The organism is Haloferax sp. Atlit-4N, from assembly GCF_003383025.1.
GTDB lineage: Archaea > Halobacteriota > Halobacteria > Halobacteriales > Haloferacaceae > Haloferax > Haloferax gibbonsii.
Genome location: NZ_PSYY01000005.1, coordinates 1 through 57,671 on the forward strand (window position 1 = coordinate 1; position 57,671 = coordinate 57,671).

Consider the following 57,671-nt stretch of genomic DNA (forward strand, 5'->3'; position numbering starts at 1 on the left):
GTCCCCGACGGTCGAAGAGATGGCGTTCGGGGTGGCAGATGACGGGAAACGAGTCCAACTGTACGCTCAAGAACAAGGGACGAAACAGGTGTCGAAGCTAACCGACGACCCCGAGACGACACATCGATGGGGCGGATGGAACCGTGACGGATCACGGTTTGCGTACGCCGCAGATCGAACAGGGGACGGACGTTTCAACGTGTTCACACAAGGCCGAGAGGCGGAGGCCACGGAAGCTCGATGCGTGTACGAACAGGAACGATCGTCGCCGGTGTATCCAATCGGGTGGGGCCCGGAGAACGAGCGACTGCTTATCCTCGAGATGCACTCGAACTATAACGCCGATATTCACGTGGTGGATCTCTGTAACGGCGACGTGCAGCAGCTCACCGATGGGCCGGATGTCGAAGCACAATACAGCTCGGTCAGGTGGGGCCCTGACGGGGAGGCTCTGTACCTGGTAACCGATCACGAGTACGAGTGGCGGTACATCGCAAGGCTCAACCTCTCGACTGGCGAGGTGGTGCCGGTGCTCCAGACGGATGCAGATCTCAAAGATCTCGTCTTGCATAGCGGACGACAACGGCTTGCCTACAGACGCAGCGACCAAGGATTCAGTACGATATCGATCTGCGAACTGACCGGCCCGACCGAGACTCGGGAGCTCTGTACCCCTGATATGGTGCCTGGTGCTGCCAAATGTCTGACCATGCGAAGCGACGGCGACGAACTCGGCTTGATGTACACCAATCCAGCGCAAAAGCCCGACCTGTACTCAATCGACGTCGACACCGGAGAGTGTGTGCAGTGGACGGACGCTAGTGAGCCGGTTCCCAACGATACGTTCGTCCCGCCGGAACCGGTGACATACGACTCGTTCGACGGCTTGGAGATCCCGTCGCTGTACGCCGAACCGACGACGGAAACCGACGATGAGTATCCGGCGATTATTTCGCTACACGAGGGGCCGCGACAGCACAACTCACCGGCGTTCAGTCCACTCAGACAGTACTATCTTGAACAGGGGTTCACCAGGCTCGAACCGGATTATCGCGGGTCATCAGGGTATGGCAAAGAGTATATGGCACTGGACGACTTCGAGAAACGAGTCGACGCCATCAGAGACGTGAAGGCGGCGGCCGACTGGCTGGCTGCGAAGGAGACCGTCGACGAGGACCGCATAGTTCTCAAGGGGAGGTCCTACGGTGGGTTCCTGGTTCTTGCAGCCATGACACGCTGGCCCGATCGCTTCGCGGCAGGTGCAGCCATCGCCCCCATCGCGAACTTCGAGACGTATCTCGAGAATAGCCCACCGGGACGACGGGAGAACAGGGAAGCAGAGTACGGGTCACTGGACGAGGACCGCGAGCTTCTCCGCCGACTGAGTCCGATCCACGACATCGACCAGCTGAAGGCACCGCTCCTGCTGGCTCATGGCAAAGAGGATCGGAAAGTCCCATTCACGGAGGCAACGAAACTCGCTGAGGAAGCACGCAACCACGGCGTCGAGATATCCACGCTGTTCCTCGACGGAACGGGCCACAGTTTCACATCGAAAGCAGCGAGAATCGAGCTGTTCAACCACACAGCTGCGTTCTTCTCGGAACACAGTTAGCACGGAGACCAGTGTCCATCGAATCGGTCACGACCCGTGCGTCGCACTACTACGACCGCTCGACTTAATGACCCGTAAGTCGTTTAGACACTTCCAGGCCGTCTGTTTTGGTTGTAGTCGGTTCAAATATTTCTCAGTGAGTGCTTCACGACATTCTTTTCACGTCTAACCATGCTCACTTTGACAAACTCTATTTCCACAAAAGCTTCCATGAGGAACTATGGCAGGTGTCGAGCAAGCCTACTCGCGTAAAATCCTTTGCGAGTACTTGACCACGTCCGCGCATGCAAGATAGTACAATGTCGAAACTCACGTCGTTCTCTCTGCGGTGGCGCTGTTTGCAGCCTCGCTAACCGCGAAACATCAGGGGAAACCTAGACTGATACGCTCGCCAAGCCGGCTGATCTGACAGAGAGGGCCATCTGTCCGAAACCAAATGACGTTGCCTGAGAGGCATTGCTCTCAGGCGACCCATTTCATAGCAGAATCATAACCATACCCAATGAATTGGAACACAATTGGGCTAGTGCTATCAAAAAAAGAAGATATATTTCCCCAATCTCGTCCCAACCGACTCGATTTGCGTAACCCTGCCACGCCATGCGAATTGGTTCTAAAAATGTAACTAATTAGAAAATATTATAGTGTAGTAATCAATACGTGTGATTGGACGAGAAAGTCTCGTCTATGGATAAATATGAGTGAAGAATTCGACGCCGGAATGGCAGACCTCACGGCATCGGTCGAAGACGCAAAGCAAGCAGAACACGACGGTAGCAAGGCAATCGCCTGGATCACCTGGTAACAATGAGTGAAGAATTCGACGCCGGAATGGCAGACCTCACGGCATCGGTCGAGGAATCGAAACATGGAGAGCATGATGGCGATTTCATTCCTCCACTGTTCAAGATAATCACCTGGTAACTCGACCAGATATCCGATATGGCATCGCCACGGACCCCAGTCGACGCAGTGTCGCTTACTGCTAGCGACGGCCCTCGGGTGGTCCTGTCCGACTGGACTTACTTGGGGGTTTGGTCTGTGGGCGTCTGCCTCTCACTTCGGCCTCGTCCGTGGAGACACGGGCCACAGACGGATATCGATAACCGATGAGCGGGTAGTAGTGCTGGGCCTCACCCTGAAATCTGGCATCGGACCAGCGGGCAGCGCCCTCACTCGTCTGCCTGTCGAATGACAGGCGGCTCCAGCTCACCCTATTTGATACGCTGACACATGGATACAATACTACAAGAGATCCGAAAGACGGCAGATCGTTTCATCACCAAGTATCAACCAGAATTCAATCCTTTCGACTGGGAAGTTGAAATAAAATCGGAGCTCCGGCGGAAGGCGTTCACGGAGCTCGGAATGTACCTCTACTGCCAAGAACGCTACGGGAATCGCTGTCCTGACATTCGGTCCCATCTAGCGACGTTCGTCAACGATGACCGGTACGAGGAACTCCTGTTGCGGTATCCTGGCCGGTTTACACAGAACGCCTTCCCAGCGATCGGGTTGAGGATCAGCGGGGAGCTTTCACCGGCGATCGAAGACGCAGTCGACGAAGCGATTCGCAATCGCCACCTCTGGACCCAGGAACAGCCTCCCAACCAGATGGTCGACCTGCTCGTACAGTCCCGGCTCTGGGGATACGATGGGCATGACCGCGATCTGAAGCGGGTGCTCGAGATGTCCAACCTCGCGTACCCACCGGACATTCTCGCCGCAGAGAAGAGCGATTTCTACAACCTCACCCACAACGTCTTCCTACCCACTGGCTGGGGTGCCGACGAGCCAGTGCTTCTGGAGGGACCTCTTCCGTACAATCTCGAGACGCCGATAACCGCGCTCACGCTTAGAGCCATCGCGATGGAGAACGCGGACGCCGCGATGGAGCTCCTGATAACCGGAGTTATCCAGCGCCAACTTTCAGTCGGGCTCATTGAGCAGACCCTTCGATGGATACGGACCGAGAAACTTACAGACAGCTTTGTCGTTGGTCCAAAATCCTCGAAAGACGGCGGTGACAGCAGCGAACTCAGAACAGTCAAGTTCGCCGACGAATGGGGGCCCGAAACACGCGAATGGGCCGAGCACTATCACACGAACTTAGTGGCCGGGATGACAGCCACCATCGTTCAGGCCAAGCTCCCGGAGCAGGCGGCCGACAACGAAGAGAGAATGACAGCGACCGAGTTCCGGGAGTCTGTCGCACTCGGCAGGGCCCTGAACCAGTTACACTCTTACCAGCTCTCGAAGGCCTCGGAGACGCTGACCGGGATAAGTCCTGAGACGTTCAGACGGTACCCCGACATCGCACGGCAAATCACCGAGTTCTTCGAGCGACAGCGAACCGGTGATTCGTACGGATACTGGATCGACGAGCGGCGACTTTACACGCTAAATACCGGGAAAGATGCTGGATTCGAGTCGGAGCTCGTTGCACCAGTCTCTGCTAAGTGCCACGAAGCAGTCGAGCACATCCCCGACCCAGACCAACCACTCTCCGACTGATGTTCGCATCTATCCAGCGGTCCGTCGTCAGCGGCTATACGACCGGCAATGGCACTGAGTGTGGTGTTCAATCGGAATGGAGCTTGCCCGTCGCAGCACGGTATCAGCGAGGACGTGGCCACCGAACCAGTCGTTGGGACGAACAGTCAGTCAGCGCCCGACAACGGGACGGGGTTGACAGATCAGTGACGCTGTGCGACCACATCAGGTACCGACACTCATGATTTCAGGACCGGTTACTAATTCGGAGTTCCGGAAGCTGTTCGCAGGCCGGGCACTGACGAATCTCGGTGATAGTCTGTACTTCGTCGCCGCGATGTGGCTAGTGTACGAATTGACTGGGGACCCGTTCTACACTGGCCTAGCTGGGTTTCTCACGATGGTGCCAGGCACGTTCCAGTTCCTGGCTGGACCACTCGTCGACCAGTGGCCACTCAGGCGCACACTGTTCTCAAGCCAGGCACTGCAAGCTGTACTGGTGCTCAGTATTCCGGTCGCAGAGTACTACGGAGTACTCACCGTCGAACTGGTGCTCATCGTTATGCCCCTCCTTTCGATTATCAACGAGATAGCAAATCCCGCGATGGTGGCGACCCTCCCAAAGTTGATCGAAGATTCGGAACTCGTCGCGGCGAACTCGGCGATCGCCGTGGCAAAGAAAGGCGTCAGTCTCGTTGGCAACGGTGTTGCCGGGATCCTCATCGGACTCGTCGGTGCAACGACACTATTCACGTTCAACTCTGTGACCTTCGTTATCTCCGCGCTGTTGTTCGTGACGCTTGTGATTCCCGAACCCAGCGACTCAGGCGCGAACTCGTCAACTGAACCCCAGGGTGAGGTACCGACGACGGACGGCGGGAATACAGGCGACGTCACGACCGCAGATGGGGAGGCAGATGTCGAGGAGTCTTCCTACGTCGAGGAGCTCAGAATGGGATTCTCGTACATCCGTGGGACGGTGTTCACGAAGTTGATGGTCGGTGCAGCGGTGCTCAACTTCACCTCAGGTATCACGCTCGCGGCGTTGCCTAGCTTCGCGGATTCACTGACGATTCCCTCAGTTCTGGCCGCCTTCGGTGCTGCCGGTTCCTACGGGATTCTGATGGGCGCGTTCTCCGGCGGAACGTTCATCGGTTCCATTGCTGCTAACGTTGTTAACCAGCGCCCGCTTGGATACACCCTTATGGGTGGATTCGGGCTCGCGAGCGTGTGCTGGATCATGGCGATCGCTGTCAGCTGGCTCCCGGTGACTGCCGCACTGTTCGTCATCGCCTTCGTTCCGATGGGGGTCATCAGCATCCAGTTGGCCTCGCTGATACAGTCTGCCGCGCCCGAGAACATCGTCGGCCGGGTCACGAGCCTCTACAGTTCACTCTCTGCCGGGGCGGTCCCGTTCGGCTCCTTGGTTGGTGGTGTGTTCACGAGCCAGTTCGGCGTTCAAACGGCTATGTTCGTCGTCGGCATCGGATTGGTGTGTATGACCGCGTACATCGCTATCCTCCCCGAACTACGGACGCTCCCCCAGGTCGATGAGGCTACTTTGTAGGGCCAATGAGTGAGATATTCGACATCACCGAGAAGAGGCAGATCGTCGGGTCGGCCCGGACCCTCTTAGAGCGGTTAGAAACCAAGGATACGCTGGCGTATCCGGCACAGACCAGCGGGGGCACCGGTGAAGCAGTTTGTGATGCTTGGCAGCAAATGTTCTCCGATGCAGCGTTCGAGCGCCGTGTCGATTCGCTGGTGGAGAATGCAGCGGCGTGTGCGCAGGCGTTCGGTACCCCTCGACTTAAGCACGACGAGCCAATTCCATCGTGGGTCGACAAGCTCGAAATGCTCGTTGGAGATGTCCAGGACCAGTCTCCAGCCGCTGCAGGACGGTGTGCCGCGATGGACGGTGTGTTCGAACCTGACGGGAGACTGGAAGAGAGGCCATTTGGTGAACTGTCGGCAGCGGTCGCCGCGTCGACGTTCGAGCGAACCCGGGACACAATCTCTAGGACCTCCCTTTCGCAGTCCGCGCTCCAGTCCCTATTCGACTGGTTCCGGGATCGGTTCGAAGAGCGATTCTGTCGACTCCTCGTCTCGGAGTTCCGGGGAAACGTCGCTGCTCAGGACCCCGACCTCGCTGACGCCGACCCGGCCGAGTTCGACACGCTGCCGACGTCACACTACGACAGATACGTCGAGTATCTGTTCACGGGCGGATTTGCCGACCTCTGCCGCGCTTATCCGATGTTCGCCCGCCTACTTGTGACGGAGAACCGACAGTGGGACGACCAGCTCCGGACCGTCTGTACGCGCTTGGCAGCGGACCGGTCCCGGCTGGCAGAGGCGTTCGATATTAAGGGGACGCTCGGGGGCGTGACTTCGCTCGACCCCCTCGGAAACCACCGGGCGCTGCTGCGTCTCGAGTTCGACTGTGGACTCACGGTGGTGTACAAACCGCGACCAGTAGACGCTGGAGCCGCGTTCTACCAGGTACTCGACAAAATCGACGAACACCTTGCGACACCGGCGTTCGACACGCCACGGTTCCTGTGTCGAGATGGCTACGGGTGGATGGAGTGGGTTGAATACGATTCGCCCGACGATACAGAGGCCACCGCTCGGTACTACGAGCGTGCAGGGGCACTCACCTGTCTGGCCTACTTGTTCAATATCCACGACTGTTCGGCCGATAACCTCGTTGCCAACGGCGAGCAACCGCTCCTGATCGACGTCGAGACTGTCCTGCATCCGTACATGGCAGCCGAGAGGAAACCGAACGGCGGCGACATCGAACCGGCGGTTCAGGAGAGTGTACGCCTGACCAGCCTGTTGCCGGGGACGGGCGAACAACCCCCGGGGATTGCGACCGCCATTGCCGGTCTCGGTGTTTCTTCGACAGAGACAACGCTAGAAGGCCTCACTAAACCGGTCGTCGTCGCGGGACGGTCCGACGTGATGACTGTCGAGCAGCGACCAGTGACTGTGGATCGGTCAAGTAACGTACCCCGGCTCGACGGGCGTGACCAGCCGCCGAGTGCGTACAGCGAGGAACTGACGAATGGGTTCAAGCAGGCGTACAGAACGATCCTGGCCCTCCTCGAGCGCGGCCGACTGTTCGGTGAGGATGGCCTGCTCACTGTCTTCGAGGGCGTAGAGAGCCGGTTCCTCTACCGGACCTGGTACACCAAGGTCCGCAAGTCCCTGACGACGACCGAGGCGCTTCACGACGGCGCGCGATTTGGGCGCCGGATGGAACAGTTGGCGGTGCCGCTATTTGAGGACGGAGATGCTTCCGGGGCCACATCGATGTACTGCGCCGAGCGAACAGCGTTGCGGCGCTTGGAGAACCCCCGGTTCACTTGTCGCTCGGACGAGAAGGAGATCAGACAGCAAGGCGAGCCAGTCGGCGTGGAAGTCGACCGCGCTGGTCTCGACCGCTGTCGTGACCGCCTTGAGGCCGCATCGGAAGAGGACCTCAATGACCAGGTCGACCGCATTCGGACGTGTCTCGAAGGCGTTCAGGCCCCCTCCATCAGGGCACCGGACGACTGACCGAGAGGCCAGCGCAACGACATTCCTCAGGACCGGCCCACGTTTACAGGTTATTCAGGCATATATATCGACGGTTTTAACTAATTATTTCTACACTACGAGGATATGTCGCATGACGTTACCAGACGGAACGTGCTGACGATGGTCGCTGCAACGAGTGCCACGGCACTAAGTGGGTGCGGATACATCATCGGCGGCGACGACGACCTGGTCATCACGAACAACCGGCGAGAGGAGGTCTCGGTCGAACTTGAACTCGACTCCGAATCGGACGAAGAGCTGTTCGCGGACACGGTGTCTCTCTCGCCGGACAGCGAGGTCACCAAAGACGACGTCCTTCCGTCCTCAGGCACCGTGACATTGACTGCGAGGGTCAGTGAAGATCTCAGTAATATGGAGTCGTTCGGGGTGGACGAAGCCACGTCGCTCCATATCGACATCGAGGACACGATAGCATTCGAGAAAACGGTCTAAACGGCGGCGACCACCAGTCCCGAGTTCGCTCTGAGCGTATCGACCCGTAGTGGGACACGAACGATTCGGTTCCTGCGTGAGTCGATTAACCGATACACGAGCTACGTCTGCCGGCGAGCGAACGCAGTCGCTCCCAACGCTACGATAGCGAGGACGAGATACGCGGTTGTAACCCCGGAGCTGACTGTCGCTTCCTCCGCACCGATGTAATCGAGTGGACGGAACCCGTTCATCGGGCCCGCGTACCAGGCGACCAGATATGCGGTCTCGAACGCGAGCTGACTGCCAGTCAACGTTCCGAGTGCGAACGCGATCGCCGGGAGGGCGAGCAGCCCGACGATCCAGGCGAACATCGCACCAAATGCCCCGTTGATTGCGAAAATGATGCCCGCTGGTAGCGTTATCGCGAGGCCGACTGTGGTGGCGGAGAGATAAGAGGCGGCGAGCAACGCGTATGGCCCGCCCGTAACGAATACCAGCTCCTCCGTTCTGTGGATTTGCTCTCGCGTCCCCAGTTCGGACCACAACGAAAGTGGCAGGAGCAGTGCGAGCGGGAGGACAGCCGACCGGAGGGCGTCGACGGATGGAATGAACGACAACAGCAGCGCGAGGATACAAGCGACGTACCACCACCGCGGGCGGTTCTGTACCGCGAGCCGGAGTTCAGAAACGAACACACGCTTGAATTGGAAGCCGGTTCGTGTTACTGGTGACAGCGACCCAAGGCTCGAAAGGGACTCGTCGGTTGGGGCAAGGACTGCGGAGGGGGAAGAGGACTCGTTCTGTTCGTCTGTATTATCTCCGTTGGAACTGAAGGGAAGTAACGATCTGAACGTCCACAGTCCGGCATCGTCTAGCCTGTTGAACGAGAGGTGGGCGGTCACCAGCAGGCCGCCAGCGACGAGAAGCTGTGGAATCCGCAACAGCACGTGTTCGGCGGTCCATCTGACCCCAGACCAAGTGAAGGTCTTCAGCTCCGACGCAGAATTTGTGTAGAAGAAGCTGACCCCTCTGCCATCGAAGCTGGGGTACTGCTCGGCGATAGCGACCCCCATACTCTGTCGGAAGATATGGACGCCACCGACATCAAGCAGCTCAGTCGTAGACGTCCCGAGAAGGATGATAGCGACCGCTGCGAACACGTACAATACGTTCCCTCCGGTTCCGCACAAAAACCTATTGCTCTCGAAGCAGACTGCCGCGGCTGCGACGACAGCTATTGTTGGTATCGTAACAAAAAGGTACGGTGCGAACAACGCCCACCCGTCGAACGAGCCAGCCCCCTGGAGAAGGAACGCCACTGCAGTCAATCCGGCAAGAACACCAGTTGTGACCGTCAGTAGCAGGAAATTACTCAGCCACTTCCCAAGGAGATAGCTAGCATTTGAGAGTGGGGCTGTCGAAATGAGTTCCGCGATGCCAGGTTGTCGGTCTCTAGTGATACCACCGCGGACGAGGGCGAATCCGAACAAGAAGAGCAGTAACGTCCCAATGGCACAAAGCATCGCCCCATACCAGGCGGCTGTCGGTACGCCGGTGTACTCCTCGGCGACGACGAGGGTCGTGTCGACCGTTATCAACTTGGCGAAGTACGCCAGCAGTACAGGGACGACCAGCCACTTTTTTGTCCGTGATCGCTGTTTAAAATCTGCTCGTGCCACGGCCAGCACTTCTGTTATCACGTCCGGTCGCCCCCATTCGTTATTTGGAGGTAGGCGTCCTCGAGCGTCGGTTCCACTTGTTTGGCGCCCGGTGACGGGGACTCCTTGCTGACGATACGGGCAAGAACGCCGTCCCGAGTCCGTCTGGCTCCACTGACGATATAATCGCGTTTCACCGCTGGCAGCTCGGAGTCAGAAACGTTCCACTCCCAAACAGCCCCTGCCGCCCGGTCGAGAAGGGCGGCCGGACGGTCATGCAGGAGCAACTTTCCGCCGGAGAGAAGGGCGATCTCAGTAGCCGCCTCTTCGATATCCGAGACGATGTGCGTTGAGAGGACGACGATCCGGTCCTCGGCGAGTTCAGACAAGAGATTTCGGAAGCGGACCCGTTCCTCTGGGTCGAGCCCAACGGTCGGTTCGTCGACGACCAGCAACTCAGGGTCCGCGAGCAGGCTTTGTGCGATGCCGATACGCTGTTTCATGCCACCTGAGAACCCTCCCAGGGCGCGGTCCCAGTCGTCCTCGAGGTTAACGAGTTCGAGTAGCTCGCTGATACGGTCCTCGGCGTCGGCGATACCACGGATGCCGGCCAGATACTCCAAGAACTCCTCGGCCGTCAGGTTCGGGTAGACGCCGAATTCCTGTGGAAGATAGCCCAGTTCTTTTCGGATCGCATCGGGCTCGCTGGTCACGTCAACGCCGTTCCAGTGAACTGAACCTTCCGTTGGCTGCTGGAATGTGGTCAGGATCCGCATAAGTGTCGACTTCCCAGCTCCGTTGGGACCGAGCAGCCCGACGACACCCTCAGAGCAGGAGAACGTCACATCGCGAAGCGCCCAAGTGTCGCCGTACTGCTTTCCGAGACCGTCTACAACAAGTTTTTCCATAGAGGTGTCATCAAGTAATGATGTGTAGACAATGTAAATATCTTTTGTCCTGTTCCTTAGCACCTCACTCGCAGTGCGTGCGCTCCCAGGCTTTGGTCGACGCTTTTCAGTAGACTAGCGGAACTAGGAGCATTAGTGATTGTGTCAATCAGACCAATGAATCACTGGTGGTCCACTTTTTATTAGGATATCGCATGTTTTTATCCCTGAATATAAAAACATGTTCACCTCCAATCATGGACCTATGTGGTCAATACCAGATTCTACACTGTGAACTATTTGGACGTGATTTTGAAGTGAATATCACGAGGCCCAAGACCCCGACTCCAAAACAATGGTTGTTCGCGAGCAGGAAAATAAATCGAAACAGCGTGTGTTGGGGATAAAGTTGATAGCAGCCAACTGAACTGATATCAGCGCTGTATCGAAGGTGTGAGAATCAATCTAACACCGCAACTGGGTCCCCGAGAAGTGTGCGTGTATATTGACGGGAGAACCACGCTACAAAATTGACGATATGCAGCGTTAGTAGGAGAAGGATTGCTCCGACGGCCGAAAAGAAAAGCGCGTCAGCCAACGAGTTGACGGCCCACTCGCTAACCGTGACTGCGAACTCCGCACCAACTAGCACGTTCCCCCAAGGAATTGACAATGACGGTGTGAGCGTGACCGGGTCTGCGAGAAAGAGACCGATACGCTGGCCAGGTTCGTCGTAAAACATCGGTGTGGCGAGAAATGTAATCGACATAGTCAGTCCGGTCACAAGGAACACGAAGACGCCAATGCCAATAGGAAATTTCAATAAGAGATAGCCACATTCTATCCACGTTCGACGGTTTACTATGAGTGCTCGCACGCGATCAAGCACGCTGCCATTCCGGAATGGATACGTCGGCGCAGCGATGTCAGTATCGAGTAAGAGATTGGCGAGCAAACGCTCAACGGCCCCTAGCCCTCGAACAATGAGCAGTGTTACGATGAGCAACGGTATGCCAACGACAATGACGCTCAGCGGCACCGCAATCGAAAACCCTGTGACAAGGATACCGAAGTACGCTATTCCCAGGGGAAAAGCCAGCCCCACATAAAGAAGGTGGAGGTAAGTCTGAGGTCGCAACGGGATGGCAACGATAGACTGTATGGAAGGCAACGACGCAGGCACAGGCATATTCTGGAAAGCCACCATGTAAAAATGTTGGGAAGCTGCAACGTCTGAGAAGCAGGACTGTAATTAATACCCTAGGCGACACAATGGTGTGTTGATGGAGCCGGCCGGCGAGTTGGACGAGGAGTTACTCGCTCTGCTCGAGGATGAGAATGTCCGGACAATTCTGATCGAGACGAGAGAGAAGTCCCAGTCGGTTGAGGCGCTGAGTAACTGCTGTGGGGCTGATGACTCGACAGTGTATCGTCTCGTGAACCGGCTACAAGATCGGGACCTCCTTGTCGATCATCAAGAGTTGGACCCCAATGGCCATCACTACAAGACGTATTCGGCCCGGTTGGAGCGGGTCGAAATCGAATTCACGAATTCGGGCATCGAAATCGATGTCGACCGGCGTGAACCGCCTTCCGACCGCTTTACGCGCCTTTATCAGGAGTTTACTGGATGATCCGTAATAATCACATGTCGCTACAAGTCACTGTGGAAAGCGGTGCAACGGTGACCAGCATCGTGGCTCTTATTACTTTCTTTGTGGCGACAGCGCTTGCCGTGCTCGTTACATATCGATTCCTGCAGGGGTATCTCCAGTCGCGTTCTAGGCCCATTCTACTGCTGGCCGTCGGGATGTTCTTGCTGGCACCAGCACCAATGTTCCTCCGGCTCATTGCAGGTAATATTGTCACTGTGGCCACTCCGGTGCGTATTTTATCAACTACCACGACCGAGGCAGTGGGCCTGCTTGTTATTCTCACAGTAATCTATCAGGGGGCTCGATAACAGTGCTAGACACTCTCGCCACGGTTGGGGCAACCGGGACTGCACTGCTTGGTATCATCGTCGCGTCGTTGGCCTTCCGCGGCTACCGACGCAACGACAGTCCAGTGATGCGTGGGTTGGCAATCGGGATTGTAGCCATCGCTGTTGTTCCGTTCCTTGTCATCGAATTAGCCTCCCCACTACTGCTACTGACCGATGCACAGGCCCTGCTGGGAGCGACACTCTCACACACCATTGGTCTACTCGCAATCTATAGGACGTTCAGTCAGTCCTAATAAATCTTTTCTCCACCTGTCCAATCGACAGCTGTCAGCGTGTATATACCACCCATCCGAACCTCTGTCTACCCGTGAGATAGATGATGGAAACTACTCTAGGTGACGCTCTCCAACGATTCGCCACCGCATTGGTTCGTACAGCGACGTACAAGCGACTGCTATACCACCTGCTTGTGTTTCCGCTAGGAATCGCTTACTCGCTTATCTGTAGTGATGAATACTCTCCCATGACTGAAGTTCGTAATCCGCCACAGCATGGTTAGTAGAGAGAGCGTCAGTGAGGCATTTCTGCCTGCCAAAGAGGACTGTTTGGAGTCTCTACGCAATCATCGGTGGCCGGACGGGGTGACGTGTCCGCACTGCGAGAGTGCGGACACTATCAAGAGGGGGACGACAGGAAAGGGCTCTCAGCGCTATCAATGTAAGAATTGTCATAGGATATTCAACGATCTAACTGAGACTGTATTTGCAGAACATCAGCTTTCTATCTCTGAAATGTTCTACATAATCAGCAAAATGGAAAGGCACACAACCAATAACATTTTTCAGGAGCTTGATCGGACATACAAGACCGTCTTGGACTTCGTCCATGAAGTCCAGGCCACTCTGGAAGATGATTCCAAATTTGAACTCTACGGGGTCTGTAAGGCTGACGAGGTCTACGTCGTTGCCGGTGAGAAAGGTACCAAGCAGGAGAGTCCACGCTCGCGGGGACTCAAAAAAAGGGACGAAGAACGTTCGAGACAGACAAACCGCCAGTCATGACACTCATCCGTTGATCCGGCGGACGAGTTCGGTTTCTCGTTCGCGAGAGGTCGTGTTTAGTTAAACGTGAAAGTGAGGCGGGAGAATTTCTTGGTGCTCTTTGCCAGAAATCTCCCGCCTCAGCGAGAGTAGATACTGGATTGATTTGGGTTTTGTGGAACGCAAGCGGACACCCGTGCCAGCGATGGCGATGGGTATTCAATCACACGTTGCGGGGCTGTCGCTGTCGAATACCGTCGAATTACTCGACTCGCTGGGTGTCCAACGCAGTCGAAAAGCAATCCATGATTGGGTGCAGAAAGCCGATTTACAGCCCAAAGCAGGAAAATCACCGAATCAGGTCGCGCTCGACGAAACGGTGATTCGAATCAACAACGAGCAATTTTGGCTGTACACCGCTGCCGACCCAGCGACGAACGAACTGCTTCACGTCCGGTTATTTGCGACAACTACGACCGCTCTCACAGAAATTTTCCTGCGCGAGCTTCGCCAAAAGCACGATGTCGAAACCGCCGTATTTCTCGTTGATGGCGCTCAACACCTCCAAGCTGCACTGCAACGAGCTGGGCTCTGATTTTAGATGTGTCGCCACGGAAATCGGAACGCTGTCGAGCGAATTTTTCGAGAGCTAAAAAGACGAACCTCCTCGTTTTCGAACTGTTTCAGTCACGTCGAACCGAAAACAGCCGAAAGCTGGCTTCAGAGTTCGCTCGCTGTCACCATGCTCCAAACTAAACACTACCCCTCGCGTGGTTATTTCGTCAAAGAATGAACATAGACTCGGAAAATGGGATAGAATTACAGACGTAGTGTCGTAATGAATTTATCCTTATCAGGATATGATGAGTCCATCACATAGTGGGGATCTCAACGCACCTGTGGAAGGGGTTCTGCTGTACAGTCAATAGAGAGTTATTCCGTTGAAATTTTCGTCACGTCGGCGCTGTCTAGTTAGTGACTTCCTCAACTGGCGTTCGCCCATCGAGCGCTTGATGCGGTCGTTGAAAAGTATAGTCTTGCGTAAATTGTGAACTAATCTCGGACGCTTCCGTGACTGCCCACCCACGAATTATGGAAGCGGTCGACTCGCATTTTGAGGGTGTGAAACCATTTTTCGATGAGGTTTCGCTCGACGTAGTCAAGCCGACCGCTCAATCCTAACCGAGAGATAGCAGTCTGATAGCCGTAGCCATCAACGAGAAACACAGCCTCTGAGAGATCGTGTTTCTCGGAGAGTCGATGGAGAAATGCAGCAGCCGGATCGGTACCATATCGTACAAACAACTCGACGTCCAGAATCAGCTTTGTCTCGATGTCTATTGCGCCGTACAACCAATACCATTCGCCATTGATTTTGACAGCGGTCTCATCGACCGCAACCCGCTTCGGCTTCGCCTCATGCGGGTTGTGACCGCTGTCAGCAAGCCGATGTACCCACTGCCAAACAGCTTGGTGAGAGCGTTCAACGCCGAGGTATCGAAGAATCTGTTTGTTTCTCTGAGCGAATATCCGGTCGCGTGGAGCTGGACAGCGAACGCCCTGACGGGCGTCGCTGTCCGCTCACGCGCCCAAGTTTCTTCTAAATCCGTCGCAAAGCACTCGCTGAGCAGGTCTGCGAGCATCTTGACCAACTAACTCACCGACCTGCTCGTTCCTCAAACTGGCTTAACTAGACAATGCCGAGTTGCCGATGAAATAACGAGAAACGCATTCGACCCTAAATATACCGTTACGTCAACGCCTGCGAGAGCCACGGGCCGCTAGCGAGATCTTGGATTTCACCTCATTGAGGGGTCTCCAAAGACAAACTTATGACGTCATCAGTCTCTGAACGTGACGCTAACCGACTCCGCTGGTTGGGTAGTTAGTGATGGAACCACATCGAGGCTCTCGTCAGTTGATCTCGTTATTCTGAACTCGCGTAATACGTCAATCAAGATCAGTTTTGCTTCTAACCTCGCAAACCGCTCACCAACGCATCGGCGCGGACCTGCAGCGAACGGGAAAAACGCACCTGCCGGCAATGATTTTTCAAACTGCTTCGACCACCGTTGTGGATTAAACTGTGTCGGTGACTGATACCAACGCGAATCCCGGTGAACGACCCACTGATTGAGCGCAATAATAGACCCTGATGGGATATGGAACCCGCTCAGTTGGTCATCCTCAATGGGTTGACGAAAAATCCCATATACTGGAGGGTATAAGCGTAGTGACTCCTGAATTACTTTGTCGGGTTCGGAATACTCGTCATTATAACCGAAGAAGTAAGAGAGCGGCTTCTCTCGGACCTCACGTGCCACGGTCTCTTGGACTTCCGGATGTCTCGCCAATAAGTCACCAGTAAATGTAAGCATAAGCGCAGTTGTCTCGTGACCTGCGAGTAACAGCGTCACGATTTCATCTCTAAGGTCTTTTGTGTCCCAGTCTTCGTCCGACTCAAGGAGATAATTGAGGACCGTTGGTCCGTCGACATCTCCCACACGGTGAGCCGCTATTAGGTCCTCGACGGCGGAATCAAGGGTGCTAATCGCGCTTCTGTATGCTCTGTTTTCTGGGGTCGGGATCCACTCTGGAAGATACAGATACGTTTGGCTGATGCGTTCGAAATGTGCTAAGATTCGCTTGAAGGCTGGTTCTAAGTCCCAGTCTTCTGTGGAAAGATCAACACCAAAGAGTGCATCCACGATGATATTGAGCGTGAGATGCTTCATTTCCTGTTCTATGTTAACCGTCTCTCCCGACGAAATCCGATCGATTGTTGACTGAGTGTGTGACGTGATTACTGACTGGTACTCTTCCATCCGCTTCGGATGGAAGACTGGCTCAATTCCCTGGCGCTTGGCTCGCCACTTCTCCCCTTCCGCGATAACAAGTCCATCTCCAAGTAGTGACCGGGTCACCATCTTTTGGAATCCTCCTTTTTCGTAGTTCTCACTATTCGTGAGAAGGACCCGTTCGATGTCATCAGGTTCTGTCGGAAGGATGAGTCGCTGGCCAGCAACTCGAAGCTGGACGACTGGTCCGTATGTCTCGTTTAATTCCGTGAACCAATCAAGAGGGTCACGACGGAAGAATTCATAAGTGTGACCGATAATCGGTGGTGAGGGTGGCTCAGGAGGTGTTCTTCGAGTGCCTGAGTGAGTTGTCGTGCGATTATTCATGCGACTAGTTCACCTCACGCCGTTTCTCTTGTGGTCTACTGCCATGTACCATCAATTCTCTGCAAGTTGGTACTGAGTCGCATCTGCTTTGAACGACTCATACTGCTCACGCGCCCACTTGACGGCTTCCGGTGCTGTGTTCATCAACATCCCCCGTACCCCACCGTGTTGATGGACGGTAATCCCAGCAACCTCGTCGTCTTCCCCTTCCATGACCCAGAGTGCGTAGGGGAGTTCGTCATCTGTAACAAGAAGAACTACCTGTCCAGAGTTGATCAATTCAGTAAATGATTCTCGATAATCGACTAACTCCAACAGCACGTCCTCAGATACAATGATCTCTGCCGTGCATTGAGTCTCTCGAACAGCAGCCTCAACATCGTCGATATATGATTTGAGAACAACCGGTGCAAGGCCAACCATCTTTTCAGACTGTCGTAACCGCTCAGTACTCGAACTAAGAGCAGATTCTGGGAACTGTGAATCTGCTATTGAAACGGTTACTTGTCGAAGGAATATTGACGGGACCTCCTTCAGATTTGGATTTTCATTTAGTATTTCGCTGGCATTCTGTACATTATAGATCTCACCCAGATACTCCTCTCTAATATTTAGAGAAGCCTTCCCGAGTGGGGTCGTTTGATATTCTCGGTTATGAGACTCAACGCACTCGTACTGGAGCAAATCTGTGATTGCTCGGTCGACAGTCGACCGCGAACAGTCAACGGACTCAACAAGTTCTGGTTTCCGCTGTGGTTGCTCGTGAAGCGCTTGTAAGATCTCAAACCGCTTCGCAAGTACCCTCGAGAAGTCAGTATCCAGCGAATCATTCATGATGTCTCTAAATCAAATTTTGACAACACTAAAACGTCATGGTTGGTGTGGTTTACATCCGACAACACATAAGTTATATCAATAAACTGAGTGCGAACGTTACGTTCAAGAACGTCGCTACGTAGGCTGTATTGAATCTCTGTGCAGTAGTATCTGTTTGTTCTCTTTCAGACATTCCCTTTACTCGATAGTAAAGCCACAAGTAGTGGCCAGCAACGAGAAGCATCGCAAGTGTTCCCCCCGGGGCGTGGAGTATACCTGCACCAACGCCGGCAATGGCCGTACAGATTGCTGACAGTAGTATACTCGTTGATACTCCAAGGTCTTGTGTGAACGTCTGGATTCCAGCTCGCTGGTCATAGTACGTATCTGCGGCTTGATGCATTATATGATACCCAAACGTATAGAGAAAAATAACACCAAGAGCGGTAGCCGCATACTCAACTGAAGGGTTTCCTGCTAATATGACGAGTGGGAGTACGACGAATCCGACGTCAGTACCCGTCGTCACGAGGTGGTTCAGTACCCCTCGCTCCTTAATCCGGGGTGGGTATGAATATACAAACCCAGATATTGCAAAGAGGGCGCCGCCAGTAGCGAATAGTAGTGATGACGTCTGTAGTGAGACGTACATCCAAAGAAATAGTCCAGCTGTGAGTTCAATAATGAGGATCGTATACGCCCTCTGGTACCCGATCTCATCGACTGCGGTTGCGTTCTGTTGTTTCTCAGGGTTTTCTTTATCGACGGCGTAATCATGCAGTACGTCTGCGACTGACGCCTGCATTTTTGTTAGCATGGCCGCACTAAACGCAACCGAGATCTGAATCAAACTCTCTATTTCGAGGCCTAAATCTAGCCGTGAACGGGCAATTACAACTGCAAGGAGAACATATGCTAGGTTATACCCTACTGTTTCAGGAAGCCGGTTTATCTGCGAGAATGCCCATAGTTTCGTTGAATATTTGCTCTCAGTCTGCCGTTGTCTTGCAAACCATGACGACATTATCATTACGTGGTTTGTCGTATCATATTACCTCATTCATTGTGAATATCATCATTATTCGAAAAATTGGAACGATTGGTTTAGTACAACCTTTCCTCGTCTGGCGGTATTGTGGGGCAGATCTCGTATCAAGCGTGAAATTCGATTGGGAGAGCAGCCCTCTTCGGTGTCAATCTGAAGAGCTTCAACAGGTCAGATTGATGGCACTGTTGAAATCTTCTGGACCTGATAGAAAGTGCGTGTTGAATATAGAAGGAGGATTCAGCAAGTGGAGCACTTGTTTCACACTGGGAGAGTCGAACGCTCCGATTAGAAGGGCGTGCGTATTGACCGACTGTGTTAGAACCAGTCGTTCTTCTTGAGGTAGAACATCGTAAATCCACAAGCCAAGCCGCCTGCAGTTCCCTCGATGACGGCACCAGTCAACTCACCGTTGAAGAGAACCGTTTGGATGGAGCTAACGACTACTACCCAGATAACAACGTTCGTGAAGACGAATGCCCACGGATTCTCTAAGCCGAAATGACGGCTCTCGCTCATACTTCAATTACTGACTTCGATAGTAAATGCGTTCCCTTAGTCTGCAGAAGCAGCGCCGAAGGGACCTTCGAGACCTCACTCCGGATGAACAGTCAAAGACGGGAAGTACGTGTGGTAGAATCCAGTATCAAAACTAATTAGTGAATCTGCGTCCGCAAGTGCATGCCCGCCGATAATGAAGTCTGCCGCAATATGCTGGCGGGGTGAAAGACTCGTTCCACACTGTTCGCAGTCAACGGCTTGTTTCTTGCCACAAAACGGACACTGAAGACCATCGGGTCGCCGCTCAGTATACTGTTGGAACTTCTCCCCCGCTTCAAAAAGTGCGGACCGCGACGGCTCGACGAGTTGGATGCTGAAGTCTTCGAGAAACTCATCCAGTTCAGCAATGGTGTCGAAGTGACCATCTGCTGCAAGTTCAGCGTAGACCACCGGTGTGATCACAAGTGGACCGTCTCGGTAAGCCCTCCGCAACGCATCTTCACTGGCGTCAGTGTAGTCGTCCTCGTACAGGAGTGCAAGAAGAGCGTTTGTATCAACTGCCGTTGTCACACCTCTGCCCCCGAATCGACATCATCGTCTGAGTCACTGCCAATATCTCTTGGGTATTCACCGCGCAGCCGACGCATACGCTCGGGCATCGTTTCGTCACTATCTGCGCTCCCACGGTATTTCTCAAACGGGTCTTGACCTTCTGCGGTCGTCGGCTTTTCTTTCCTCAGTTCGTACCCAGATTCGGTCTGTTTGAACTCAACTTCGTCACCCGGCTCAATTCCGAGGGCCTCGCGAATTGCCTTTGGGATTGTCACTTGTCCTTTCGTCGTAACGCGTGGCATTGTCCTAATACCAGTACGTGGTAATACTTTATCAGTATTACTTAATTTCTCTTACTACTCGTGATGGCCACCTCTCGGACCTAATGTCACGGTTGTGCGCTCAATTCTACATCGAGTCAATCTCGACGACGAAACCCCGAACGCGCACCGCATGTTTCCGACGTTCTTCTCTGAAGACGAATCCACTACCCCGCGTGACAGGGTATCTCGGGTACTGAGTGGTGCTTATCCATCACCGAATAACCACTGCTATCCGTCCAACACACCCCACCGTTTCCGGAGAAATAGAGTCAGAATACAGGTAACTCGTCATCAGGTTTGATTCAAGCACGAGGTCCTCGTTGAAAAGACACGTATCAAATCCATCCTCCGGGGTTGTGCAGGTCGAGCGCGATGCTCGGTCCTTCCGGAAACGTGTGGGTGGATCTGCTTCATCCTTGGACTGTGATTACGCAATCGTTGTAGACACGGGGGTTGGACCACTAGGAGAGAAATCCGAAGAAGGTGTTTCAGTCGAGTGCCTCGCCGAGAAGTCGAGCGAACGCACGCATTTCGATTTCATCAAGTTCGGATGTCTCCTCCGGAACCCCCTCCCGCAGTCCCTCCGGGGTTCGATCCGGGGTTCCTCCAGTCGTCGCGTCGAACACGGAACGTGCGACGTCGGGCAGTTCGTTCGGATCTTCGATAGTGTCGAGTACCTCCTCCCGGAGCGACGACAGTCCGACGTCGTTGGTCACGAGAACCGCGAGTGCGACACCTGCTCCGTACGCTAGCTGCTTCCCTCGCCCATCGACTCGGTTGTGGAAGTCCCAGGCATCCATCAGCGGGATGACTGCCAGCTGGTCGTTTCCGTCGACGACGTGCGCGAGCCCGTCGCGGTAGTACTCGATGAGTTCCGACGAGGGATTGACAGTGGGTGTATCTCCGTCTCTGCCTTCCGGGTTCCTCGACGTTCGGTTTTCCATCCCGGAGTCCGAGGAGGGTTCTGACCCATCATTCGAATCGAGGACTGCGTTCAACAGGCTCGCCAGCGCCAGCACCTCGATGTCGTCGCGGTCGAGGTCATCGCTCTCAGGGTCAATGCTGTACGTGAGTTCGTCTGGTGTCGCGTCCGTTTCACCCTCTACGAGTTGCTCGAACAGGGCTTCAACCGGCCGGGAGAGTCGGTCACGGTACTCGTCGACCGTCTCCAGAATCGACTCGGGGTCGACATCGTCATCGATTCCAAGGTCAACGTGTGCGACGACTCCGACGCCGGCCGCGAGTGGATGGAGATAGGACTCACTGTCCGGGTCGGCCTCGTCGCGGAGCGTCCAGGCTTCTTTCAGGGCCGCGTACGCCTCGCCGGGCTCGCTGTTGAGGATACTTATGAGGCCGTGCTGTAGTAGCCCGACGGTCCTGGTGGGTTGGTGATGTCCGAAATGAACTGACGGTACGCCAGCGCTTCGAGCTCCGAGAGGTCGTGCTCGTCGGCCTCAGTGTCGATTCCCGCAGCCACGTTCTCGATGTCGGGGTCGTCCTCGATAAGCACGTTGAGAAGCGCCTCTGACGGCTCTGAGAGGTCATCTCGGTGCTGTTCAACCGTGTTGAGTATCTCGTCCTGCTCCTCTGTCGCCGATGCGCCCGACAGTTCGAGGTGGGCGGCGTAGCCGACGCCAGCCGCGAGTGCTCGTTGGCAGATAGGATCGGAGACGGTCTCGTGCTGGGCCCACACGCCGTGGAAGAGTGCCCCGGCTACGCTCGCTTCGTAGTCGACCACCCCCTGCAGTCCCGCCCGGTAGAGGCGCGTTGTCGGGTCGGAACGGTGGAACTGTGCCTCATCGAACACCGAATCCGGAGACTGGTCCTGCTCCCCGTCACTCTCGATGGCTCCGTGTGCCCGTGCGTAGGTTCGGCCCACGAACCGGTCGCGGAGACGCTGGCGTCCTGAAACGTCGTCTGCAGCTTTGCGGAGCCAATCGGGTATCTCATTGGATGCGATTCGGTCGTCAGCGCTCGCCACGACCGCAGTGAAGAACTCGACGTCGTCGCTCGCGGTGGATCCGACGGCAGCGAGGGTGGCATTCGGGATGTCGTGGTCGAACTCTTCATCGAGTAGGGTCCCGAGCATGAGGACGACGTCGCCGACGACGGACGCCGCGAGGTCGATGCGCTCCTGTTCTGATGAGAGGATTGGGTCGTCGGCCCGGATGGTCCGTCCGAGAGCGTCCTCAACTAGCACGGCTGATGCGGTCGGCAGCGCCTCGATCTACTCTGTTGTACTCCCGAGTTCCTTTCAGAAGAAACAGTCTACAAACGAGCCATTACGGAGTACAAGGAAAACCATGGGCTTCGCGTGCTCGAAATTCCCTTCGAAGAGCAATGACTACGAGACTGTGAGTATTTGATGCACTAATCACTTCATCGTATTTTCGATTGCTGTAAACAAATACAGTAAACAAAAACTGTATCTAGAACTCGTAATCGTCTATCTTTGAACGTTCATACTGACGTCGTCCTTCAACACCAGCTTTGAGTTCGTCTGTTGCGACTTCAGAAAGGCCGATTCTGACGAGTGCTTTGAGGACGTCTGCTTTCGAGTTGGTTGTCTCTTCTCGGTTCAGGTGTTCGAGCGCCCGCTTACCGACTACATTCAACTCCTCTGTTTCTTCGAGAGCTGCGAACAATGCTGCGAGGTTTGCGTCGCGAAGTGAGAGCGTCTGATTAAGACCTCCCTCGTCGAGACTCCGGTATGCATCTTCGACGGCGTTGATGAGTTCGTCTTCTTCGTCTTTGGCTTCCTCGTTTGGCTCCTCGCTTTTTGGAGTACTCGTATGGCGTTTCTGGCTCTTTGCACTTTGGAGGAGTTCTTCTGCGTTTGGTTGATCGTCGGACATTGTTATTTCGGCGTGATGTTGTTGAGGAGACGAGTTGTGTTTTCACGGTACGCTGCGAGCGCCTTGCTAGCACTTTTGAGTCGCTCGTCGTCGTCAAACCCAAACAGTGTGTGACCTGCGTCCTGGCTGTTTCCAATCCCCGCAGTTGCAGGAATGGGCTCGCCAACGAGTTCGGGGTGTTCTGCGGCGAGGTCTTCGACAAAGTTATCGTGGAGTGAGACACGGCCGTCGACCATCGTTGCAAATACAAGCGCAAGCCGAAGGTCGACTTCTAGGTCGACATTGATCTCTTCGAGCGTCGCTTCGAGTTTTCGCAGTTGGTTTTCTTCGAATGCACCTGGCTTCAGCGGAGCGACGACATTTTCGGCTGCAAAGAGGCCGTTGAGTGAAATGTTGTCTTCCTTTCCGGGGAGGTCCATCAATACGAAATCGTATCGATCGCCGAGGTCTTCTTCAATGAATGATCGAAGGAACTCATATCGGTCTTCGACATCGATATTCGCGAGGTTATTATCTGCACCTCCGAGCCCAGGATCTGCGGGGATGATATCTGGGCCTTCGTCGGTCTCAAACACCATTCGGTCGACGACATCGGGAATGTTGTTCCGGATGAAATCCCAGTCGGACCCAAATACCGCTGAGATCGGTGCGTCGAGGTCCTGAATCTCGTCATCGAGCCCGAACTGGGTTGCAAGATCATTCTGTGTTCCTGCGAGGTCGATGAGAAGTGTGTCGAGCCCGTGGTCAACCTGGGCTGCGACAGCGACGTGAGCGGCAGTTGTCGTCTTTCCAACGCCACCTTTCTCGACGTACGTCGCCGCCGTGATGAGCCCGTTTTCGTATGGCATTTGCAACTTCTGTTTACAAATGCCGTTTATATAAACATAATGCAAAAACTGTATGTGGTTGCGATATGGCTGGTGGCTCTACTCCTCCAGTAGATTGTACTCCTCGTGTGGTTCCGCAAAGGAGCTGGATCGCACACGACCGAGTGGGTATTTGTCTTGGATCTTGGAGCTGACACACCCCAAGTTAAGTGCATATTGAGCAATTGTATCTGACTCCCAAACACACAAACCATATATGAAAACAGAATACATTTACTGTTTCCAAAATCTGTAAACAGCAACAATCATCGAAACAAAGATCAGTTTTAACACATGTGGGTGCCGTTCGTCAATAATGACCGCTCGTCGTTCTCTCTCCCAAGCCAAAGAGGAAATTGAGGTTCTTCGACGAAACCAGGACGAAGCTATTTCTGCAATTCGGAACGCCGAAGATGAAAGTGTCATCAGATATCTCATCGAAGAAGAAGCGCTTGATGTCACGCATGATGGCCCACGCGGATTAGGAAAGGTCCGGCGTGAAGTTCTCAAGTCGGATGTGGGCGTTGACCTGAAGCGTCTTGTGAGCTACCGCGGGGACGACACACCATCTGAGATTCTCGTCCCAGACGAGGTACTCAACAATTCGATTGTTGCACTCAAGACAGGCAAACCGGTCGTTTTGTACGGCCCAACTGGAACTGGGAAGACGACGTTCGCAAAGCAACTCGCACAGGAAACCTGCGAGGGGTACACGCTCAACACTGCGACTCCGTCTTGGACACCGTCTGATATCATCGGTGGAATCTCCCCTGAGACAACGGGTCGACAACTTCGCTACCATCGCAAGTTGGGGTGTGTCTCTGAAGCAGTCCAACGAGCCGAAGATTTCAGCGTCAATTATGGCGTCATCATCGACGAGATAACGCGGGCGGACATCTCCAAAATCTTTGGCCCACTGTATACTGCAATTGAAAACCCTCATCAAACGATTTTTGAGACTGATGACGGTGATACAATTGAGCTTGACGAGCGTGTGAACATCATTTGTACGATGAATATGTCTGATCGGACGGTCAACGAGCTTGATAACGCAATCACTCGTCGCTTTGCGATGATCGAGATCGAGGAGTATTCTGAAGCGAACCGTGCTCGATTGTTCCGCAGTTGGTTGAACCAGTTCGTGAGCGAACTCCCGGATGTGGATATCGACCAGCTCCAAGCGGTCTTTGAAGTGGATTACCAGGGAATCAACTACGGGCACGAAGAGACGTCACAGGGACCGATAATGCAGTTCGGCCCGATGCACTACCGAGATGTTGCTGCGTTCGTCGGGGCGGCATGCCATGATGATGAGCCATATGCTGGCCAAGTTGGCGTTGCACTCGGGCAAGCGTTCAAAACGTACATCGTCCCACGATTATTGAATGCCGCGGCTCTCCCCCAGCTCGATCGAATTATTGACCACTACAAGACTTTGGACAATCAGTTCGACGCTGTTGAGTTCTCGCCGGCTGTGAAGCTTGCAGAAGATCAGCTCGCAAGCGAACGTCGGCAGATGGGCCGATAGTAACCCAGTATCATGTGTAATCGGACGGCCACACCGCTCGGAATCGACCAACCTGACGATGATTCAGTTGCTGCCAGGTATCGCTATGAGTCTGAACCAACAATCTATCCAGTCCCAGAACGAGGGCGTATCGAGATTCGCGATTGCCCAGCAACGATCACTGACCTCCTCGATCGCGGTTCGATTACGAATGTTGCGACTGGGTTGTATAAGAAAACACAGCTGGCTGAGGAGGTTGTTGATGGTGAACAAAAGGAATACGACGTTGTTACTGCATCGCTCCGAGATGACGGCCGAACGCTTCAGATAGACGCTGAGGACTTAGTTGGTGTGGTGAGTTTAGCTCCAACGATTTCGCTGCGGATCAATCCCAAAGTCGAGTGGGATGCGATCCTCGATATGTTGCTAGCAGTCTACCAAGAACGCCGGTCGGTCGAGTACCACGGGGTTCCGCTCGAGCAGTTTGTTGGTGAAGGGGAATCCCTTGAGGACGTTGTCATCATCCTGGTGATTAATCTTCTTGATGGCATCTCGAAGATTCATCGACAAGGGCTGATTCGTGATCTTAATATCGTCCGTACTGAGCAGATGGACGGGAGCGGACGAATCGATCTAAAAGAGACGCTCTTGAACCATGCTCAGGGAAATCCCAGTCCAGTCTGGATTCAAAATGAGGTTGAGTACAATAACGTCGCAAACTCGCTGATCCACTACGCTGCAAGTCACTTACGACGTCTCCTCCAAGATACGATCAGCAATGGTGCCTCTCAGCAGCACGAGTACCTCTATTCTGAACTTGATCGAGAAATCCGACGGTTGGAAGCATACGAGATATCGAGCTGTCGGTCACGGACATCGCAGTATCGCCAGCTCTCGATTCATGACCTCCCTCGACAACGATACTACTACCGCCAGGCTATCGAAATCTCGAAAGCTGTGTTGTCGGCTTCACTTAGTCATCAATTCAGCACCGAGACATCCGCACTTAGTGTTGATTATGTGATGAGCATGGAGTCGTTATTCGAGGCATACTCACAGGTTACCCTTGAGGGTGAGCTGGCGGCGATCAAATCGTATGACCACACGAATGCCGTTACGGAGGTTGAAATGCGTGACTCGCCAACAGTCAATCCCTTCGATGACGAGCAAGATATCTTCCACCAGCCGGATCACGAATTAGTCCGTGAGAGTGATACGACACTTGCTGTAATCGACTCGAAATACTACGCCGAAGGAAAAGATCCAGTACGGAAGTCTGGCTCTCGATCACAACTGTTCAGCTACGCGTACCTGCTTGATACTGATGAACTCGGGTTTTTGTGTCCGCTCTTAGAGCCTCGTGAACGAACCGTTGTCCAGACTGATGCCCGACTATCGGTCGTCTCTCCGCAGGGGGAATTCTCACCGGCAGACTATCGAGCAGCGGTCCACGAGTACCTGTTCTCGGTTCTTCAACAGTACGAGCCCGTTCTCGAGATCTTCCACACACTTGCAGATCCGTTTGATGACCGCTCGTATTCGGACGGGTTCCCCAGCCTCTGTCTTACCGACGTCACAGTCGCCGACTTATCGGAAGTACGGTCAATGAGCGGCCCATTTGCGTATCAAGACATTGAACGGTTCACCTGGCGTGTCATCCGGCAAGCGGGCCGTAACTCCTACAATGTGGGCAATGATGCAGAGTTCGAAGATGAGGGCGACTGGGCACGAAAACGGATCACTGAGGAACTTACTGGTCCTGGTCGGTCAGCACACTCAATGACTTGTGTTCCGGTGATGCATCGTGAGGGAACTCGTGAGTGGCTTGAACTGTTCATCGTCAACGTTGGACTTGATGGCTCAGTGACTCGCGAAACAGTTGAGCTTCGGCCAGCGACGTGATTCAGAACGGAGCGGTATACCAGTTGTTCTTCCGTGATTTGAATGGCCCACCAAAGAGTTTGAACAGCGAGTGTAATTCGCCCTCATAGAAGAGTTCTGGAGCCCGGTCCCCACGGTGAATATCCGCCTCAACAGCAAACTGGATCATTGGTGTTGGCTTTGCCGTGGCCAGTTTGTCTCCATTGCGGTCAATCGCCTTCGAGAGGTCTGCGATGAACGCCTCGTCATCATATGCTTCTTCGAGACCCACAACCGTCACCCTTGCTAGATCGCCGTCATTCTCTAGCTCCTCGTAGAATTTCTCGATCGGGATCTGGTGCTGGACCGTTTCGTAGTCACCCTTCTTAATGAAATTGTAGAACCCCGAAAGCTGACCTGGTTTTGACATCTGACGTACGTAGCCTCCTCACAATCCTGATATAAGTAGGTGTCGAGGAGGACGCTACGTCTGGTGGTTTTGCGTCTTGTGACGGGTATGGACTGTTGAGCGCGCCTTCCGATTACTCCTGTGCGATGCCGATTTCGACTTTGATGTCGACTGCATTTTCTGGGATGTTACCGAAGAGTTTCGAGACAGATTCATGTGGCTCGTCCGACTCAAGCGTCAGGTCAATGAAGGTGCTCTCAACGCCAATTGTACCCTGGAGCTCTTGTGGAACGCCTTCGGAGCCCTGGAGAACATACCGGACGTTTCCGTAATCAACCGTTCCGGTGTAGTGGCCCTTTCTCCATTTCGAACGGAGGTCGGTCCCACTGTCGCCGTTGTATCTGAACGTTCTCACCTCGACAGTGCCTCCTTTCGGCGTCGTGAATGGGTAGCCATTACGCCAGTCTGTCGGGTCATCTGAGCCGTTTGTCCCAATCACATACTTTGGCTCTTCGTCTTTCCCGAGATGCTGTAGGAGGTACGTCTGGACCGCTGCTTCGAGGACATCGCTTCCGAAGCGGTTTCGAATACTTGTGACGGTGAAGTTTGTACTGGGCTCGAGTTCGGAGATGTACGAATCAATTTCATCTGCGACTCTTGCCGTCACGGTTGGGACAAGCGTAACCTCGTCTGGGTCTCGGTCGCCCAGCGTTGTGTGATATCGCCGCCCCGCTTCGAGGAGGTGGTGTTCGGCTAGACAGTCGTTGACGACTTGGCGGAAGGCTGGCTCTGTGTCGATTGCTGGGAGATAGACTGCCGTGTTGCTACGGATGTTTGAGAGGATATGCTCCATGTTAGCCTTCCCAGAGGAGGTGATTGCATCATTGACGCCCTCTCGAACCTCTGCCGCACCAATTATGGTGGCCTCAGAGATGTCACGAAGGGTAGCGTTTAGATTCGGCTTGTCGAGATACTCGTTGTTCTCCAGCAAGACGTACCGGTCTTCGCTTGCCAACCGACCCGATGCCATGAGTAGTGCATCTTTTTCCTCGCCATCGATGCGAACATCAGTTCGCTTGAGAAGTTCCTTCAGATAGTTTCTCAGGATGACCTCTCGTGGCTCGCTACTGAGCTCATTTCGGAGGTCCTCCATAAGGTCATCAGTCGTCCAATTGTCGATGCCATCAATCGATCGGATAACAGTTCCGGGGGTGAGGTTCTCGAAGGACTCGTCAAACCCACCTTCGTCGGTATGTGTGACAACAGGCTTCTGCGGGAGGATCTCTTTTGCAGCGTCAATAACCGCCCCAACAGAGCCTGGGATCGGATATTCCGGCTTGCGGAGGAACTCCTCCCACACCTCTTCGAGCGTTGCTTCACCGCGGCGGTCAAAGAGGTCTTGAAGAATCTCCCACGTTGGGTCTTGGAGATCGAAGCTGTCTGCGCTTGCAGCGGTGGCGATATCTTTGGCACGATGGGAGTTTCCATCGATCACGAAGACATCGAGTGCCATCTTGGTTGCCTCTCCGAAGTTATCAAAGAGATTGTCGCTGTCGAGAACCAACCCGAATGCGCTTCGGAGCTCCTTTCGGAGTTCTTTCTCCTCGCGATCTTTCATCCCCTGGATAACGCTCTTGATGTCTTCGTCAAGTCCGTTTGAGGCGAGGACCTGTCGAGCACCCTCTACGTACCGTGCCTTGTCGATGTAGCGCGTTCCAGATTCGATCGCTTCGCCTTCATTTGGCTCAACGAAGACGAACGTATTCCGCCAGCTTCGCCCCCGGCCATCGTTCATGACGACTGTCCGCATCTCCTCTTCGGTCCAAGAATTCCGCTTGAGGATGACCTTCACCTGTTTCGTGTCCGGGATATCTCGGATATCATCGGTTCGGAATCCAACTGGGTAACTTCCTGGCCCGAAGATTTCTTTGACGATGTCTGCGATTTCGCCTTTCGCTGCCGTCTCTGAAACGTCGCTGGCAGCGTTTCGGATGAGTGCGCTTGGGTTCCGCTTATCTCTGATTGCGTATTTCCCGTTGAGTTTGTGGAGGTGCCATGCAACGCCGTGGAGTTGCTCGAGATTGATGTAGATATCCGAGATTCGGTCGTTCGTCCGGTAGGTCCCCATGACAATCTCAGAGACTTCTGCACCCTCTCCTGGCCCCTCATTCAGCGAGTAGAGGAGAATCGTATTGAGGACACGCCGACCGTATGTGATTTCGTCGGGGACGCGGTCTTTGATGTCCGTTGCACATGCCTGTGGCCGTTCGTAATTGATCTTCGAGAGGTCGTCCTCGAATCGGATTGCGTCGATGTCGCCAGCGGTGATGAGGTCGACTTCGTCCTGGAGTTCCAAGAGTAAATCAGAGAAGAAATAGATCATCCCACGGGCGTTTTGATTATCGTCATCAGTCCCGTAGTACCGCGCTTCCATCGCATCGATTAGGACTGGATGCAGCGGGTAGGCCTCACGCATGTCTTCGCGGAGGTTGGTGGGGAGTTCGACGTAATCTGATTTCTCGTAGGCGTCGACGTACCCGTTGACGATCTCACGGGCTTTCTCGTCATCTACATCTTCGACAAGTCGGTGCAGCAAGACATCGCGCTTGCTCACCTTGCTACTCATGTTCACCTCAACGGCATCTTCGCGGTTCAGAATGTTGTGGACTTTCGAACCCTTGCGAAGGACAGAGACGATCGTGTGGAGCTCCAGGCTCTCTAATGCAGTTGCTTCAAGGAGTGCCTGGAGGAACGCTCGATTTGCACTCTCGTAGTCCTCATCGAGCGTGTCATACCAGTCTTCGAGTTCGTCAACGATGAACGCAACAGATCGGTCTCCGACTGCGTCTTCGATCGTTTGGATGTCGGGGTAGCCACCGGTGTCGAACGAATCGTGTTCGTAGTCAAGTGCGTTGAAGAACGGCTCCCAGAGATAGGTGTAGTCGTTATTCTCGTACTGCATCGACACAGAGATCGTTTCTGTGTCTTCTGGGAGTGCATCAGAGAGGCCCTCTACTTTCCCTGCGGCCCACGTTGATGCTTCTTCTGGGGCGTTGAAACAGTGATACAACGCGACCATCTGGTGGGACTTCCCCGACCCGTAGGGCCCATACAGAATGTGTGTTTTTCGCGGGTCATCTCCATTGAGTGAATCCCGAAGGATTGTGAGTGTCTCATGGAGCCCCTGGGTGAGGACCGTCCGTTTGAAGAATTTCGAAGCGTCAGATTCGAATTCACCGTCTTTGTCGATATTGTAGAGCTTAACTTGGCCGTCAATACGGCCTTCTTCGCGGAGTTCCTCACTCAGCGTGACCGTCTCGGAAATGGTGTAGGGAAGAGGGTCCGTCGCGGACATATGATACTCTATGAAGATATTCCGGCCCCGATAAATATGGCGGATGGATGGTTGGTCACGCTTGGCTCAGGAGGGAGCATCAACCCCAGATGTATTTGTTTGCGACTTCGGGAATAGGGAGCTGACGATAGTCAGTGACCCACGACTGAAGTCGTGGGCTTCCTCCTTGCATCTCTGTGAATCGGGTGACGTGCGCCGCGTGCTTCTCTCCTCGGAACGCATGACTCGCCAGACAGTCTCTCGTCGCTGAAAAATACATTTGTCAATTCACCACGAATAGTTTAGGATGGGTCCGCTTGGGAGGGGTGCGAAGTGGGTTTTGTCGACACCGGAGCGAGTACTGGTTCTAATCGCCAGCAACAGCATTGTATTCGGTATATTGGGGTCGCCTCATGTCTTCAGATTCATCTCGAACATTGACGAAGTTGGTGAAATCGTAGCCTCCGTGGCAATCGTCTCACTCCTCTTGTCACGAGGAGTTCTCGGCCCACTCGGGTTTGTGTTTGGAGTACTATTCGACGTCTATCTCCTCTGGCTGGTTCTTCCCAAGATCACCGAACGAGTATCATGGATTCCATCGTTTCGAACAGATCGAGTCATCCAGTTCGCGATGCTCTGTCTCGTCATTCCGCTACTGATCACTTCTCAATTAACTGTTGAACACGCGGTATTGGGTATATTCGTAGATAGTAGTGCATCGGCAACGTCCAATGCTCAACAATTAGTCGAACAGTATACTTCATTAATTCTACCAGCAGCGGTTGTATTTATTGTGCTGGTCTATTGGCGGATCTGGAAACCACTGTCTCCAACGCGGCGCTCTGATCTGATATTTGAAGTGTTCGAGGACATTCGACGACAAAGCGGTGACCCACGGAAGTACAGTCGGTACCAGATTCGACTGTGGTTCCTAGATGGGGGTGTAGAAGCTAAGTTCTGGCTGGTAATTCTCATCGTTCTACAGGGAATTGGTCTATTCACCACCACAGTATTAATGGGTGCCATCATTGTTTTGAATGGAATTTTATTTCCTGTCGTCGAATTCGCTGTTCTTGGGGCTGTTTGTGCGAGACTTGTCCAGAGAAAGTTCCCTGGATCTCTACCCCGCTACTCTAAAGGAGAAGATGATAGTTGGATACATTCAATCGGGGCTTTGTTCACCGATCACAACCTCATCGGATTAGTGGTGATATTGATTGGTGTCGCTCCCGCAATTACGGTTCTTAGCGCATTCGGACTAGGTGCTGGAGTTTCTTCTGTGCGTGCGCTTCTTGCACTCCTCTCACTAGTCGTTGAGTTACCAATCGGTAGTTCGTGGGTGAGTTCTGCGACAGAAGGAAGTGGATTTTCGCTATCTGAAATCGGGACTGTCGTACTTATTGGCGTGTATCTACTTAGTCTCGCATTCTACACGGTCTGGTATTGGAGGCGTCTTATCAGTCGTGCTTACCTGTTTTCGTCTCTTAGTCAGGACGGCATAACGTCTCAAATCCAACTTAAGACGAGACCATCAGTTGTTCCGATTATGATTGGAACTGTATGTATGGCGTCCCTTATGTTTCGCGAGTTCTTTGAGAATATCCCGTATTACTCAACAGTGATACGGCCGGCGAGTATTTTGCTATTCCTCACGACTATTGTCACGGCTGTGTGGGGTGTTATACGGACACGGCGTTCGAGTACTCACGAAACAACGTTGGATTCTGAGATGCGGGCGGCAGGTATAGCAGGGACAATTCTTGTACTTTGGCTACTTATGATCTACGGCACGTATGGCAATATCTCTCAGGGTAGTTACGTGGTCGGGCTAATCCCGGCGTTTGGCTATCTCATTTATCGTGCACTCAACTACATTGAAGAAGCCCGCCAAAGGTCTCCATTCGTTAGTGCAGTTATCACCAGCAGTATTTTTTTAGTATTACTTTGGGCGGGTGTCGCAATGCTATACTTCGCTTACGAGCTTTCGGTTGGTATAGCACTATCTGCTATCGCAGTAGTGCTAGTGTTCTCGATAGTAGTGTCTGCTCTCATTTACGTCGATAAACACGAACAGTATGGAATAGACAAATTCCCTCGTACTCCCGACGCAGCTGAGCAGGAGCGCACGCAGACGAGAACGTCGATTCAATCCCACAAGAGTTCGTCTAAAACTCTGGCAGGTCGATAATGACGACGCCCGCCTGGGGGTCGCTTCAATCCCACAAGGGTTCGTCTGAAACACTCTTGATTCCGTGACGGCTAACACGAACGCAACGCTTCAATCCCACAAGGGTTCGTCTGAAACGACAATCACTCCAATCTCAGAGACCACGACGGAGAGCTTCAATCCCACAAGGGTTCGTCTGAAACCATACAGCATCTCAATTATCAACAATCAGGGTAGTCACGCTTCAATCCCACAAGGGTTCGTCTGAAACCATGATAGAGTCCCAGACGCCGGTCGTGTTGACACTCGCTTCAATCCCACAAGGGTTCGTCTGAAACCCGTTGAGGCTCTCGTCGTAGCTGAAAACGAGGTCGCTTCAATCCCACAAGGGTTCGTCTGAAACACGGACTCGCCGAGCTGGAAGACGGCGGCGAGCCAGAGCTTCAATCCCACAAGGGTTCGTCTGAAACTCTGAGAACACTTCCCCGACTTCGGAGTAGGTGATTGCTTCAATCCCACAAGGGTTCGTCTGAAACACGACCGGAAGAGCGTCAGGCTCAGCCCAGAGAACGGCTTCAATCCCACAAGGGTTCGTCTGAAACGGCCGTGTTCGTCGCGTTCGTTCTGGACGAGCTTGCGGCTTCAATCCCACAAGGGTTCGTCTGAAACCATGCTCATATTACCGATTCTGTGGAGATACTATAAATGCTTCAATCCCACAAGGGTTCGTCTGAAACCGGTTCGAATAATTCCGGAATCGTCGCGCTCTCCCGCTTCAATCCCACAAGGGTTCGTCTGAAACCCGAGGTACGGAACGCAGTCCTCGCAGCGCTGTCGGCTTCAATCCCACAAGGGTTCGTCTGAAACGCGCCCCGAAGCCGGGAACGTCGAACACACCGCGCGCTTCAATCCCACAAGGGTTCGTCTGAAACTCCCGGCTTCGACGGCCGCGCGGTATGCGGAGCGGCTGCTTCAATCCCACAAGGGTTCGTCTGAAACGATGCGTGGCGAACCATCTCGGACACGGTAATCCGCGTGCTTCAATCCCACAAGGGTTCGTCTGAAACTGCCTCACACGTCATCCAGCGTGTGGTTCCTCCGGGTGCTTCAATCCCACAAGGGTTCGTCTGAAACGCCGTCTCCGGGCGGTAGCTCCCGCCCTTCTCGACGCTTCAATCCCACAAGGGTTCGTCTGAAACTCGCCTACTACACCAAGTCCCGGTTTCGTACTTAAACCGCTTCAATCCCACAAGGGTTCGTCTGAAACAGAATGCGTCATCCAAACGCTTCCCGGCGAGTCGGACGCTTCAATCCCACAAGGGTTCGTCTGAAACCTCAAACCGACGGTGGACGACGGTTTGGACGACGGACGCTTCAATCCCACAAGGGTTCGTCTGAAACACGAGGACGAGAGACCGACGAGAGGGGCGGCGTCGCCGCTTCAATCCCACAAGGGTTCGTCTGAAACCCGTCCGAATTCACGGGGGTAGGCGGCTGTACATGCCGAACTCACATCAACGTTTCCGTCGACCCCCAATTCCCCCCAAACCCCCGGGGGGTCGACGGAACTTTCACCGCACAACCGACCTACGACCCGATTACGTCGTCCGGTAGACATCGACTCGTGGTTCATACACCGCACCCCTTATTTTGCACGCGTCGAGTGCGCTCTCGATAGCCGCACTACTAAGTCCGCTTTGCTGGCACTGAGAGATAACCTCCGCTTCGGGAGCACCGTCCTCAAATTCCGATTGGAGACGACCGACAGTCTCAGTAACCTGGTCAATATGTTCGTCCGGAACGTCTGGGAACTCCGCAACGGTCGACCCAGACGCCCCACTATCACCTCCAGTCTTAATGAGCTCACCATCAAACGAACCAGCGTCAGGAGCAACCCCAAGAGTACGAAGAACGGTATCGACCAGGTCGATCGTTCGGGCAGCATCTGAGTGACTGGTCACATCTGCAAGTCGCAAACGAGCATGTGCCTGTGTGAACCGGACAAGCGTATCGTACAACCGCTGCCCAGTAACTGGGAACTCAGGAGCATCATCAGACTCCGCAAGCCGCTCGAGAATGGTTTGTGTGTACTCGCGAATCTCGTTACGGGTCCCGTCCGAGAGTTCTGGATCGATTGTCCGTGCGTATTCGAGATACTGTCGAGTGAGCGCAACAGGAAGTGGATCTTCATCGGTGTCAAGCTCGTCTCTGTATCGGACCCAATTGATGAGAACGAGATCAACGCTACTCGAGAGAGCCGGTTCAAGATCAATTTGATCCGGGATGGACACGTAGTCATCGAACTCACCGTATTTTGCATGCGTCGCGAGGAGAATCGAGCCAGGAGCACCAACAGTCTCGTGATAATTCGACTTGGCGAAGGAATACTGGCTGGTGTCGATGATCTGTTGGATCGCATTCTGTGTTTTTGATCGAGTGCTACCAAAGTGCTCGATGACAGTCAGATCGATATCTGAATCGAGAAGTGGGCCAGGAGTGAGTGCACCACCGGAGACGTTCCCGACAATCCCAGCGAGCGAGGAATTCGTCCCATTCAGATGGATTGTAGACTGCGGGGCGAGATCAGTCACAGCCGAGAGGAACCGCGAGAGAGTCGCTGACGCGTCGCTCACAATTGCGAGATGGATATCGCCCCGGACATCCTTACCAAGCTTCTGTGGTCGTGGCGGGGCACCAGCGAGCTGGAGTGTGACCGCCCGAAGAACCGTGGCATCGATATCAGATCGCTGGAGAGTGAGAGCAATGCGATCGTACATGTCGGTGGTACTCGCAAGACGTTCGAAGTCATCAACTGAATACGACTCAGTCCCCGAAGTATTCTCACCAGAGGAGGGAGGGATCCCATTATCGTCCATGAAGACCTATTGACATCATAGCACTTAGTGGTGACATTTTCGGTGCCGGCTCAGCGAGAGGAGGTTGGACAACCAATCAAACCTATAGTAGAATCTGGAACTCTTTGCACCCTCTGACGACGTAACCTGCTGCTACCCATCGATTTTTACCCTTGCGTCAAGGGAGATGAGCAAATACTTCTGGAGATTACTATAGCTACCACCCCCAGGAGGTTCGTCCCATTCGAACACAGTCTGCAACACATCACCATCCTAATCTCGGAAATATTAGCCGATGACCTGCGTCACAATACTGGTGGAGTCAATGTACAATCTGGTGATTTACTCCGTTGGACTTCGTGGTACTCCATAATCACAATTGCGAGCGAGTCAAAATACGAGAACACGTTGCTTCCTTCCGTGCAAATGGAAACAAATAGTACAACAAGGGTTCGACAGATCGATACACTACCGTGTCAATCTCCACGCAGTCTATCGATTGAGGTCACACCGAGTCAGCTACTGTTCTGACGTGTCTCCATTTCGGCCGCTAAGCTTCCCGAACACCTTCGTCCAAAACGGCGACGCATTGCGGACATGATCGTCTTCATATTTGCGTCCTGTCTTTGGTGCTCGCTTCATATCGTCAGATATCTTCTGGAGTAGGATAAAGCTATGGAATACATTGAATTGTACAATGGGAGGCAAAAGACTCCGGCGTTGAACTATTCGAAGAGTTCTGTAGCAAGATCCCGTCTGTTGTCTTATTCAATTTAGTATTGTTGATTTTTGGAGTGGTTTGAGAACTGTCTGCAGTAGAATTCTCCGTAGGCAGATGATCTGGTGCAATACTTGCAGGTTCCATCCCGTAGAACCCTGCAATGGCACCTATCAGTAGCAAACCAACCGCTACAAATTGAAATAGATGCGTTCGACCGATCCGAGTAGCCTCAATCCTCTCACTTTTTTTAACTGTTCGGATCCAGCTAGTGTATTCCTGGTTCATCCATTGCAACCACTCCACATTTGTATATTCTGCTGAACTTATCTCTTCAAGGTGGAATGCTTTGACTCCTGGTGTGTAGTCCGTGTACATATATGCCCGAATACCGATAAAAGTTGAGCAGAAAAGCGACAGATACCCAATAATGGTGAGCCAATTCAGATACCAAAGTGAGGAAGGGACTACTGATGCAATGGTGAATGAAAGGCCAATTAGTAGGAAATTGAGACGAACTGTAGAGATCGCCATGTTATCCTTTTCTTCAATTGCCTCAATCCTCTTGTCAAGTGAGCTGCGGGCCTCTTTGACGGCTGCTCGAAGAACATCGGGGTCATCTGTACGGACAGGAGTCACCTCTTCAGAAAGTCGTTGATAAGGTCGAATTCGGTCATTCTGAGGGGCGTTGTTATCTTTCCCACATAATCTGCCGACGATGGGAAAGTCCGACAGATCCATGCTCTCATATTTTTTATAAAATAGGTAAGAATGTACTGGTATGTACTGAAAATGACTTAAAAGTCCAGTATCCTCGTCTTGTGTTTCGGCAGCTCAGATCTGTTTTTCCCTAAGTTGGAAAAATAGATGTCAATTTGCTTCAGGTCATACCTCTTCATCAGCCTCCCCTGCCGCGAGGAGTTCACTCACCAACAGCGTCACCACAACGACCCAGAGATTACTCACGACATCGAACCCCAGCACGACGCCAAGGACGATGGCAAAGACAACGATCGGAGTCAAGAGAAGCTGACTCCGAGTGAGCTCCGGACGGCAGTACGTCTGGTAGACCAAACACAGATACAACCAGATGAACAGACAAAGCGAGTCGACGAAGTCGAACCCTGTCGTTGCAACAGAGACGTCACTCGTCGAGGACGTTCGGGTTTCGCTCGTGTCGTGGGCCCGAGTGTTGGCTCGGGCCATGCGGATGCGGTGTCGAGGCCCACCAGCAAACTGGTGTTCCCCAACGATCGTTCGTCCGGACAGTACGGGTCATGAGGACGGTTGTCCCCGCGTGTTTCATCACACGTCTTTAGCGGGGGCCGCCTGGATGAGGCTGTTTCCTACCATGATTCTCACAGATGCTGTGAGGTCATGTCCTCGGGGAGCTTGCAAATCGGCACAGGCCCACGGACGAACGAAACCCGTGACCTACCAGAAATAGGTAGCCAACCATCATAAACAATGGGGTTGGATAGAAAGCGGTAGCCGTTCCCGACCGCTTCAGAAGTCCCCAAGCGTGGTATCGCCACCAAGGACCCGACGATAGACCTCATCTCCTGTGGCATCGGCAAGGTCCTCACAAAGGTCGCGAAGCTCCGACTCGATCGTCCACATATCGAGATAGGTGTCGTTCACTTTCCCGTGTTCATAGCGGTACCGCAGGAACTGTGCTTTGTCAAGCGCAGAGAGATGCTCACCGTTGCCCCCACCATTGACCTGGGTTTGGATGTGAGCCATCCGGGGTTCGTCACGCCACGTCCCCAAGACGAAGTCCCCGTTTTCGACTCGGTAGAGTTTCTCAGCCTTCATTCGTTCGGGATTGGCGTTGGTCCCCCGAGTGAGCATGTTGAGGTCGTTGTACGAGGGGTCGTCCATCTCCAAGAGGTCTAAGAAGACGTCGATTTCACCAACGTCACTACTCTCTTGGATGATGCCGTAGATTTCGCTGACAACCTCTTTGGCGGACATAATCTCATCACCGCGTCGGACCTGGCCGTGATGCTTGGAGTACTCATGGAAACACCGGCCCATCTCGATCACACCAATGTCTCCGTCCGTGAGGTCGCGATTCTCGGTGAGCCGAGCATGTGTCTGCTTTGCAGTCTTGAAGATATTCCGCCGCAGATTCTTCCACGAAATCGGATCGCGCTCACCGGCGGGCCGAGCGACGATTACGATGTCGAATTCGACGACCTCGCCGCCGATGAACTTGTGCATATCTGCGGAAATCGGGTAGGTTGCAGTCACTTCGAACCCGACATCGCACAGCGATTCAAGCAGCTCACCCCACGACTCAGAGTCGCTGTGGTGGTACGTGAACGTCAGGACACCATCGTCTTTGAGTGCCTTGTGAATTGCCGTGAACGCCTCATGAAGTTCTGTCTCGAATTCTTCCGAGCCTTTCCCAAGGAATGGGTTCGATACGATACTCTCAGCTCGCGGCGTTTTGTCCTGATCGAAGCCATCATACTCGTCTTCGAGGAGAATCTTCTGCCAGACGTAGAAGAAATCGGAGACCTCTGAATAGATGATGTTGTCGTAGTACGGTGGGTCGGTGATGACGGCGTCATACCCAGAACTCACGTCGATGAGGCGCATGTCGCCTCTGTGGACAGTGATGTCTTCACCAATGGGCTGCGAAAACAGTTCAGATTCAACCATTGAGCCACTTTTGAGGTACCGCTCAGTTGGCTCATTAGCATACTCTACACCAGAGATCACCATATCCCAAGCGGACTCGAACGTACCCATCCCGTACTTCGCCCCCCAAACATTACCTTCACTTGGTTGATTAGGTGGGTCGAACGAATTGGTTTTGAATATATGATTTGAATGGTTTCTAGAGGGCTGATATGAACACATAAGACTGTTTGTCCGCAAAAAGTCACTAAACGTCAGCAAAAGAAATTCACGGAGATTCCGGTCCTGGACTGAGTCAATAGATCGAAGCAGCTTAGACAAACAAAGCAGCTGCCGTTCATTGTACATATCCACCCACTTCTCGTACCCGTGGTCAAACACCGGATTCCGTTCGGACGTCATATGCCCCGGTGGGATGTCCTCATCAGGAACGTACTCGTGGAGCGCTTCACGTGACTCCCACTCCTCACGAGCCTGTTCGAACAACTCAATATCGGCGTCCGAAGCCGCTTTGTACCCCTTTACGGCGCTCTTGCTGCGGCCGTGGTCGTCACACTCTGGGCAGTAGTACTCAACGGCATACAGTCGCAGATCATACCCTCCCTGTTCTTGAATCGCGTCGGTGATCCCATATTGCTGACCACAGTCCGAACAGGTGTATTTCCCACCGCGTGAGACGTTCCCCTCCTCGGGGACGAACTCGTGATCACATGCAGCACAAGAACACTCCTCGCGCCAATCATCGACGAGAACAACCGCCCCACAATCGGGACACAACACATTGTACTTGTCGTCGTTCTCATACCGTCCCTTCGCGACGCGGTAGTCTTTGAACAGCGGGACAGTATGGCCACATGACGTACAGTCGAGTTCCTTGACCCAGAAATTGTACATCACGTCCGCGTCGTGGTCACCGTTCGGACACGGTGTCTTGTAGTACTCGAGAATCTCGTCTGCGACGTCGGCTTTCACCGTCTCGAAGGCAGCTTCTAATTCCGAGACATCAGTCTGGCCGGCATCAAGTTCTTTCTTCGTCACGAACCACGCAACGGGATTCAGATCATAGCCATCAGCCGTCACACCAAATCGAGAGGCTTCAACGAGGGACGTCCCACCACCCATGAATGGGTCGAGAATTTTCTTGTTCTTGATCCGGACGTCTTTCGGATAGAGCTCCCAGAGACTCTCAGGGTCGGCTAAGTCGACATTATCGATGAGTGCAGCGACATCCGTGGATCCACCACCGAAATCGTCTAACGTCGTCCCATTGTTCCCTGGTTCGAACACCTCAACAGCGTCCGGATCGTCCAAGAGCGTGTACAGACTGATCGAGCGGAAAACACACCCCAGTCGACGGGCCCACCATTTGTGCATCGTATAGATTGGCCGATAGTACATTTTCGCCCGCCCTTCCTTTTCGGCGATTTCGTTGATGCGCTCGATCGGGAAGCCACGTTCAATGGGAAGGGTGCGACGCTCAGAGTCGTCAGATGAAGAGGAGGGATCAGACATGGTTAGTCAAGCTTGTCGTCGGATACATACAGGGGTCTCGTACATCGTCTTAAACCTGTGTCATCACGTGCCCACGCGACGATCACAATGTACGTGACGGCTAGCGCACGTAAGCACCTGAAAGGCAGCCTGCTTGTTTAGTCATCAAGATGAAAGGCAGCCTGCTTGTTTAGTCATCAAGACGACTGGGTTTCAGCTCATCGATAAATTTTAACTCCCCCGGATTGAACCCTTCACAAGAGCATTTATTAGAGAGACTTGTGAGCCATGAAATTCGATCCAACTGAGCTGTCTGGTGAGACAGACGAAGTCGTCTCCCTATTTATCGATTATATCACCCGGACAGACGAAGAGATCGAAGACGAGAAAGATCAGGGCCAGCGGAAGACACAGGTCAAAATCTTTCTTGCAGATAACCACGGGTTCGAACTGGGTTCACTAACCAGTGAGATTGAGCGCCTTGCTCAGACAGAAGGTCTTTCTGAGTATATCCAACGGTACATCACCGAACACAATTTCCACGAAGAACGCCTCGGTAAAGATGTCTCGTATGTCGAGATAGACACCCCTAAACGAGCCCGCACTGACCAATTCGTCTTTATTGACGACGGTGACTATCTCCGAGTCATTACAGCAGAGCGCCGAAACTGGACGAAAAAGACGATTGAGAAGCTCATTCAGTATTTGCCGTCGTTAGAGCGGGTGTTTCTCACACCGTCTGATTTAGAGGAGATTGTCGAAGAGCTGTACGGAACGTCAGTCTCTGGATTCACAGCAAAGTATCACTCATATAAGACAGACAAACGAGCAAGTATTCGATTCCATGGTGGGACCGATGAGGACCTCGAAAAAGTCGAAAATGTCTTCGACGCAAAGCCGACCAGGTTAGAGTTTAACCAACGGAATAGTCCAGATGCAGCGATTCGGAGCTCGGTTGCTCAAGAAGGACATTTTACATTCGCGAGTGTTCGACCGGGGTCAGAAGACCGCGGTGCAAAGACACTCGAAGAGCTTTCCAAAGGGTTCGAGTCGTACGACAAACAAAATTACAAGATTGGACACAAGCCCAACCGAGAGACGTTCAAGGATGGGCTCACAATCGAAGGTGGAACTACCCTCCGACTAATCGACGACTCAGAGGAGTATTCATTAGAGCAGGATACTGCAGACTACCTCGAGGAGCGTATCCTGGAACACAAGCGGCGATATGAATATTCGGTTTGGGAGCATGGAAATTACTTCATCTTCGACAAAGATACCGGTGAACCATTTGAGATCACAGTCGAAGGCGAAGATATCCATCTCCACGCCAAAGAGGCGACGACGTCCACTACGTTTCGGGATTTCTGTAGCTTAGTCTTCGAGGAGTTTGACTCAACGTACTCCCTCAAAAAGAGGTCTCGGAGGCTGAAGGCATAGGATGACCGAACAGTGGGTCAAACAACAGCGTGAGGTCGACTCATACAACCTCTTTTTCAGTTCGTTCGACGGGCTTTCTGGTGCTGAATCACTATACGATCTAGGGTACCGACTTGTTGGCAGTTTCGTCACAATACGAGATACTCGCCAGCAATTGATAGCAGAGCCAGACTTTGTACTGTTCAATGGAGAAACCGCGCTTCTTGTGGAAGTCAAATCTGGTGAGAATATCAATGAGCGGGATAAACAGCAGATGGAACGGTGTAATGGAATTAGCTACGAGACTATCGTTGACTTTCTTCGTGATGCTGAATTTAACGATCGTGGCCTTGATCCAAATGAATTGAATAATGTTGAGTCAGTAATCGTCTACTATACCGACTTCATTGAAGATTGTCGAAGCTCTACCGGATGTAGTTCCGCCCTTGATGACTTGAAACAGCATTCGGCCGTCCTGTCACAACAGAAAGGAGAATCACTAACGCTTGCAGAAGGAACTCTCGAAGACAACGAACTAAAAACGCTACTTCGAAACGGGATTCGACTCCCAATGCTAGTGGACAAAAAGGTCTATTTGACCGAAAACACCAACCGAGAGATTCTAGCGTATTCAATTGCTCATGACCTTGTGTTGAACAATCTAGGGAAGGATGACCGTCTCAGTATCACTCCCTCTGACGTGATCGAACGATATCGACACAGAGAGGTCCCACTCGAGAAGGTTACAGACGCATTGCAGTTCTTGGAGAAGATTGGTGGTTGCCAACAGAATTCTGCAGGGAGCTACCAATTCGATAGGCACCGGGTTGGTAAGCTGATGCAGGTCCAATCGAAGCTCGAAGACGCACGTGTGGCAGAGTTCCTTGAGTCTGGACAGACGAAAGGTCAGTCAAGCTTAGAAGATTTTGGCTCTGCCGAAACTGATGGCGGAGCTTGAACTGACTCGCTAATCATAGATCAGGCTGAGTCGGCATCCAGAGTATCAGTTATCCAAGGCATGAATGACTTATAACATACATTTGATACAGTCTCTGAGAAGGATGTTCACTCAACCGTACGACGGCCGAGGACAAAGACAAGAAACGCCATGAGTAGTGCACCAAGAAATGACTCAATCGCGGCGACTAGTTGTGACCCACCAAGTGGTTGGATATCACCATATCCGAGCGTTGTGAACGTGACAATGCTAAAATAGAGTGACTGCACAACCGTATCAATCGCTAATTGGAGATTAGAACCATAGATAACAGTCTCATTTGCGGTTTTAAGGCCCCAGATAGGGTAAATGAGGCTAAAGCCAAAGATGAGAAGAACCGACGTAAGGATTACTCGTTCATAGCTTTCTGCGTAGAGAGAAGTCAACCGAGAAATTTCAAGTTTAAGCCAGGAGAACCATTTCCCACCAGCAAGAGCAGCCTTTCGCGTAGCGTGTTTCTCTTGAATACGATACTCACGAAGGTGCGTAGTAATTCCATTTCGCCGCTGTAGCTGTTGGATTGTCTCGTATAACTGGGCCGCCGCATCATACTGTTTCTCACAAAGCTCCGACCGAGTGACAAGCGCCTTGAGTGCCGTACGAGGGCCGTCAGGAGTCTTTATTGACTCGGGCCATTCATCCGACCACCAAGACAGACGTAATTCAACTTCACCGTCGGAATAGCGATTCCAGTCTGCAATTTGTTCATGCAGTATTGGGAGACCAAATGAGGTTCCTTGTGAGACCCGTACGTTGTGCAGAGAGATGTCAAAAAGAGATGCACCAGTTAGGTCACAACCAAGAATATCTGCGTTTCTAAAATTCACTTTCCGGAGATGGGCCATCGTGAAATCACAATTTTGGAGTTCAGATCCTGAAAAATCGGAGCCCGCAAATCTTGAATTGGCGAAATTAGCAAGGTAGCATGAAGAATCGTTAAACCAAGTGTTCCGTAGGTCACAATACGACAGATCACAGGACAATATCCTTGCGTCATCGAAATACAAGTTACCAGAGTCAGCAACACGACTCAGATCAACGTCAGAGAGGTGTGCCCCAGAGAATATTGCACCCTCGATATCTGTCCGCTCGAAATCTACATGATCAAGTGATGAATTCTTGAAATTTGTGGATTGAGTGGTAGACTGGCGAATGTCAACGTTGAAGAGAGATGCATCCACGAAGTCAGAGTTGTCTAAAAAACAATTATTGAACACCGATTCGCGAATTGTACATCCGTCAAAGCTCGCTTCTTCGAATCCCGAACCACTAAAATCAATGTCAGAAAACGTGGTTCCAGAGAAATCAGACAAGGTAAACCCGTGCCCCGAAAATGCGTCCGTGTCAGTAAACGAAGCGTCGCGGAGAATAGTACCTCTAGTGAGGTCACCGTCTTGAACAGCCTCAAGAACCGCACCAACTGGTTTAACGTCAATATCGGCGTGGAGAATACACTGGGAGCAGTCTTCCCAGACGTCGCGCTTACAAGGAGTCACGGACAATCCAGGGGCATCAAACATGAGTTCATCAGGATCGAAAACATACTCACAGGACCGAAGTGAATCCACCATTGGATGAGTATTTTGACGGAGTACTATAATTTGTAGCCATGGTGATAGTGCAAAACAGAAGATGTAACTCAGATATTCGACCAGACATACAAACTAGCAATAAAAATGCGATGTGATGGTCTCCTCAGGAGAGGCAGAGAAGATTCCTCAAAGCTGTAACGCTAGAAGTACAGAAGACAACCAAACCCGAACGACCCAAAACTCCGCCCACAAAAACTCACGAAGGCCATCTACTCCCAATAGGCAAATCGGGAGCCAATTTCGGTCAAGTCACTTGCAGTCGTCCGTTCATTATGCCGGGCAGTGACCTCGGAGTCAAACCACTCTACATCGACAAGTACCTGTGGGGAGAACGTATTCGTGAACTTCACACCACTTTGTGCTGCCCCGGCGCGATGGCGCATGACACGATCAGCGACATCATTCGTGTATCCGACATAATACACGCGTTCCCCATCAGTAACACATGCAGCTGCCCGTTCCATCTTTGAAAGAGAGTCGCCAGCCTCCTGCTTTTCGGAGACACGTGCCCGTAGCGAACGGATGCTGGCCTTCTCGCCGTCCATTGGAGGAGTACAATCGAGCACGTACACCGCAAACCCACCAGCAGAATCTGGTTTGTGGGCGGCAACCCAGGATTCTATCTCACCGTCTGTGACACCGTCAAGAGCAAGGATATCACGAAAGCTCGATTCATTCGATGGCGATCGAGCCGGAGGCGTCGGTGCAGGGCGCTCCTCAGTAAGTGACAATGAATCCTCGTTCGCTAATCGAATCGCCGTAATGATTTGTCGAAGTGCAGCTTTGTCAAGACTAGTAAGCGGGTGATCCTGTTCGCGAACACCCGCTGCAGACAAGAGCATTCGAAGGTTCGTTGCGAGTGTTTTCTTCGTCCCCCACGAAGACTCATACAGGGGGTGTGTCCGGGCGTACGCTGTCGGATCTTCATCTGGTTGAATGCGAGAACAGCATGCCCGTAAGAGGTCATTTCGAAGCGAACCTGGGATTGGTTTCTCGTATGCGGCACCGAGTTCTCCCGAGAGAATCGATTTGAGCTCAACCTCTGAGTACGAAGACAGCTCTTCGAGGAGTTCGGTTGGCTCACTCATCGTCAGTACCCCCATACACCGACTCAAGATTATCGACTGTTTGTTTGGCCTGCAAGAATTTCTGTCTTGCACGCCGTGAGTACTCATCGACCGTGCTTTTTGTCGCGTCACTAATTAGCCGCATCTTGTATGCAATTGCCTGATGCGTGAGACCGATCTCTTTGAGCGAAACAACATACGCCTCGTTACCCGAGAGGTTAGTGTCGTCTTCCAGCTCTGCGAAGCGGTCAACGATCAGCTCACCGACTCGCTTATCAAGTGCTTCCCGCTCTTCAACGTAATCAAAACTATGCAGAAAATCATCTGGCAGTCCCTCCTCTGAGCTATCCTTTGCAGATTGATTGAGTAACTGTACAATCGAATCATCATCCATATCTCTAAAGTTCAACTCAGCCATGTACACTACAAATTTTGTAGTGCGACCATAAATAAGTACGCACTACAAATATCGTAGTGCAGGCACTCCATCCAATACTGTCTGTACAGTGGCACTGTATAGTCAGTGACTCTTCAACCGGCGTTCGTCCATCGAGCGCTTGATGCGGTCATTGAAAATTATAGTATTGCTCAGATTGTATGAACTATTCACGGACGCTCCCGTAACTGCCCACCCACGAATTATTGAAGCGGTCAACGCGTGTTTTGAGGGTGTGAAACCACTTTTGAGGAGGTTTCGCTCGACGTAGTCAAGTCGACCGCTCAATCCTAAGATTGAATTCACCGCCCCATTCGTGGAAAATCAAGTCAGTGCGTAGTAACGAGGGGGACTACCGACAATCGAGAGAAAACGCCGGCGCGTCGCAGTAATTAAACACCCGCAGCAAATCTCTGTGGATGCACAGAAGGAGGTTGCAGAGAACCTCGTTCATACGGTGGCCTAGCTCATTCAAGATTTCTTCAAGTTAGTTTTCTCTACTCTGTATATCTGAGGAGATTAAATCCACGAATATATTCTTTGTATTCTAGAACCCCGACGGCAGATTAGGGTGAACCTGTTCTTCAATGACAGTTCCAATCGACCAGGTATCCTTACCAGACGGCCCAATCCGAGGGTACGTGGTAAATGAACCAGGAAGTTCTCGATGAGTTCCAGTCAGAAGAATATCGACAGTGGCGATAAGGTCGAGCCATTGCGCCTCTGTAAAGCTGACATCTACTCCCTCGTTCTTACGTTCACCTAAACGAATCCTCATGATATGATTCCCGTCGTCGATATTCGAAATGAGGAGTTTTAACCCAATTTCAGTCCCCGAAGCCCCAGATAACCGGTACGGTTCGTTCCTATCGTGGTCGAAAGGATAGGTGTCTAAGTCGAGTAGCTTTCCTTGGCCTGCAACTTCTCCGCCCGAAATAGTCTTAATACTAACAATTATGGCCAGTAGCTGACGAATTACGTCGCCACCAAACCAAATGTATCCTCCCTCCCATGAGCCTCGTCCGAAGTGGAATTTGAGTGCTTTTTCACCATCAACATCTAAGTCACTAATCGTAAGCCGGACATACCCCTCTTTCATGTCACGTGGTCCAACACCTTGACTTAGGTCTTCAGTATACGGGTCTGCCGATTGTCCTGAGAGCAAGTAGGCGCGAACCTTCGTCTGGTTAAATTCACTTTCGAACGGCTCTGTTGGTTCGGTAACGGGACTTCGAATCCATCCATCGTCGTCAGCTCTATCAGAGTTGTCAGTCAACAGCTGCCGAGCATAGGCAGCTGCGTCAGGGTTTTTGAGTCGCTCCGCCTCCTCATTGGTAACAAAAGGTTCGACAACCTCTTTTCCATTCTCTATTTCGACTTCCCCATATCCAACCTTTTGTGCGGTGTATTTTTCCATATAACCGTCATGGACTGGAACAACTCGTGCCGCCTCTCGGTCAATGGAAAGCACGCCATCTTCACTAACGGTTAGTAGGCCAACTTTTTCGAGTTCTCCGTGGTCCTTAATAAGCGAGTGAGCATCTGTGACCAATGAAGAGGGAACTGCGAGATACAGACGAGAGAGCGTTTCTGTCGCCAACAACTCAGAAAGCTGTTGGGTAACTCGTGTACGGTTATACGAGCTTTCTCCTTTCGCCTCAATCCCAATGATCTCGTTTGTATCTGGATCGTTAACAGCATCAGTTGGGTCATGGCTCCCAGAGAAAGCAATCAGGTCTGCTGGCCGCCATGCCCGGTCCGAATCCATTACATTCGGCACATGAGCCTCAGGGATTCCCCCAAATTCCCGCCAACAACAATGGCGAATCCAGGGTTCTTCTCGTCGAGAAAATGACGGCTCTCCAGTCCGGTTAAGTTGCTCACCTTCCCGAAGGATCTGAGGTTCATATGCGTCATTAGGTGTGAGCTCGGCTGCAACATCTCTGAAACTATTTCCGTCGAGATTGAGAGGGATGTGAATCACACCAACCATTGTTGGAAATCGTGCTCGAGTCAGTTCCGAAATCCCTTGTTCGACGGTGATTGGTTTCTTTTTTGTGAAATCAGCATATCCTAGCTTGGAGATGATATATTCTCGGACCGAAGGTGACCCGGAGATTGGTTGGGAAAGGAATTCTTCAGAAAACGCAGCGTCCAGTGCTTCGAGTATTTCTGATTCCGAATGCATTTCTGCCTTGATTCCGGCAGCTAACTTCTGACTTGTTTGACTTACAATAGATATGTTGAGGGGTTGGTGACTATAGAACGCCTGTTGAAAATCATCAACGAACGGTGAGGCAAGGAATATCCGATCGAACATACCGCTTTCATGATATCGGTGCAATTGACTATACAGTCTAGAGTCAAGCGTCGTCTCTGCTTTATGCTTGAGCTCAATTCCCCAGAATTCACCATCTGGTGTTCGAGCGACGAGATCGATTCGGCCTTTACCAGCCCACACTTCACCCTCCACCTCAAATCCCTGCACTGCCTCAAGCCAAAACCAAAGGCGTTCCTTGAGGAGAGCCTCAACAAATGATGCCATCAGATATCAGTATAGATGGATAGTATCCGAGAAAACATTTTCTTGTATTCCAGTGTCCAGAACGTCGATGAGAGACGAAGAGTTTGAGGTCTATTTCTATGAGATTGAGGACACTATTAGTGATCGAGTTGAGCGGTGTGCGACATTCAACTCAATGAGCTACGGCTTATTTTTCCACCGAACCAAACTCGTTCACTTAGGGGGCGAGAATCGTCCAATGGACAGAATGTAGTGTGCTGCGAAGAAACCAGCTGGGGATCTATTGAAACTGTTGTGTTAAATAGCGACTCTTGAACAGGGATGAAGCTGATCCGATTCTACGAGCGTGATCATCGATTACCCAGCAGATGATTTGAATTCTGACCACCCACGAAGACACCGCTACTCAACAAAGCAGTAATATTCAGTATCCAGTCGCTCTATTTGGTCACCTTCCAGCAGGTCCAGATGACTCGCGACTTGGCACAGAGTCGGCAACATGCTGGTTGATCTAGGTAGTGCCTACATCTGGTTGGTTGTTGACGTACGTGGCATTATTGCGTGAGTGGTGTGGTTGCCGTGACAAATTTGAGTGAGACGATCACGACTGGTCGGGAAAACTACACTCTCAGAAAGTCTCACAGGAATGCACGAACCACAAAGTGGCTTCCATAGTCGGATCCGAATTCTCACCTTCACCGTGGGGAGGGAGTCATTCCATATTGACTAGCACCACTAGCACGATGTGCTAGCCTCCTCGAAGAGGGGCGGAGGAGAGGTATCAAACCTGTAACGGCAGAAATCGGCTTTATACCAGCCCAAAGAGAGAGTGAGGTATGGCCCTCGGAGACCACTTAGATACGAGTCCAACAAAAGCAGATGCAGACGCAATCGATCGGGATGTCACCGTTCGACTGGGCGTGAAACATCTCAAGACACCCGCATCCTTACTAGAGGCCCAGAGTCCTTCAAGGGCGGTCGTCGCGACACGGTTTCTCCAGTATGCGATTGCCCACGAGGATCCACAGAGTCTGGAGTACGTTCGAACAAATAGCCTCTCGAAAGTCTTCGAGGAGATTCAAGATGGCACGTTAGAAGAAACTCATCGAATACCATCAACTGAAGACAGAGATGAGAAAAAGCAGGTGAGCATCACGACGAAGCAAGGCGTCCATATGGTGTTTAACAGGCTGTTCAAAGAGACATCAGATACTCGAGAGGCTATCGAAGGATGGGTTAAAGCCGTTCGAGAGGACTACGAAGCGATCGAAAATACCTGCTAAACAATGGGGCTACGAGATGACGGTAGACGAGCAACAGTCGATGATATTGAGGGTGCCGCACAGATTCCGATCTTCACCGAAGCCCACCTCGAACAGGGTTCAAATTGCCCATCGTTGGTAGTACTCAATGGTAACGACTGGAAGATCCTCAAAACAACAGCTAGTGGAAAGTGGCCACGTGCAATCGTCGACAGAGATACGGGAAACTATCTAATCCACACGTTCCCGGGGTTTAATCACAAGATCTACGAGGTAGATCTATTCTATGACACGGACGACGGGCTCTATATGGCGTACTATGGGGTTCGAGATGCGGTCGTCGCATCTGTCACCCCATCTGCACGCCGTCTCACCTACGAGGAGCTAACTGTCGAGAAGGTTCCAGAGAGTGGTGAGCCTCCGCTACTCATCACCAAAGACTGGTCCGCAAAGTCTCCTCGATGGGGACCGACAAGCGTTATCAAGCGTATCGACAATCTAACACTGGATCTTGCAGTCGGTGAGGCACCATTCAAGTGGTCACGAAAACTGGAGGAAGGAGCAGATGCCGTCATCGATGAGCTGGGACTACGGCGGTCGAGAGAGCGACGCCAAAACAGAAGTGAGCCACGAGGGAACCCAGCTCGGGCAAAAGATCTCCACGAGAAGTTCCGCAGCGAGTTCCTGTAGTATGAGTAACTACCTGTTTTCCCCGAGTGCATCACGGTAGGCAGTTAGAACCCGAATGAGCGTCGCTGCAGGGTCGACATCACGAACCTCCAGTTCATTTTCAAAATCACCGAAAAGTTCCAGTGCCGGGTTCGACTGTCCAACATCGACAAGCGGTTCAAGAATAACCGTGTCAATATCACGGTACAAGGCACCGAGACACTCGTGTCCCTCCTGTTCGAATGACTCAATGTGGGTGTGCCACTCCGTGCGGAACGCCACAATCGACTCACCGGTCGAGAGATTCGCAAACACCTCACTGAATCCCACAAACGGGTTAAATAGCGCTTTTGCGAGCCCGCCTTGGAGCCCAAACCGACTGATAGCACTCGGATCTTGGAGTTCAGCTTGACTATCAGATTGTGATTTCGAACCCAGTTGCTCGAAGAGTTCAAACAGACGCTCAGAGTCGCTCACCGTATCGATAAGCTCGACGAGCGATGCTTTCACCAGCTCCCAGTCTGCACGAGAAAGGCCGTAGGTCTCTTCGAGGGCATCCCAGAAGTCGTAGTCGGGGTCATAGTCGATCGCAACATCGTCCCGGTCGGCATAGAACTCAGCAATGAAGATCAACAAGAGACGGCCGACATTCCCAATCGGGGTATCGACATCGGCATCCGTCTCTTCGAGTGCTTCGAGTCGCTCTGTGAGTAGCTCGACTGCTTCAGATTCATCGCCATCATTGTCGAGAATCATCACCCGAGTCATCGTATCGTGATAGAAGGTGAGCAACTCAGCTTCCAATGACGAAACCCGGTCGTCGTCATTCAGCTCTGCAATGAGTGCTTGGGTCCCGACGATTTCAGAATTTGATGGAGGCCCTCTGAGGACAGACAGAATCTCGTCTGAGTCGATTGCTTGGGAGGCATCCAAGTCCGGTACTTCAGTCCCAACCAATGCGAATTTCGTATAGTACTCTTTGAGAACGGTCCTTGCATGGTCCGCAGAGATATCATCGAGTTCAGCAAGAACCGCCTCGAGCCTGTCTTCAAACGAGATATCGAGCCCAGGTGGGCGACTAATATGATAGTGAAAGAGGATTCCCGAGGCCGCAAAATTCTGGAGTTTTCGTCGCCCGTCTTCAGAAACAAGTTCATCGACCCCTGAAACGAGGTTCTCAACGAGTTCAGTGAGGTGGTAGGCTGCAGCCTTCCGGTGTTGGATGAGTAACTCGTCATCAGAGCGTCGTTCTTTGAGATACGCTTGTTGGAGTTGATGAAGGTGGTAAACTGGGATCCCCTGGTCGTAGCCGAGACGCTTGAGGATTGTTTGCTGACGGAGGTCACGGAATGACTGTTCAACGTCCTCACGAGGGCGGTCAACGACATCTGCGACAATATCGGGGCGAAGCTCGGGGAGGGCACACGACTCTCTGAGAAGCGAGCGGTATGACTCATCCAGACTCTCAAGCAGTCGTGTCTCCAGGAGCTCATTACGCTCTTGTTGGATGTCTGGATGGTCCGCAAGCGCTGCGTGGATATCATCACGCTGTAATGCGATCTGTAGGAGTCGAGTCGTGAAATATGGGTTCCCAGCGGCGATCTCATACACGTCGGAGGCGTACTTTGCTTCGAACCCAGATGCAGTCAGATATGAGCCAACAGTATTGACATCGAACTCTTCGAGTTCAATCTCTGTCACAAAATTCTGCGTCCGGTCGTAGAACCGCTCTTGGGCACCAACACAGACACTTCCACTATCGGAAAGCGCCGTCGCAACTGACCGGAGTGTCCGTGCAATGTCCTGATAGACCTCCTCGTCAATCTGAGCGCGGTCAAACTGATCAATAATCAAAACGCAGTGATCTGCAGCGTAGTGCGCACGGGTTTGCTCAATCAGCGATAGAATATCACCAGCAATGTCGGGAACATCATCCGTCTCAGTCGTTTGGTCGGGCTGGCTGAGTGCTTGGAGGGCAGCACCTGCGGTTTTCGTCGTCGCATCACCAGGTACCTTCGAGAGAATTTGGCCAGTCTTTGAGAGAACTGAGCCCAGCGAAACTCGCTCGCGAAGTGACGTCTCAAACACCCCAGGGTGAGTCTCTTGCCACGTTTGTGCGAGTCGCGCCCCGAACTGTTCAAGCGATTCTGGCTCTCGAACACGGTATGCTAAGACGGGGATGTCTTCGCCGTCACACCACATCGAAAACTGTTCCAAAAGGGTGGATTTGCCGATGCCACTTGGCCCAATAACCGGATAGAGAGCCGTCTCCTGTGGCGGGCTCTCTTTGAGAAGCGAAAGCTCCTCGTGACGACCAACGAATGGAAGCGATTGCACTGCGAAATAGTATTCTCGATTGATATAAACAAGCTCTGGTCACACTACCACCCCAACTCAACTCAACCCAACAGAGAGAGGGGCGAATGGCGAAATCATTTTCAGGGTCGGTTCAGTCGAAGTGAGTATCTTATGAGTGAGTCTGCCCCGTCGGTCTTTTTGCAGCCTGTTGGTGACGACTGGATTGGCTGGTTCGAAAAGACGGTTCACACCCCATTTGATTTTACGACAGAGCAACCACCAGACGAGCTCAAAGGATATGAGCAAGCCCGCATTTGGGGCTTCCCGGAGGGTGAAAAGAATGACTCGTATTGGGAACAGATCGCTCCGGGTGACCTCATCCTCTTTTACCGTAATGATGTCTTCTTCGCCGTTGCGACCGTTGCCGAGACAATTCAAAGCAAAGACGTCGGTGAGCACGTCTGGAATAACGCCGGCAGTAAGAACGTCTTCGTTCTTGAGAACTACAAGCTCCTTGGACTGCCAGTTGACCGACTGTGGGAGCTACTCGATTTCAAGTCGAATTTCCGACTGCAGGGGTTCATGCGCGCGAAACAGTGGCGCGTCCAGCGAATTCTCGAAGAAGGATACACGTCAGTTGCTGCGTTTTTAGACACCTACACCGTCTCAGAGCCTGCCATTCCAACGTTGGGGGCGGCACAGCGAAGTATCAACGACGAATGGGACGCTGAATCTCGGATCCAGCACGTTCTTGATCGGGTCCGTGATGTCGAGCCAGCCACACCCGAGGAGTTACTCGAGAAAGTTCGTAGAGAATCCCAAGAACCAGAGGACGAAGCGTTCAGCACGTACTTCGTCAATCAACGCGACGAAGCAGAGCTCGAAGGGAGTGAGGATCCGAATGTAGGCTACCTCAAGGCGGGGGTTGACGATGTCTGGCACCACGACCTCTCACAGCTTGCAGCTGGAGATATCGTCTTCCACTACCACGATGGAGCACTCGTTGCTATTTCAGAGGTGGTTGGAACAGCGAGTATTATCAATACGAACGGGTCGAATTCATACATCGTTCCCGTTCGACTTGCACGCCTCGGAACGCCACTCGAAAAAGCAGAGCTCACCAAGCGCGTAGTCAATAGCGACCTGGTATGGGGTGACCTTCCGTTTTTCATCGCCCCCAAGCAGGGATATCTGATTGATATCAACCGACAAGCAGCACGGACGCTCGTACACATTGTCTCTGGGAAGCAACCGAAAACTGCACTCGAGAGCTATCTCGAGTTCCCCACAGTCGATTTCGAACTCCCAGATGCACTCTACTTCGATGACGCAGCCTCAATTCGGCGTGATATCGAAGCCGCCCTAAACGCAGGAAAACACATCATTCTGACTGGCCCACCAGGGACTGGAAAGAGTAAAATCGCAAAGGCAATCGCAACACAAGCAACAGAACTCCAGGAAGTCGACGGATCGCGGTTCATCACCGCGACCTCCGATATGACGACGTACGATACCATCGGGGGCTATGTTCCCAATCGTGCTGCAGAGGGCGATGAGCTTGAATTTCGACCGCGGCAGTTCCTTCGTTGTTTCAGGGATAATGGCGTCCACAATGAGTGGCTCATCATCGACGAGATCAACCGCGCAGATATCGATAAAGCGTTTGGACAACTGTTCTCGGTACTCTCTGGCGACTCGGTTGAGCTCCCCTACGAGAACGAAGAGACAGTCACAATCGAATGGGTAGACGACCAGACGCCACCGGAAGAACGACGACGTATCGAAACCAGTCCTGATCGCTACCCGGTCACGCCGTCGTGGCGACTGCTTGCGACGATGAATACCCAAGACAAAACCTCACTCTATGAGATGTCGTTCGCCTTCATGAGGCGGTTCAATTTCATACACATCGGCTTGCCAGAGCTCACACAGGACGGCACAATCCGAGCGAGCCTCCTCGATCCCGATCAAAATGTTGGCTATGCTCGTGGGTGGGCAGGAAAATACAGCGGGCCGGGAGACTTCCGAGAAACCCTCGCGAACGGTCATGCGGATATCGCAGTCATTTGGGCCGTAATCAATCGCGAACGAGCACTTGGTCCATCAATTATCAAAGACATCACAGAGTACCTGACAGCATACAAAGGGAGCTTCCGGGAAGGCCTCACACGAGCGGTTATCGGCCAAGTCTTTCCCCAACTCGAGGGACTGCGCCCACAGACACAAGAGTCACTCCTCGTGGCGCTCGAAGAAGCCCATGATGTCGACACACACAGCGACCCAGTAACGCCGGACCTCAACTTCGAGACACTCTACCGAAAGGCGAACGACTTCTTTGGTGTCGATATAGGTCGCGACGATGACTAAGATCTCTCCAGAGGAGTTGATCAGCGAGGTCACGACAGAGTTGACTGCGTATCTCCGGCGTGGCCAGGTCATCAACCAGTCAGTCCTCGCTGACGCGCTCGATTTTACCAAAACGAATATCGACGACTTAGACCGGCTCTTGGATATTCACTTCGCGCTTGCGCCGGCAGTTGGAGAGTACACCGAACGGCTCCACCAAGAGCTGCGTGGCATTGCAACGACAACAACAGCTGAAACACAACGGAGCCGTGGCGATATCTCTGGCAGTGTTGACTGGGGGCTTACAACCAAAGCACGAGCTGAAAGTGGGTTTCATGATCGAAGCGTCTTCGTGACGCGACGGCGCGAAACATCCTACGAGACCCCAAAAAATCTCGTGTTGAAGAGTCTACTCGGTTACCTCTTCGAGCTCGTCGAAAACGAGATTGGAGCCGTCCACCCAACACGTCGAAAACAGACGTGGGACGACGAAGCAATCCAATCGTTCACGAGGATATATGAGTCGAACGTCCACCTCGAGCGGATCCCCACAGTCCCACTCGCACATCTCACCCCGCGGATGATCGACGCAGCACGACAGTCGCGTGAGTACCTCTACTACAAAGCGGCAGAGTTACTCGACACACATTGGAAGCTTCATCAACTGGACGTCACAGATCCCGCGGTACGTGGGCTTCTTGAAGAAACAGTCGCTGCACCAGACGGCGCAACGCTCTTCGAGCTCTACTGGATCTTCAAAATAGTGAGACGCCTCAGAGAGACATATCCAGAGCTTTCGATTCAACACGTCACAGAGGGGTCGAAGCCCGTTGCTCGTCTTCGTGGATCAACGCTCGAGATAGACGTCTATCACACCTCACAGGGGAATCTAACACTCACAGAACCCACAGACGGGCCGAGTACGACACCACGAAATCCCTACCTCACCCAACAGATCCGAGCGCATAAACTCCACCAGACGATTGTAGACCAGCAATCAACGAGACCACTCTTTAGCGGCACGCCAGACATCGTTGTCGAATTTTACGATCGCGACAATGAGACACAGGAGCGAACGCTGGCAAAGGTCGTCCTTGGAGAGGTCAAGTATACCGATCAACGCAGGACACTCTCAACGGGTGTGTTTGAACTTCTCGAGTATCTCATGCACGCACAGTATGACGGACAGTATATTGCTGACAACCCAGCCATCGATCTCGCTGGCCTCGTGTTTAGTGATTGCTCAGCATCGCTGCAGTCACATCCGCTAGTCGCGAGCGTGACGCCACAGACGCTCTACGAACAGGCTGTCGAAGACCAGCTCTCTATGTGAGCGGAGGACTGAAGGTGAATTCATGTCGTCCGTTATCATATTTTGAAATCATATACAGAATTTGTTTACAGTAAACAGATACAGGATTCAGATTCGATTTGGAAGAAGTGGACTACACAAGATCGTATGGATTCCCAAATCGATGAAATGATACAATTAGGGGCGAAGCGTAATTCTGCCTGTAATCCCAGACACGGAATACCGTCTGTTCACGTCGGGTTGTTTAGATAAGAACACAACTAATACAGAAGAAAACTATCTGACAATATGGCGTCGGAGGTTTCCTCTGTATTTGTTCCTGTTATTATCCTGATCGTCATCGAACTGAGTGGCGTCGCGAGAGAAATCGATCTCTACCAAGCACTACATGAAGATGGAGCAAATATTATTCCGTTTCTGTTTCCTGGTGAGCGTAATCTAATACCAAACTTAGGCCGATTCTCGTTTATTCATTCGTTGAATGTTTCTTTCTTGATTATTTCTACGGTTATTATATCATTAGATGGTGGGGTCTCTGTAATATGGGTTATTGCTCTACTCCTAGCTGTTTGGACTGTATTGCCGGTATTGGAAGTAGACGAGTACGAAACGATAATCAAACAGGGTGTCTCACCAAAATCAATTCGGAGGCACATGATGTACGGCCCTATTCTCATTAGCTACACTTTTGTTCATTTTACATTCTTGATTGAAGCTCAGGAATGGTACATCTCAGTCGTTGGACAGGCTCTGTTTGTTGGACTGGTTCTTGGCTCAGTTCCCCTCTTTCTCAGTCCTTTGGCGACAGAGCTGTCTGAAACATCAACACAACAGATAGGCAATCAACAGCCGAGAAGCCAAGAAAAGTAACGTCATAGTAGCTAAGCGAAAATCCGCATAGGGTCTCGAGAACGCTGCCACGACGTCAACCCGTAGGGGTCGTCTGGAACAGTTCACAAGG

Annotated in this window: 41 protein-coding genes, 4 pseudogenes and 1 CRISPR repeat array; of the genes and pseudogenes, 19 read left to right on the top strand and 26 right to left on the bottom strand. The window is 52.5% G+C overall.

Annotated features, from left to right (window positions below; translation table 11 throughout):
* From C5C07_RS19020 to C5C07_RS19040, 5 genes are all read left to right on the top strand, one after another.
* Window positions 1-1,615 (top strand): prolyl oligopeptidase family serine peptidase (locus C5C07_RS19020; RefSeq protein WP_147302045.1); only part of this gene is annotated, 1,615 nt, incomplete at its 5' end.
* A 1,233-nt stretch (window positions 1,616-2,848) separates the two neighbouring features.
* Window positions 2,849-4,129 carry a DUF6895 family protein gene (locus tag C5C07_RS19025; protein ID WP_115805832.1) on the top strand — a complete coding sequence of 427 codons (1,281 nt, stop codon included), beginning with the start codon at window positions 2,849-2,851 and terminating at the stop codon, window positions 4,127-4,129.
* Between the two features lie 220 nt (window positions 4,130-4,349).
* On the top strand, window positions 4,350-5,675 hold the full coding sequence (locus C5C07_RS19030) for an MFS transporter (RefSeq protein WP_115805833.1): 1,326 nt from the start codon (window positions 4,350-4,352) through the stop codon (window positions 5,673-5,675).
* A gap of 5 nt (window positions 5,676-5,680) precedes the next feature.
* On the top strand, window positions 5,681-7,672 hold the full coding sequence (lanM, locus tag C5C07_RS19035; RefSeq protein ID WP_115805834.1) for a type 2 lanthipeptide synthetase LanM: 1,992 nt from the start codon (window positions 5,681-5,683) through the stop codon (window positions 7,670-7,672).
* Between the two features lie 105 nt (window positions 7,673-7,777).
* Window positions 7,778-8,146: a hypothetical protein gene (locus tag C5C07_RS19040; protein ID WP_115805835.1), complete on the top strand. Its 369-nt coding sequence runs from the start codon at window positions 7,778-7,780 to the stop codon at window positions 8,144-8,146.
* Window positions 8,147-8,247: 101 nt separating this feature from the next.
* Here C5C07_RS19040 and C5C07_RS19045 read toward each other — a convergent pair whose 3' ends face one another.
* The 3 genes from C5C07_RS19045 to C5C07_RS19055 form a co-directional block, all read right to left on the bottom strand.
* Window positions 8,248-9,828, bottom strand: coding sequence for a hypothetical protein (locus C5C07_RS19045; protein WP_115805836.1), 1,581 nt, complete (start codon window positions 9,826-9,828; stop codon window positions 8,248-8,250).
* Window positions 9,825-10,694, bottom strand: a complete 870-nt coding sequence (locus tag C5C07_RS19050) for an ABC transporter ATP-binding protein (RefSeq protein ID WP_115805837.1) — start codon at window positions 10,692-10,694, stop codon at window positions 9,825-9,827. The genes C5C07_RS19045 and C5C07_RS19050 overlap by 4 nt, the downstream gene beginning before the upstream one ends.
* 439 nt (window positions 10,695-11,133) lie before the next feature.
* The gene (locus C5C07_RS19055) at window positions 11,134-11,862 is read right to left on the bottom strand and encodes a sensor domain-containing protein (RefSeq protein WP_115805868.1); all 729 of its coding nucleotides are present in this window, start codon (window positions 11,860-11,862) and stop codon (window positions 11,134-11,136) included.
* Between the two features lie 94 nt (window positions 11,863-11,956).
* Between C5C07_RS19055 and C5C07_RS19060 the strand changes: the two genes are divergently transcribed.
* The 4 genes and pseudogenes from C5C07_RS19060 (at window position 11,957) to C5C07_RS19085 (ending at window position 14,414) form a co-directional block, all read left to right on the top strand.
* Window positions 11,957-12,307 carry an ArsR family transcriptional regulator gene (locus C5C07_RS19060; protein WP_115805838.1) on the top strand — a complete coding sequence of 117 codons (351 nt, stop codon included), beginning with the start codon at window positions 11,957-11,959 and terminating at the stop codon, window positions 12,305-12,307.
* A 325-nt stretch (window positions 12,308-12,632) separates the two neighbouring features.
* The gene (locus C5C07_RS22445; protein ID WP_115805840.1) at window positions 12,633-12,911 is read left to right on the top strand and encodes a hypothetical protein; all 279 of its coding nucleotides are present in this window, start codon (window positions 12,633-12,635) and stop codon (window positions 12,909-12,911) included.
* Window positions 12,912-13,169: 258 nt separating this feature from the next.
* Window positions 13,170-13,690, top strand: a pseudogene (locus tag C5C07_RS19080) (transposase); the annotation flags it as partial.
* Window positions 13,691-13,779: 89 nt separating this feature from the next.
* Window positions 13,780-14,414: pseudogene (locus tag C5C07_RS19085) on the top strand (IS6 family transposase).
* A gap of 212 nt (window positions 14,415-14,626) precedes the next feature.
* Here C5C07_RS19085 and C5C07_RS19090 read toward each other — a convergent pair.
* From C5C07_RS19090 to C5C07_RS19125, 8 genes and pseudogenes are all read right to left on the bottom strand, one after another.
* Window positions 14,627-15,301, bottom strand: a pseudogene (locus tag C5C07_RS19090) (IS6 family transposase).
* Between the two features lie 198 nt (window positions 15,302-15,499).
* Complete coding sequence (locus tag C5C07_RS19095) at window positions 15,500-16,843, bottom strand: cytochrome P450 (protein WP_115805841.1); 1,344 nt, start codon at window positions 16,841-16,843, stop codon at window positions 15,500-15,502.
* A gap of 51 nt (window positions 16,844-16,894) precedes the next feature.
* On the bottom strand, window positions 16,895-17,677 hold the full coding sequence (locus C5C07_RS21155) for a winged helix-turn-helix domain-containing protein (RefSeq protein WP_147302046.1): 783 nt from the start codon (window positions 17,675-17,677) through the stop codon (window positions 16,895-16,897).
* Window positions 17,678-17,750: 73 nt separating this feature from the next.
* Window positions 17,751-18,689 carry a UbiA family prenyltransferase gene (locus C5C07_RS19105; RefSeq protein WP_115805843.1) on the bottom strand — a complete coding sequence of 313 codons (939 nt, stop codon included), beginning with the start codon at window positions 18,687-18,689 and terminating at the stop codon, window positions 17,751-17,753.
* 333 nt (window positions 18,690-19,022) lie between these two features.
* Complete coding sequence (locus C5C07_RS19110) at window positions 19,023-19,223, bottom strand: hypothetical protein (protein WP_115805844.1); 201 nt, start codon at window positions 19,221-19,223, stop codon at window positions 19,023-19,025.
* A gap of 75 nt (window positions 19,224-19,298) precedes the next feature.
* Window positions 19,299-19,775, bottom strand: a complete 477-nt coding sequence (locus C5C07_RS19115; RefSeq protein ID WP_115805845.1) for a PIN domain-containing protein — start codon at window positions 19,773-19,775, stop codon at window positions 19,299-19,301.
* Window positions 19,772-20,059: an AbrB/MazE/SpoVT family DNA-binding domain-containing protein gene (locus C5C07_RS19120; protein ID WP_115805846.1), complete on the bottom strand. Its 288-nt coding sequence runs from the start codon at window positions 20,057-20,059 to the stop codon at window positions 19,772-19,774. Before C5C07_RS19120 ends, C5C07_RS19115 begins: the two co-directional genes overlap by 4 nt.
* Before the next feature lie 509 nt (window positions 20,060-20,568).
* Complete coding sequence (locus C5C07_RS19125; RefSeq protein WP_147302047.1) at window positions 20,569-21,099, bottom strand: hypothetical protein; 531 nt, start codon at window positions 21,097-21,099, stop codon at window positions 20,569-20,571.
* Between the two features lie 90 nt (window positions 21,100-21,189).
* Here C5C07_RS19125 and C5C07_RS19130 point away from each other — a divergent pair, with 90 nt between their 5' ends.
* Window positions 21,190-21,444 carry a hypothetical protein gene (locus C5C07_RS19130; RefSeq protein WP_115805848.1) on the top strand — a complete coding sequence of 85 codons (255 nt, stop codon included), beginning with the start codon at window positions 21,190-21,192 and terminating at the stop codon, window positions 21,442-21,444.
* Here the strand turns inward: C5C07_RS19130 and C5C07_RS19135 are convergent.
* The 3 genes from C5C07_RS19135 to C5C07_RS19145 all read right to left on the bottom strand — a co-directional run bounded on the left by C5C07_RS19135 (window position 21,426) and on the right by C5C07_RS19145 (window position 23,783).
* On the bottom strand, window positions 21,426-22,280 hold the full coding sequence (locus C5C07_RS19135; RefSeq protein WP_115805849.1) for a hypothetical protein: 855 nt from the start codon (window positions 22,278-22,280) through the stop codon (window positions 21,426-21,428). The genes C5C07_RS19130 and C5C07_RS19135 overlap by 19 nt on opposite strands.
* 229 nt (window positions 22,281-22,509) lie before the next feature.
* A complete protein-coding gene (locus tag C5C07_RS19140) occupies window positions 22,510-22,935 on the bottom strand; it encodes a hypothetical protein (RefSeq protein ID WP_115805850.1) in 426 nt (141 codons plus the stop codon).
* A 2-nt stretch (window positions 22,936-22,937) separates the two neighbouring features.
* Window positions 22,938-23,783: a ParA family protein gene (locus C5C07_RS19145; RefSeq protein ID WP_115805851.1), complete on the bottom strand. Its 846-nt coding sequence runs from the start codon at window positions 23,781-23,783 to the stop codon at window positions 22,938-22,940.
* Between the two features lie 334 nt (window positions 23,784-24,117).
* Between C5C07_RS19145 and C5C07_RS19150 the strand changes: the two genes are divergently transcribed.
* Together C5C07_RS19150 and C5C07_RS19155 are read left to right on the top strand one after the other, a co-directional pair.
* Window positions 24,118-25,329 carry an AAA family ATPase gene (locus C5C07_RS19150; RefSeq protein WP_115805852.1) on the top strand — a complete coding sequence of 404 codons (1,212 nt, stop codon included), beginning with the start codon at window positions 24,118-24,120 and terminating at the stop codon, window positions 25,327-25,329.
* Between the two features lie 12 nt (window positions 25,330-25,341).
* Window positions 25,342-27,210, top strand: coding sequence for a restriction endonuclease (locus C5C07_RS19155; protein WP_115805853.1), 1,869 nt, complete (start codon window positions 25,342-25,344; stop codon window positions 27,208-27,210).
* A 1-nt stretch (window position 27,211) separates the two neighbouring features.
* Here C5C07_RS19155 and C5C07_RS19160 read toward each other — a convergent pair whose 3' ends face one another.
* The 6 genes from C5C07_RS19160 to C5C07_RS19180 form a co-directional block, all read right to left on the bottom strand.
* Window positions 27,212-27,598 carry a hypothetical protein gene (locus C5C07_RS19160; RefSeq protein ID WP_115805854.1) on the bottom strand — a complete coding sequence of 129 codons (387 nt, stop codon included), beginning with the start codon at window positions 27,596-27,598 and terminating at the stop codon, window positions 27,212-27,214.
* 112 nt (window positions 27,599-27,710) lie between these two features.
* Complete coding sequence (locus C5C07_RS19165) at window positions 27,711-30,932, bottom strand: DUF499 domain-containing protein (RefSeq protein ID WP_115805855.1); 3,222 nt, start codon at window positions 30,930-30,932, stop codon at window positions 27,711-27,713.
* A gap of 2,121 nt (window positions 30,933-33,053) precedes the next feature.
* Window positions 33,054-34,546: a CRISPR direct-repeat array (repeat unit 30 nt; unit sequence GCTTCAATCCCACAAGGGTTCGTCTGAAAC).
* A gap of 130 nt (window positions 34,547-34,676) precedes the next feature.
* Complete coding sequence (locus C5C07_RS19170) at window positions 34,677-35,954, bottom strand: minichromosome maintenance protein MCM (protein WP_115805856.1); 1,278 nt, start codon at window positions 35,952-35,954, stop codon at window positions 34,677-34,679.
* Window positions 35,955-36,606: 652 nt separating this feature from the next.
* Window positions 36,607-37,392: a hypothetical protein gene (locus C5C07_RS21160; RefSeq protein WP_147302048.1), complete on the bottom strand. Its 786-nt coding sequence runs from the start codon at window positions 37,390-37,392 to the stop codon at window positions 36,607-36,609.
* 144 nt (window positions 37,393-37,536) lie between these two features.
* The gene (locus tag C5C07_RS19175) at window positions 37,537-37,857 is read right to left on the bottom strand and encodes a hypothetical protein (protein ID WP_115805857.1); all 321 of its coding nucleotides are present in this window, start codon (window positions 37,855-37,857) and stop codon (window positions 37,537-37,539) included.
* Between the two features lie 300 nt (window positions 37,858-38,157).
* The gene (locus C5C07_RS19180) at window positions 38,158-40,809 is read right to left on the bottom strand and encodes a DUF1156 domain-containing protein (protein ID WP_115805858.1); all 2,652 of its coding nucleotides are present in this window, start codon (window positions 40,807-40,809) and stop codon (window positions 38,158-38,160) included.
* Between the two features lie 267 nt (window positions 40,810-41,076).
* On the opposite strand from C5C07_RS19180, the gene C5C07_RS19185 reads away from it, so the two are divergent.
* Together C5C07_RS19185 and C5C07_RS19190 are read left to right on the top strand one after the other, a co-directional pair.
* Window positions 41,077-42,228, top strand: a complete 1,152-nt coding sequence (locus C5C07_RS19185) for a hypothetical protein (protein WP_115805859.1) — start codon at window positions 41,077-41,079, stop codon at window positions 42,226-42,228.
* A 1-nt stretch (window position 42,229) separates the two neighbouring features.
* Window positions 42,230-43,165 (top strand): hypothetical protein, encoded by a 936-nt coding sequence (locus tag C5C07_RS19190; protein WP_115805860.1) that lies wholly within the window; start codon window positions 42,230-42,232, stop codon window positions 43,163-43,165.
* 107 nt (window positions 43,166-43,272) lie between these two features.
* On the opposite strand, the gene C5C07_RS19195 is transcribed toward C5C07_RS19190, so the two are convergent.
* The 5 genes and pseudogenes from C5C07_RS19195 to C5C07_RS19210 all read right to left on the bottom strand — a co-directional run bounded on the left by C5C07_RS19195 (window position 43,273) and on the right by C5C07_RS19210 (window position 48,844).
* Entirely contained in the window at window positions 43,273-44,775 is a 1,503-nt protein-coding gene (locus C5C07_RS19195) for a pentapeptide repeat-containing protein (RefSeq protein WP_115805861.1), read from the bottom strand.
* Between the two features lie 230 nt (window positions 44,776-45,005).
* Entirely contained in the window at window positions 45,006-45,884 is an 879-nt protein-coding gene (locus C5C07_RS21165) for a hypothetical protein (RefSeq protein ID WP_147302049.1), read from the bottom strand.
* Window positions 45,877-46,281: a hypothetical protein gene (locus C5C07_RS21170; RefSeq protein WP_147302050.1), complete on the bottom strand. Its 405-nt coding sequence runs from the start codon at window positions 46,279-46,281 to the stop codon at window positions 45,877-45,879. The genes C5C07_RS21165 and C5C07_RS21170 overlap by 8 nt, the downstream gene beginning before the upstream one ends.
* A gap of 148 nt (window positions 46,282-46,429) precedes the next feature.
* Window positions 46,430-46,599 (bottom strand): annotated as a pseudogene (locus tag C5C07_RS19205) (IS6 family transposase); the annotation flags it as partial.
* A 247-nt stretch (window positions 46,600-46,846) separates the two neighbouring features.
* A complete protein-coding gene (locus tag C5C07_RS19210) occupies window positions 46,847-48,844 on the bottom strand; it encodes a hypothetical protein (protein WP_115805863.1) in 1,998 nt (665 codons plus the stop codon).
* Window positions 48,845-49,659: 815 nt separating this feature from the next.
* On the opposite strand from C5C07_RS19210, the gene C5C07_RS19215 reads away from it, so the two are divergent.
* Both C5C07_RS19215 and C5C07_RS21175 read left to right on the top strand, forming a co-directional pair.
* Window positions 49,660-50,106, top strand: coding sequence for a hypothetical protein (locus C5C07_RS19215; RefSeq protein ID WP_115805864.1), 447 nt, complete (start codon window positions 49,660-49,662; stop codon window positions 50,104-50,106).
* Window positions 50,107-50,109: 3 nt separating this feature from the next.
* Window positions 50,110-50,775, top strand: a complete 666-nt coding sequence (locus C5C07_RS21175; RefSeq protein ID WP_147302051.1) for a hypothetical protein — start codon at window positions 50,110-50,112, stop codon at window positions 50,773-50,775.
* A 9-nt stretch (window positions 50,776-50,784) separates the two neighbouring features.
* Here C5C07_RS21175 and C5C07_RS19220 read toward each other — a convergent pair whose 3' ends face one another.
* Entirely contained in the window at window positions 50,785-53,091 is a 2,307-nt protein-coding gene (locus C5C07_RS19220; RefSeq protein ID WP_115805865.1) for an AAA family ATPase, read from the bottom strand.
* A gap of 132 nt (window positions 53,092-53,223) precedes the next feature.
* Between C5C07_RS19220 and C5C07_RS19225 the strand changes: the two genes are divergently transcribed.
* From C5C07_RS19225 to C5C07_RS21180, 3 genes are all read left to right on the top strand, one after another.
* The gene (locus C5C07_RS19225; RefSeq protein WP_115805866.1) at window positions 53,224-55,419 is read left to right on the top strand and encodes an AAA family ATPase; all 2,196 of its coding nucleotides are present in this window, start codon (window positions 53,224-53,226) and stop codon (window positions 55,417-55,419) included.
* A complete protein-coding gene (locus C5C07_RS19230) occupies window positions 55,412-56,731 on the top strand; it encodes a hypothetical protein (RefSeq protein WP_115805867.1) in 1,320 nt (439 codons plus the stop codon). Before C5C07_RS19225 ends, C5C07_RS19230 begins: the two co-directional genes overlap by 8 nt.
* Window positions 56,732-56,998: 267 nt before the next feature.
* Entirely contained in the window at window positions 56,999-57,580 is a 582-nt protein-coding gene (locus C5C07_RS21180; protein WP_147302052.1) for a hypothetical protein, read from the top strand.
* The last annotated feature ends 91 nt before the right edge of the window (window positions 57,581-57,671 follow it).

Excerpts from the sequence above, each read along its gene's own strand:
- C5C07_RS19160 (WP_115805854.1), bottom strand. The coding sequence starts at position 27,598 with ATGTCAAAACCAGGTCAGCTTTCGGGGTTCTACAATTTCATTAAGAAG.
- C5C07_RS21170 (WP_147302050.1), bottom strand. The coding sequence starts at position 46,281 with ATGGCTGAGTTGAACTTTAGAGATATGGATGATGATTCGATTGTACAG.
- C5C07_RS19225 (WP_115805866.1), top strand. The coding sequence starts at position 53,224 with ATGAGTGAGTCTGCCCCGTCGGTCTTTTTGCAGCCTGTTGGTGACGAC.
- C5C07_RS19230 (WP_115805867.1), top strand. The coding sequence starts at position 55,412 with ATGACTAAGATCTCTCCAGAGGAGTTGATCAGCGAGGTCACGACAGAG.
- C5C07_RS19145 (WP_115805851.1), bottom strand. The coding sequence starts at position 23,783 with ATGCCATACGAAAACGGGCTCATCACGGCGGCGACGTACGTCGAGAAA.
- C5C07_RS21165 (WP_147302049.1), bottom strand. The coding sequence starts at position 45,884 with ATGAGTGAGCCAACCGAACTCCTCGAAGAGCTGTCTTCGTACTCAGAG.
- C5C07_RS19140 (WP_115805850.1), bottom strand. The coding sequence starts at position 22,935 with ATGTCCGACGATCAACCAAACGCAGAAGAACTCCTCCAAAGTGCAAAG.
- C5C07_RS19060 (WP_115805838.1), top strand. The coding sequence starts at position 11,957 with ATGGAGCCGGCCGGCGAGTTGGACGAGGAGTTACTCGCTCTGCTCGAG.
- C5C07_RS19095 (WP_115805841.1), bottom strand. The coding sequence starts at position 16,843 with ATGAATAATCGCACGACAACTCACTCAGGCACTCGAAGAACACCTCCT.
- C5C07_RS19055 (WP_115805868.1), bottom strand. The coding sequence starts at position 11,862 with ATGCCTGTGCCTGCGTCGTTGCCTTCCATACAGTCTATCGTTGCCATC.
- C5C07_RS19165 (WP_115805855.1), bottom strand. The coding sequence starts at position 30,932 with ATGTCCGCGACGGACCCTCTTCCCTACACCATTTCCGAGACGGTCACG.
- C5C07_RS19180 (WP_115805858.1), bottom strand. The coding sequence starts at position 40,809 with ATGTCTGATCCCTCCTCTTCATCTGACGACTCTGAGCGTCGCACCCTT.
- C5C07_RS19190 (WP_115805860.1), top strand. The coding sequence starts at position 42,230 with ATGACCGAACAGTGGGTCAAACAACAGCGTGAGGTCGACTCATACAAC.
- C5C07_RS19170 (WP_115805856.1), bottom strand. The coding sequence starts at position 35,954 with ATGGACGATAATGGGATCCCTCCCTCCTCTGGTGAGAATACTTCGGGG.
- C5C07_RS19050 (WP_115805837.1), bottom strand. The coding sequence starts at position 10,694 with ATGGAAAAACTTGTTGTAGACGGTCTCGGAAAGCAGTACGGCGACACT.
- C5C07_RS19185 (WP_115805859.1), top strand. The coding sequence starts at position 41,077 with ATGAAATTCGATCCAACTGAGCTGTCTGGTGAGACAGACGAAGTCGTC.
- C5C07_RS19120 (WP_115805846.1), bottom strand. The coding sequence starts at position 20,059 with ATGCCACGCGTTACGACGAAAGGACAAGTGACAATCCCAAAGGCAATT.
- C5C07_RS19030 (WP_115805833.1), top strand. The coding sequence starts at position 4,350 with ATGATTTCAGGACCGGTTACTAATTCGGAGTTCCGGAAGCTGTTCGCA.
- C5C07_RS21160 (WP_147302048.1), bottom strand. The coding sequence starts at position 37,392 with ATGGATCTGTCGGACTTTCCCATCGTCGGCAGATTATGTGGGAAAGAT.
- C5C07_RS19195 (WP_115805861.1), bottom strand. The coding sequence starts at position 44,775 with ATGGTGGATTCACTTCGGTCCTGTGAGTATGTTTTCGATCCTGATGAA.
- C5C07_RS19040 (WP_115805835.1), top strand. The coding sequence starts at position 7,778 with ATGTCGCATGACGTTACCAGACGGAACGTGCTGACGATGGTCGCTGCA.
- C5C07_RS19150 (WP_115805852.1), top strand. The coding sequence starts at position 24,118 with ATGACCGCTCGTCGTTCTCTCTCCCAAGCCAAAGAGGAAATTGAGGTT.
- C5C07_RS19215 (WP_115805864.1), top strand. The coding sequence starts at position 49,660 with ATGGCCCTCGGAGACCACTTAGATACGAGTCCAACAAAAGCAGATGCA.
- C5C07_RS19155 (WP_115805853.1), top strand. The coding sequence starts at position 25,342 with ATGTGTAATCGGACGGCCACACCGCTCGGAATCGACCAACCTGACGAT.
- C5C07_RS19110 (WP_115805844.1), bottom strand. The coding sequence starts at position 19,223 with ATGAGCGAGAGCCGTCATTTCGGCTTAGAGAATCCGTGGGCATTCGTC.
- C5C07_RS21180 (WP_147302052.1), top strand. The coding sequence starts at position 56,999 with ATGGCGTCGGAGGTTTCCTCTGTATTTGTTCCTGTTATTATCCTGATC.
- C5C07_RS19175 (WP_115805857.1), bottom strand. The coding sequence starts at position 37,857 with ATGGCCCGAGCCAACACTCGGGCCCACGACACGAGCGAAACCCGAACG.
- C5C07_RS21175 (WP_147302051.1), top strand. The coding sequence starts at position 50,110 with ATGGGGCTACGAGATGACGGTAGACGAGCAACAGTCGATGATATTGAG.
- C5C07_RS19105 (WP_115805843.1), bottom strand. The coding sequence starts at position 18,689 with ATGATAATGTCGTCATGGTTTGCAAGACAACGGCAGACTGAGAGCAAA.
- C5C07_RS21155 (WP_147302046.1), bottom strand. The coding sequence starts at position 17,677 with ATGAATGATTCGCTGGATACTGACTTCTCGAGGGTACTTGCGAAGCGG.
- lanM (WP_115805834.1), top strand. The coding sequence starts at position 5,681 with ATGAGTGAGATATTCGACATCACCGAGAAGAGGCAGATCGTCGGGTCG.
- C5C07_RS19210 (WP_115805863.1), bottom strand. The coding sequence starts at position 48,844 with ATGGCATCATTTGTTGAGGCTCTCCTCAAGGAACGCCTTTGGTTTTGG.
- C5C07_RS19025 (WP_115805832.1), top strand. The coding sequence starts at position 2,849 with ATGGATACAATACTACAAGAGATCCGAAAGACGGCAGATCGTTTCATC.